The organism is Hominimerdicola alba, assembly GCF_900109655.1.
In the GTDB taxonomy this organism is placed as follows: Bacteria; Bacillota; Clostridia; order Oscillospirales; family Ruminococcaceae; genus Hominimerdicola; species Hominimerdicola alba_B.
Map to the genome: position 1 here is coordinate 60,853 of NZ_FOAT01000012.1, position 52,414 is coordinate 113,266.

General features: G+C 48.5%; 81 protein-coding genes, 1 tRNA gene and 1 pseudogene (1 of these 83 cut by a window edge). 6 read left to right on the forward strand and 77 right to left on the reverse strand.

Annotated elements, in window-relative coordinates:
- Positions 1–293: 293 nt before the first annotated feature.
- Genes BMY75_RS12585 through BMY75_RS18015 form a run of 9 tightly spaced genes read right to left on the reverse strand, consistent with a single transcriptional unit; the run spans position 294 to position 2,639 of the window.
- Entirely contained in the window at positions 294–494 is a 201-nt protein-coding gene (locus tag BMY75_RS12585) for a hypothetical protein (RefSeq protein ID WP_074834245.1), read from the reverse strand.
- Positions 485–709: a hypothetical protein gene (locus BMY75_RS12590; protein WP_074834247.1), complete on the reverse strand. Its 225-nt coding sequence runs from the start codon at positions 707–709 to the stop codon at positions 485–487. Before BMY75_RS12590 ends, BMY75_RS12585 begins: the two co-directional genes overlap by 10 nt.
- The gene (locus tag BMY75_RS12595) at positions 706–1,047 is read right to left on the reverse strand and encodes a hypothetical protein (RefSeq protein WP_074834251.1); all 342 of its coding nucleotides are present in this window, start codon (positions 1,045–1,047) and stop codon (positions 706–708) included. Before BMY75_RS12595 ends, BMY75_RS12590 begins: the two co-directional genes overlap by 4 nt.
- Positions 1,048–1,101: 54 nt before the next feature.
- Positions 1,102–1,437: a hypothetical protein gene (locus BMY75_RS12600; protein WP_074834254.1), complete on the reverse strand. Its 336-nt coding sequence runs from the start codon at positions 1,435–1,437 to the stop codon at positions 1,102–1,104.
- A 20-nt stretch (positions 1,438–1,457) separates the two neighbouring features.
- On the reverse strand, positions 1,458–1,820 hold the full coding sequence (locus BMY75_RS12605; RefSeq protein WP_074834257.1) for a hypothetical protein: 363 nt from the start codon (positions 1,818–1,820) through the stop codon (positions 1,458–1,460).
- A gap of 5 nt (positions 1,821–1,825) precedes the next feature.
- Positions 1,826–2,005 carry a hypothetical protein gene (locus BMY75_RS12610; protein ID WP_074834259.1) on the reverse strand — a complete coding sequence of 60 codons (180 nt, stop codon included), beginning with the start codon at positions 2,003–2,005 and terminating at the stop codon, positions 1,826–1,828.
- On the reverse strand, positions 2,002–2,193 hold the full coding sequence (locus BMY75_RS12615) for a hypothetical protein (protein WP_074834262.1): 192 nt from the start codon (positions 2,191–2,193) through the stop codon (positions 2,002–2,004). Before BMY75_RS12615 ends, BMY75_RS12610 begins: the two co-directional genes overlap by 4 nt.
- Before the next feature lie 13 nt (positions 2,194–2,206).
- Positions 2,207–2,461, reverse strand: coding sequence for a hypothetical protein (locus BMY75_RS12620; RefSeq protein ID WP_074834264.1), 255 nt, complete (start codon positions 2,459–2,461; stop codon positions 2,207–2,209).
- A gap of 25 nt (positions 2,462–2,486) precedes the next feature.
- Positions 2,487–2,639 (reverse strand): hypothetical protein, encoded by a 153-nt coding sequence (locus BMY75_RS18015; RefSeq protein ID WP_170844296.1) that lies wholly within the window; start codon positions 2,637–2,639, stop codon positions 2,487–2,489.
- Positions 2,640–2,813: 174 nt separating this feature from the next.
- Here BMY75_RS18015 and BMY75_RS12625 point away from each other — a divergent pair, with 174 nt between their 5' ends.
- Both BMY75_RS12625 and BMY75_RS12630 read left to right on the forward strand, forming a co-directional pair.
- Positions 2,814–3,029 carry a helix-turn-helix domain-containing protein gene (locus tag BMY75_RS12625; RefSeq protein ID WP_074834266.1) on the forward strand — a complete coding sequence of 72 codons (216 nt, stop codon included), beginning with the start codon at positions 2,814–2,816 and terminating at the stop codon, positions 3,027–3,029.
- Positions 3,030–3,330: 301 nt separating this feature from the next.
- On the forward strand, positions 3,331–3,552 hold the full coding sequence (locus BMY75_RS12630; RefSeq protein ID WP_074834269.1) for a hypothetical protein: 222 nt from the start codon (positions 3,331–3,333) through the stop codon (positions 3,550–3,552).
- A gap of 81 nt (positions 3,553–3,633) precedes the next feature.
- On the opposite strand, the gene BMY75_RS12635 is transcribed toward BMY75_RS12630, so the two are convergent.
- The 67 genes and pseudogenes from BMY75_RS12635 to BMY75_RS12940 form a co-directional block, all read right to left on the reverse strand.
- The gene (locus tag BMY75_RS12635; protein WP_074834271.1) at positions 3,634–4,578 is read right to left on the reverse strand and encodes a peptidoglycan recognition protein family protein; all 945 of its coding nucleotides are present in this window, start codon (positions 4,576–4,578) and stop codon (positions 3,634–3,636) included.
- Between the two features lie 14 nt (positions 4,579–4,592).
- Positions 4,593–4,787 carry a hypothetical protein gene (locus BMY75_RS12640; RefSeq protein ID WP_074834274.1) on the reverse strand — a complete coding sequence of 65 codons (195 nt, stop codon included), beginning with the start codon at positions 4,785–4,787 and terminating at the stop codon, positions 4,593–4,595.
- Positions 4,788–4,909: 122 nt separating this feature from the next.
- Positions 4,910–5,200 carry a nucleotide exchange factor GrpE gene (locus tag BMY75_RS12645; RefSeq protein ID WP_074834277.1) on the reverse strand — a complete coding sequence of 97 codons (291 nt, stop codon included), beginning with the start codon at positions 5,198–5,200 and terminating at the stop codon, positions 4,910–4,912.
- A gap of 4 nt (positions 5,201–5,204) precedes the next feature.
- Entirely contained in the window at positions 5,205–5,567 is a 363-nt protein-coding gene (locus BMY75_RS12650; RefSeq protein WP_074834280.1) for a hypothetical protein, read from the reverse strand.
- A complete protein-coding gene (locus BMY75_RS12655) occupies positions 5,564–7,825 on the reverse strand; it encodes a tail fiber domain-containing protein (protein WP_074834283.1) in 2,262 nt (753 codons plus the stop codon). Before BMY75_RS12655 ends, BMY75_RS12650 begins: the two co-directional genes overlap by 4 nt.
- Positions 7,825–8,040: a hypothetical protein gene (locus BMY75_RS12660; RefSeq protein ID WP_074834286.1), complete on the reverse strand. Its 216-nt coding sequence runs from the start codon at positions 8,038–8,040 to the stop codon at positions 7,825–7,827. The genes BMY75_RS12655 and BMY75_RS12660 overlap by 1 nt, the downstream gene beginning before the upstream one ends.
- A 46-nt stretch (positions 8,041–8,086) precedes the next feature.
- Positions 8,087–9,124 carry a hypothetical protein gene (locus BMY75_RS12665; RefSeq protein ID WP_074834289.1) on the reverse strand — a complete coding sequence of 346 codons (1,038 nt, stop codon included), beginning with the start codon at positions 9,122–9,124 and terminating at the stop codon, positions 8,087–8,089.
- 26 nt (positions 9,125–9,150) lie between these two features.
- On the reverse strand, positions 9,151–12,513 hold the full coding sequence (locus BMY75_RS12670; protein WP_074834292.1) for an autotransporter outer membrane beta-barrel domain-containing protein: 3,363 nt from the start codon (positions 12,511–12,513) through the stop codon (positions 9,151–9,153).
- Complete coding sequence (locus BMY75_RS12675; protein ID WP_074834294.1) at positions 12,510–12,932, reverse strand: DUF6711 family protein; 423 nt, start codon at positions 12,930–12,932, stop codon at positions 12,510–12,512. The genes BMY75_RS12670 and BMY75_RS12675 overlap by 4 nt, the downstream gene beginning before the upstream one ends.
- A 17-nt stretch (positions 12,933–12,949) precedes the next feature.
- Positions 12,950–17,131: a hypothetical protein gene (locus tag BMY75_RS12680; RefSeq protein ID WP_074834296.1), complete on the reverse strand. Its 4,182-nt coding sequence runs from the start codon at positions 17,129–17,131 to the stop codon at positions 12,950–12,952.
- A 16-nt stretch (positions 17,132–17,147) separates the two neighbouring features.
- Complete coding sequence (locus tag BMY75_RS12685; RefSeq protein WP_074834299.1) at positions 17,148–17,717, reverse strand: Gp15 family bacteriophage protein; 570 nt, start codon at positions 17,715–17,717, stop codon at positions 17,148–17,150.
- Positions 17,718–17,723: 6 nt separating this feature from the next.
- The gene (locus tag BMY75_RS12690; protein WP_074834301.1) at positions 17,724–18,239 is read right to left on the reverse strand and encodes a hypothetical protein; all 516 of its coding nucleotides are present in this window, start codon (positions 18,237–18,239) and stop codon (positions 17,724–17,726) included.
- Between the two features lie 91 nt (positions 18,240–18,330).
- Positions 18,331–18,816: a hypothetical protein gene (locus tag BMY75_RS12695; RefSeq protein ID WP_074834304.1), complete on the reverse strand. Its 486-nt coding sequence runs from the start codon at positions 18,814–18,816 to the stop codon at positions 18,331–18,333.
- Between the two features lie 21 nt (positions 18,817–18,837).
- A complete protein-coding gene (locus BMY75_RS12700; RefSeq protein ID WP_074834307.1) occupies positions 18,838–19,380 on the reverse strand; it encodes a hypothetical protein in 543 nt (180 codons plus the stop codon).
- A gap of 27 nt (positions 19,381–19,407) precedes the next feature.
- Complete coding sequence (locus tag BMY75_RS12705; RefSeq protein WP_074834310.1) at positions 19,408–19,905, reverse strand: hypothetical protein; 498 nt, start codon at positions 19,903–19,905, stop codon at positions 19,408–19,410.
- The gene (locus BMY75_RS12710) at positions 19,905–20,384 is read right to left on the reverse strand and encodes a minor capsid protein (protein ID WP_074834312.1); all 480 of its coding nucleotides are present in this window, start codon (positions 20,382–20,384) and stop codon (positions 19,905–19,907) included. Before BMY75_RS12710 ends, BMY75_RS12705 begins: the two co-directional genes overlap by 1 nt.
- The gene (locus BMY75_RS12715) at positions 20,385–20,822 is read right to left on the reverse strand and encodes a hypothetical protein (protein ID WP_074834315.1); all 438 of its coding nucleotides are present in this window, start codon (positions 20,820–20,822) and stop codon (positions 20,385–20,387) included.
- Position 20,823: 1 nt separating this feature from the next.
- Entirely contained in the window at positions 20,824–21,276 is a 453-nt protein-coding gene (locus BMY75_RS12720) for a head-tail connector protein (RefSeq protein WP_074834318.1), read from the reverse strand.
- 18 nt (positions 21,277–21,294) lie between these two features.
- Complete coding sequence (locus tag BMY75_RS12725; RefSeq protein WP_074834320.1) at positions 21,295–21,486, reverse strand: hypothetical protein; 192 nt, start codon at positions 21,484–21,486, stop codon at positions 21,295–21,297.
- 12 nt (positions 21,487–21,498) lie between these two features.
- Positions 21,499–21,669, reverse strand: coding sequence for a hypothetical protein (locus BMY75_RS18020; RefSeq protein ID WP_170844297.1), 171 nt, complete (start codon positions 21,667–21,669; stop codon positions 21,499–21,501).
- A gap of 17 nt (positions 21,670–21,686) precedes the next feature.
- The gene (locus tag BMY75_RS12730; RefSeq protein WP_074834324.1) at positions 21,687–22,553 is read right to left on the reverse strand and encodes a hypothetical protein; all 867 of its coding nucleotides are present in this window, start codon (positions 22,551–22,553) and stop codon (positions 21,687–21,689) included.
- A 26-nt stretch (positions 22,554–22,579) separates the two neighbouring features.
- The gene (locus BMY75_RS12735; RefSeq protein WP_074834325.1) at positions 22,580–23,185 is read right to left on the reverse strand and encodes a phage scaffolding protein; all 606 of its coding nucleotides are present in this window, start codon (positions 23,183–23,185) and stop codon (positions 22,580–22,582) included.
- 88 nt (positions 23,186–23,273) lie between these two features.
- Positions 23,274–23,347: transfer RNA gene (locus BMY75_RS12740), tRNA-Ile, on the reverse strand.
- 73 nt (positions 23,348–23,420) lie between these two features.
- Positions 23,421–24,632 carry a phage minor capsid protein gene (locus BMY75_RS12745; protein ID WP_074834327.1) on the reverse strand — a complete coding sequence of 404 codons (1,212 nt, stop codon included), beginning with the start codon at positions 24,630–24,632 and terminating at the stop codon, positions 23,421–23,423.
- Entirely contained in the window at positions 24,632–26,071 is a 1,440-nt protein-coding gene (locus tag BMY75_RS12750) for a phage portal protein (RefSeq protein ID WP_139199818.1), read from the reverse strand. The genes BMY75_RS12745 and BMY75_RS12750 overlap by 1 nt, the downstream gene beginning before the upstream one ends.
- A gap of 12 nt (positions 26,072–26,083) precedes the next feature.
- Positions 26,084–27,319: a PBSX family phage terminase large subunit gene (locus BMY75_RS12755; RefSeq protein WP_074834332.1), complete on the reverse strand. Its 1,236-nt coding sequence runs from the start codon at positions 27,317–27,319 to the stop codon at positions 26,084–26,086.
- Positions 27,243–27,731, reverse strand: a complete 489-nt coding sequence (locus BMY75_RS12760) for a hypothetical protein (protein ID WP_074834335.1) — start codon at positions 27,729–27,731, stop codon at positions 27,243–27,245. The genes BMY75_RS12755 and BMY75_RS12760 overlap by 77 nt, the downstream gene beginning before the upstream one ends.
- Positions 27,732–27,909: 178 nt before the next feature.
- Positions 27,910–28,290 (reverse strand): Acb2/Tad1 domain-containing protein, encoded by a 381-nt coding sequence (locus BMY75_RS12765; protein ID WP_074834338.1) that lies wholly within the window; start codon positions 28,288–28,290, stop codon positions 27,910–27,912.
- A 400-nt stretch (positions 28,291–28,690) separates the two neighbouring features.
- A complete protein-coding gene (locus tag BMY75_RS12770; RefSeq protein WP_074834341.1) occupies positions 28,691–30,076 on the reverse strand; it encodes a DEAD/DEAH box helicase in 1,386 nt (461 codons plus the stop codon).
- Positions 30,063–30,362, reverse strand: a complete 300-nt coding sequence (locus BMY75_RS12775; protein WP_242940237.1) for a PDDEXK family nuclease — start codon at positions 30,360–30,362, stop codon at positions 30,063–30,065. Before BMY75_RS12775 ends, BMY75_RS12770 begins: the two co-directional genes overlap by 14 nt.
- Positions 30,363–30,679: 317 nt before the next feature.
- On the reverse strand, positions 30,680–33,178 hold the full coding sequence (locus tag BMY75_RS12780; RefSeq protein ID WP_074834343.1) for a virulence-associated E family protein: 2,499 nt from the start codon (positions 33,176–33,178) through the stop codon (positions 30,680–30,682).
- A 53-nt stretch (positions 33,179–33,231) separates the two neighbouring features.
- Entirely contained in the window at positions 33,232–33,594 is a 363-nt protein-coding gene (locus tag BMY75_RS12785; RefSeq protein WP_081350548.1) for a nucleoside triphosphate pyrophosphohydrolase family protein, read from the reverse strand.
- Between the two features lies 1 nt (position 33,595).
- Positions 33,596–33,940 (reverse strand): hypothetical protein, encoded by a 345-nt coding sequence (locus tag BMY75_RS12790; RefSeq protein WP_074834345.1) that lies wholly within the window; start codon positions 33,938–33,940, stop codon positions 33,596–33,598.
- On the reverse strand, positions 33,937–34,140 hold the full coding sequence (locus BMY75_RS12795; RefSeq protein ID WP_074834347.1) for a hypothetical protein: 204 nt from the start codon (positions 34,138–34,140) through the stop codon (positions 33,937–33,939). The genes BMY75_RS12790 and BMY75_RS12795 overlap by 4 nt, the downstream gene beginning before the upstream one ends.
- Positions 34,137–34,319: an AP2/ERF family transcription factor gene (locus BMY75_RS18495; protein ID WP_242940238.1), complete on the reverse strand. Its 183-nt coding sequence runs from the start codon at positions 34,317–34,319 to the stop codon at positions 34,137–34,139. Before BMY75_RS18495 ends, BMY75_RS12795 begins: the two co-directional genes overlap by 4 nt.
- Positions 34,320–34,367: 48 nt before the next feature.
- A pseudogene (locus BMY75_RS18825) lies at positions 34,368–34,661 on the reverse strand (HNH endonuclease); the annotation flags it as partial.
- A 196-nt stretch (positions 34,662–34,857) separates the two neighbouring features.
- Positions 34,858–35,055 carry a hypothetical protein gene (locus BMY75_RS12805; RefSeq protein ID WP_074834353.1) on the reverse strand — a complete coding sequence of 66 codons (198 nt, stop codon included), beginning with the start codon at positions 35,053–35,055 and terminating at the stop codon, positions 34,858–34,860.
- Positions 35,042–35,224, reverse strand: a complete 183-nt coding sequence (locus BMY75_RS12810) for a hypothetical protein (protein WP_074834356.1) — start codon at positions 35,222–35,224, stop codon at positions 35,042–35,044. The genes BMY75_RS12805 and BMY75_RS12810 overlap by 14 nt, the downstream gene beginning before the upstream one ends.
- On the reverse strand, positions 35,217–35,447 hold the full coding sequence (locus BMY75_RS12815) for a hypothetical protein (protein WP_074834359.1): 231 nt from the start codon (positions 35,445–35,447) through the stop codon (positions 35,217–35,219). The genes BMY75_RS12810 and BMY75_RS12815 overlap by 8 nt, the downstream gene beginning before the upstream one ends.
- 251 nt (positions 35,448–35,698) lie before the next feature.
- On the reverse strand, positions 35,699–36,007 hold the full coding sequence (locus BMY75_RS12825; protein ID WP_074834365.1) for a hypothetical protein: 309 nt from the start codon (positions 36,005–36,007) through the stop codon (positions 35,699–35,701).
- Positions 35,985–36,191, reverse strand: coding sequence for a hypothetical protein (locus BMY75_RS12830; RefSeq protein ID WP_074834368.1), 207 nt, complete (start codon positions 36,189–36,191; stop codon positions 35,985–35,987). Before BMY75_RS12830 ends, BMY75_RS12825 begins: the two co-directional genes overlap by 23 nt.
- Positions 36,184–36,396 (reverse strand): Lar family restriction alleviation protein, encoded by a 213-nt coding sequence (locus BMY75_RS12835; RefSeq protein ID WP_074834371.1) that lies wholly within the window; start codon positions 36,394–36,396, stop codon positions 36,184–36,186. Before BMY75_RS12835 ends, BMY75_RS12830 begins: the two co-directional genes overlap by 8 nt.
- Positions 36,389–36,568: a hypothetical protein gene (locus BMY75_RS17710; protein ID WP_139199822.1), complete on the reverse strand. Its 180-nt coding sequence runs from the start codon at positions 36,566–36,568 to the stop codon at positions 36,389–36,391. The genes BMY75_RS12835 and BMY75_RS17710 overlap by 8 nt, the downstream gene beginning before the upstream one ends.
- On the reverse strand, positions 36,537–36,866 hold the full coding sequence (locus BMY75_RS12840; RefSeq protein ID WP_074834374.1) for a hypothetical protein: 330 nt from the start codon (positions 36,864–36,866) through the stop codon (positions 36,537–36,539). The genes BMY75_RS17710 and BMY75_RS12840 overlap by 32 nt, the downstream gene beginning before the upstream one ends.
- Positions 36,866–37,132 (reverse strand): FliH/SctL family protein, encoded by a 267-nt coding sequence (locus BMY75_RS12845; protein ID WP_074834376.1) that lies wholly within the window; start codon positions 37,130–37,132, stop codon positions 36,866–36,868. Before BMY75_RS12845 ends, BMY75_RS12840 begins: the two co-directional genes overlap by 1 nt.
- Before the next feature lie 3 nt (positions 37,133–37,135).
- A complete protein-coding gene (locus BMY75_RS18025) occupies positions 37,136–37,312 on the reverse strand; it encodes a hypothetical protein (RefSeq protein WP_170844299.1) in 177 nt (58 codons plus the stop codon).
- The gene (locus BMY75_RS12850; protein ID WP_074834378.1) at positions 37,302–37,556 is read right to left on the reverse strand and encodes a hypothetical protein; all 255 of its coding nucleotides are present in this window, start codon (positions 37,554–37,556) and stop codon (positions 37,302–37,304) included. The genes BMY75_RS18025 and BMY75_RS12850 overlap by 11 nt, the downstream gene beginning before the upstream one ends.
- Positions 37,553–38,044, reverse strand: coding sequence for a hypothetical protein (locus BMY75_RS12855; protein WP_074834380.1), 492 nt, complete (start codon positions 38,042–38,044; stop codon positions 37,553–37,555). Before BMY75_RS12855 ends, BMY75_RS12850 begins: the two co-directional genes overlap by 4 nt.
- A gap of 21 nt (positions 38,045–38,065) precedes the next feature.
- Positions 38,066–38,407: a hypothetical protein gene (locus BMY75_RS12860; protein ID WP_074834383.1), complete on the reverse strand. Its 342-nt coding sequence runs from the start codon at positions 38,405–38,407 to the stop codon at positions 38,066–38,068.
- A complete protein-coding gene (locus BMY75_RS12865) occupies positions 38,404–38,733 on the reverse strand; it encodes a hypothetical protein (RefSeq protein ID WP_074834386.1) in 330 nt (109 codons plus the stop codon). The genes BMY75_RS12860 and BMY75_RS12865 overlap by 4 nt, the downstream gene beginning before the upstream one ends.
- Positions 38,717–38,845 (reverse strand): hypothetical protein, encoded by a 129-nt coding sequence (locus tag BMY75_RS18670; RefSeq protein ID WP_278289268.1) that lies wholly within the window; start codon positions 38,843–38,845, stop codon positions 38,717–38,719. The genes BMY75_RS12865 and BMY75_RS18670 overlap by 17 nt, the downstream gene beginning before the upstream one ends.
- A 9-nt stretch (positions 38,846–38,854) precedes the next feature.
- Positions 38,855–39,007 carry a hypothetical protein gene (locus BMY75_RS18030; protein WP_170844300.1) on the reverse strand — a complete coding sequence of 51 codons (153 nt, stop codon included), beginning with the start codon at positions 39,005–39,007 and terminating at the stop codon, positions 38,855–38,857.
- 96 nt (positions 39,008–39,103) lie between these two features.
- A complete protein-coding gene (locus BMY75_RS12870; protein WP_074834388.1) occupies positions 39,104–39,604 on the reverse strand; it encodes a hypothetical protein in 501 nt (166 codons plus the stop codon).
- 1 nt (position 39,605) lies between these two features.
- On the reverse strand, positions 39,606–39,890 hold the full coding sequence (locus tag BMY75_RS12875; RefSeq protein WP_074834390.1) for a hypothetical protein: 285 nt from the start codon (positions 39,888–39,890) through the stop codon (positions 39,606–39,608).
- A complete protein-coding gene (locus BMY75_RS12880) occupies positions 39,887–40,486 on the reverse strand; it encodes a hypothetical protein (RefSeq protein ID WP_074834393.1) in 600 nt (199 codons plus the stop codon). Before BMY75_RS12880 ends, BMY75_RS12875 begins: the two co-directional genes overlap by 4 nt.
- Before the next feature lie 4 nt (positions 40,487–40,490).
- Positions 40,491–40,988: a hypothetical protein gene (locus BMY75_RS17715; protein WP_074834395.1), complete on the reverse strand. Its 498-nt coding sequence runs from the start codon at positions 40,986–40,988 to the stop codon at positions 40,491–40,493.
- A 6-nt stretch (positions 40,989–40,994) separates the two neighbouring features.
- On the reverse strand, positions 40,995–43,007 hold the full coding sequence (locus BMY75_RS12890; RefSeq protein ID WP_074834398.1) for a DNA polymerase: 2,013 nt from the start codon (positions 43,005–43,007) through the stop codon (positions 40,995–40,997).
- Position 43,008: 1 nt separating this feature from the next.
- Entirely contained in the window at positions 43,009–43,296 is a 288-nt protein-coding gene (locus tag BMY75_RS12895) for a hypothetical protein (RefSeq protein WP_074834401.1), read from the reverse strand.
- Between the two features lie 78 nt (positions 43,297–43,374).
- On the reverse strand, positions 43,375–44,172 hold the full coding sequence (locus BMY75_RS12900; protein ID WP_074834403.1) for a DUF2815 family protein: 798 nt from the start codon (positions 44,170–44,172) through the stop codon (positions 43,375–43,377).
- 39 nt (positions 44,173–44,211) lie between these two features.
- Positions 44,212–44,688 carry a hypothetical protein gene (locus BMY75_RS12905; RefSeq protein ID WP_074834406.1) on the reverse strand — a complete coding sequence of 159 codons (477 nt, stop codon included), beginning with the start codon at positions 44,686–44,688 and terminating at the stop codon, positions 44,212–44,214.
- Positions 44,688–45,911, reverse strand: a complete 1,224-nt coding sequence (locus BMY75_RS12910; protein ID WP_074834409.1) for a DUF2800 domain-containing protein — start codon at positions 45,909–45,911, stop codon at positions 44,688–44,690. Before BMY75_RS12910 ends, BMY75_RS12905 begins: the two co-directional genes overlap by 1 nt.
- Before the next feature lies 1 nt (position 45,912).
- Positions 45,913–46,476 carry a hypothetical protein gene (locus tag BMY75_RS12915; protein WP_074834412.1) on the reverse strand — a complete coding sequence of 188 codons (564 nt, stop codon included), beginning with the start codon at positions 46,474–46,476 and terminating at the stop codon, positions 45,913–45,915.
- A gap of 28 nt (positions 46,477–46,504) precedes the next feature.
- Entirely contained in the window at positions 46,505–46,729 is a 225-nt protein-coding gene (locus BMY75_RS12920; RefSeq protein WP_074834414.1) for a helix-turn-helix domain-containing protein, read from the reverse strand.
- Between the two features lie 14 nt (positions 46,730–46,743).
- A complete protein-coding gene (locus tag BMY75_RS12925; RefSeq protein WP_074834417.1) occupies positions 46,744–47,400 on the reverse strand; it encodes a helix-turn-helix domain-containing protein in 657 nt (218 codons plus the stop codon).
- A 6-nt stretch (positions 47,401–47,406) separates the two neighbouring features.
- Positions 47,407–48,012, reverse strand: a complete 606-nt coding sequence (locus tag BMY75_RS12930; RefSeq protein WP_074834419.1) for a hypothetical protein — start codon at positions 48,010–48,012, stop codon at positions 47,407–47,409.
- Positions 47,981–48,223 (reverse strand): hypothetical protein, encoded by a 243-nt coding sequence (locus BMY75_RS12935; RefSeq protein WP_074834422.1) that lies wholly within the window; start codon positions 48,221–48,223, stop codon positions 47,981–47,983. The genes BMY75_RS12930 and BMY75_RS12935 overlap by 32 nt, the downstream gene beginning before the upstream one ends.
- 43 nt (positions 48,224–48,266) lie before the next feature.
- On the reverse strand, positions 48,267–48,473 hold the full coding sequence (locus tag BMY75_RS12940) for a helix-turn-helix domain-containing protein (protein WP_002849641.1): 207 nt from the start codon (positions 48,471–48,473) through the stop codon (positions 48,267–48,269).
- A 178-nt stretch (positions 48,474–48,651) separates the two neighbouring features.
- Here BMY75_RS12940 and BMY75_RS12945 point away from each other — a divergent pair, with 178 nt between their 5' ends.
- From BMY75_RS12945 to BMY75_RS12960, 4 genes are all read left to right on the forward strand, one after another.
- Positions 48,652–49,338 (forward strand): helix-turn-helix domain-containing protein, encoded by a 687-nt coding sequence (locus BMY75_RS12945; protein WP_242940239.1) that lies wholly within the window; start codon positions 48,652–48,654, stop codon positions 49,336–49,338.
- Between the two features lie 149 nt (positions 49,339–49,487).
- Positions 49,488–49,979, forward strand: coding sequence for an SH3 domain-containing protein (locus tag BMY75_RS12950; RefSeq protein ID WP_139199824.1), 492 nt, complete (start codon positions 49,488–49,490; stop codon positions 49,977–49,979).
- Positions 49,980–50,015: 36 nt separating this feature from the next.
- A complete protein-coding gene (locus BMY75_RS12955) occupies positions 50,016–51,062 on the forward strand; it encodes a site-specific integrase (protein WP_074834427.1) in 1,047 nt (348 codons plus the stop codon).
- Positions 51,063–51,432: 370 nt separating this feature from the next.
- Positions 51,433–52,119 carry an amidoligase family protein gene (locus tag BMY75_RS12960; RefSeq protein WP_074834430.1) on the forward strand — a complete coding sequence of 229 codons (687 nt, stop codon included), beginning with the start codon at positions 51,433–51,435 and terminating at the stop codon, positions 52,117–52,119.
- On the opposite strand, the gene BMY75_RS12965 is transcribed toward BMY75_RS12960, so the two are convergent.
- On the reverse strand, positions 52,055–52,414 hold the 3' end of the coding sequence (locus tag BMY75_RS12965; protein WP_074834432.1) for a BspA family leucine-rich repeat surface protein. 1,158 nt of this gene lie beyond the right edge of the window; only the last 360 of its 1,518 coding nucleotides appear in the window; its start codon lies off the right edge, out of view — the gene reads right to left on this strand; it ends in the stop codon at positions 52,055–52,057. The genes BMY75_RS12960 and BMY75_RS12965 overlap by 65 nt on opposite strands.

Sequence of the window (52,414 nt, forward strand, 5' to 3'; positions counted from 1 at the left end):
CTGGACACGAAACTGGACGCAGACGATGAAAAATAGGGATTCTGCGAGGTTTAAAGCCTTATACGCGAGTTTTCGAATCCCTCCTTCTCCGCCAAAGCGAAAACCGCTTGTTTACGTAATATCGCGTAAGCAGGCGGTTTTATTATGCTCTCAACAATAACTGTATGTGCATGATATGCACAGAAAAACTGTATTTTTCACAAAAACTGGACATGAAAACTGGACACGCGGACACAAAAAGAGAGCCGGAGAACTCCGACCCTCTGCCCCTATATTCTTTCTTTGTTTTCACCCTAGCCGTACTGCTCGATAGCTCTTGCAGCTTCTTCGAGTGTTGAATAATGTTCTACGCTTACCCTGTTGTGTACTTCTACGTCACCGGGAAGAACCGACACCCAAGCGACCACTCCATGTACATCTGGTCTGTGTGCTTCCCAAGTGAACCTGTCGTCATCTGACTTCATGAAGATCACGTTACCGATCACTACCGACATATTGTGACCACCTCCCTGTGTGCGTTGGTGCTCGCTGTGTTCCAGATCGAGACGAAGCGAGAACCGACATAACCGTTTTCCTTGCAGAGCTCTTTGCAGCGGACGTATACCTCACGGCGCTTACTGTATTCAGCAGGCTTGCCGTATTTCTCCCACATTTCCCTCATGGCGTTCTCGCAGTATCTGATGCACTCTCTTATAGTCAATGGTCTCATGATCTTACCTCCTTGATCTCTATCCAACTTGTCTTGTCACAGTCGCGGTTATCGTTCTCGTAGTTGTCAACCTCTGCTATGCTCATGCCGTCATAAGCTTCTATGTGATGTTCTGCAAGCTCTTCCTCAGAGTGCTCGTTGATGAAATCATCAGCATCAAACATTCCTGCTGTGATAGCCTCGCTGATGATCTCTGCATTTTCTTCATCGGTCTCACCGATAAGTACAGCGGGTATCTCGTTCTCACCCCAGTAATACCACTTGCGGTGTGCTCCGTCCAGTACCAGGACACCGTATCCGCCGTTGTCGCTCTGTAAGTACATCTTGTTTTCTGCCATTGTGATTACCTCCGTTTAGTTAGTTGTGGGCGGCAGTAGAGCCGCCCTGTTGTCTTAGTTCTCTATGAAATCGTAGTTGTAAGCCGCGTACTCGCTGCACCTGTGGAGCAGTATAGCCAGATCGAAGAGGAACTTCGCTTCATTCGCTCTGTCAATCCTTGCCCACGAGGAGAAGCTTCTATACCTGGCATCTGCATCAAGATATCCTACGTTGCAGCAGTCCTTGTCGGTGAAGTATATCGAGATCGTGATGTTGTTGCCGTCCTCGTAGCGGACGATGTATTCATCGGTTCCGGTATCTTCCATCTTGCGAACGTTGGCTGTGCCGAGCTCACTTGCGCCCTCGAGTATGTTTATAAGCCTGCTGATGAACTTGTCATTTACTGTCATTGTGATTACCTCCGTTTATCTTATCCTTCCATGAACTTCCGAGCTGCTTCAAGTTCGCTTGTCAGCTCCTGTATCTTCTTCTCGATCGCTGATATCCTGTGCTCCGTTTCGTCACGCTTCAATATCTCTTTGTTCCGCTCCTCTATCAGGTCTGCCAGTTCATTGAACGTGATCGGTGCAGCGTTAAGCGCTGCACCTATGAACGTATCTGTTTTCATAGCTTCACGGTCGTATGCCATGCAGGCGGTCACCGAATAGTCGTGCTTTCCGCAGATACCCAAGTCCATGACCTGATGCTCTGCGCTGTAATTGCTTTCTGCGTTTACCTTTGTGAGGTAGTCTATACCGTTCACTCTTGCGACTACCATGTAGAACTCTAACATCTTGCTCACCTCGCTGCTATATCTTCATCTATGGCTGCCTTAGCTTCTTCTATGGTGCCGTATGCTTTCGGGGAGAAAGCTCCGTAGGGAGCTATGCAAACAAACAGGATCCTCGGGTTACCTGTGATGGCGTATCTTCTGTACTCGTACAGATCTGTGTCTATCATTCTCAGTGTATCGTTCATATCTCAATGCCCTCCTTCTTGACTTCCGCTGCTTCCATGAAGTAGTGGTAAGCTGTGCCTGCCTTGTTACGCCTGTTGCACTCCTCTTGTGCTTCACGACCGGTACCGATGATGTAGGCAACTATCGGGTCGTGCCTTGTAGCGAAGTTACCTATCTGCTTGAATACGAGATACATTGTGTCTTTCATGGTGCTTACCTCCTTAATCATCCCAGTATTCGAATAATTCATCTAAAGCCTTTTCAACTTCTCCTGTATAGGGCTGTATAGGCTTCTGATTTTCCGATAGCTCTCTGTCTATCCTTGCTTGTTCTCTTTTGTGCTGATCTCTCAAACTCTCTGAATACCCATTGTCATACGCTGTTATTAGGTATGATTTTCCGCGATACTCATAGAGTAAATCTGTTCTGTATGCATTGTATTTATCCTTGAATTTTCCTATCAGTACCGCGTTCATGGTGTTTACCTCCTTGTGAATTGTATTACTGCTCTATAACGAGCGGGATTTCTATTTCGAGCATCTTTGAAAAGTCACCGCTTGCGAAAAGTTCGTTGTTTCTCTTTTCCATAGCATCAGCTTCATCCTTGCTTATCTCAACAAGTTCGTTATCAACGGTCTTAAAGTATCTTTTCATATCACTTACCTCCTGTGGTCTGTGGTTCGTATCTCTTACTGTGCTTTTATTATATCCGAAAATTCGGTAATATTCAATTCGCATTATTACCGAAAATTCGGTATCATTTTTGTGCAGAATGTTACCTTGTTTTCGGTAAGGTTTTATGATACAATGTAAGCGGGAGGTGATATCATGTCGTTACAGTACAAGATCAATGTATTAGCAGCCCTGAAAGAAAAGGGTTACTCCACATACCGTCTCAATGTCGAGAAGATCATTTCACACAGCTCTATCCAAAAACTGAAAGAGGGAAAGATGCTCGGCGCTGACGGTATAGCTACCCTGTGTGAACTGCTCGAGTGTCAGCCCGGGGATATACTGTCCTACGAACCAGAGCCGAAAGAGTGAGGTAACAACATTCGCGCTCGCGCGCGTATACGGGCGCAGATATGGCGTGTATGGCGTATACGCGCCCTTAATATGCTATTTCTAGTCTATTACCTATTTTTATGTTACTTTGTTACCTTTATATATGAAACATAGTAAAATAGGGGGTTTTGGGGGTAACATTTAAGGTAACATTAGGGGTAACAAGAAAATAAACAGGGGTAACAGAAAATAGGGGTTTCGGCAGAATGTTACCGCTCTTTGTTACCCCACTACTTATCCACTTTTGACAATGTGAGAAATGATTTTGAGGGGGTATATTATGCAAATTACCGATAGAGAGAAATTCAGACAGCAGCTCTCAGAGTACTATGCGAGAGATATCGAAGGACTGAATGATGAAGATCTGATAGCAGAAGCACTCGCTTCAATTGAAGCAGTGTTCAGCCACATGTACGAAGATGATGTGCTCGAACGTTCACGTCCTTATGCAGTATCATACCTCGCGCTGTGCGCTGCCCAGGAGCTGCTTTCTAAGAAATGAATATTGCTAGCAATAACAAATCCTCTCCCGGAACTACCCGAGAGAGGACTTTTTATATATGGAGGTCTGCTTTAATGGTTGTTATACTCTCTTTGTGAAGCCTGCTGCAAGGCATATCCACCCTGCACCGCTTTTGAGCTTGCCCCAAGTCTGACCATCAACGACCTTATCAGCCACTATGGTGTATACGCCGTGATCTTTGATGCTGCCGACCACCTTGTTTGATACGCCTGCTCCTGACCTGATGTTGAGATCGTCATGCACGACTTTGACCCTGTATGTCTTAGCCGCTGCCACAGCCGCCGCAGGATATACCGCGTTACCGTTTGCATCGAATACCTTATATCCTGCCTTGCAAGCTTTCTTTGCGTTGTCAAGGCTCTTGAATGCACCTATCTGAGACTTACTGTCAGCCCAAGACTTGCGCACACGGTATATCTGAGAAGTACCGCCGCCAGTACCGGGGTTGGTCACCGTAGGCTTAACAGCAGGCGCGGGTGCAGGAGCTGCGGGTGCTGTGGTAAGGAGCTTGTTTACCTCAGATGCAATATAAGGGAACTTACTGCCAAGATAGGGGCCCGGGCAGCCGGTAGCGAAGAACCACCTGTGCATGGTGAGGTTACCCGATGTATCTCCGGTGTAGTTGATGCGCTTAATGCCGTTTCTTCTGCAGATATCAGCGCACAGCTTAATGCAGGCGTTGAGCGCTGCATCGGTCACCTTCCAGTTAGGCTCACCTGCACCCGGGGCATTGGCTACCTCGATTGTTACAGCCCTCATGTCGTTCTCCCTGTTGGAGCTCGTCCATGCGCGGTATCTCTCGTCTATCATCACACCAATATTGCCGTTACTGTCTATGCAGTAGTTCGTGGATCCACCTCTGGACTGCACCGCATTACAGCAGCCAGACAGCGACAAATTACCCGCCATGTGGTGGATGGTTATTTTGTCGATGGCATGATCTCTTATGTTGTAGTGGTCAGATATACCGCTCCACTTCCACTTTGCAAGACTACTATTGCTCATACGTCTACACTCCTTTACTTTTCGTGGTTCAGATCTGCGTTCATAAGTGCTGATATGCCTGCTGCTATTGCCGCAGTCAGCAGAACTCTCAGAGCCTGACTGTCTGATGTATCTGTCAGTGCTATGTTAGCACCGATGTAACCGATTGCCGCCTGTCCGAATGTCCTGAGGGCTCTGTACAGCCACTCGCTCATTTTCTTCTTATTCATGCTACCCCTCCTATAATCTATCATAGGACAAACACAGCCGTTCGCTGTGCCGCTTCTCGGGCTTATCCTGTGAAGTTGTACCCCTTAGAGGATAAGCCCCTCAGAAACGCGCTCTCGTTGTCCTAGTGGTTTACGCTGTTCTCCAAAGCATCAAGCCTGTGATGTGCAGACTTCGTGGACTGCTCACACATGATAAGTCTGTCACGTATCTCCTGCAGGTCTGCTCTGGTGTGCCTAACGTCTGCTTTCATTTCTGATATGTTCGTGTTCAGCGTTTCAAGCTTGACTATAACCGTAGTCATTTCAGCCGCTGTCTGCCTGTTATCCGTAGTCTGATTACGTTTGAGGTTTGTGAAACCTACGATTGCCGCCACCAGAAGTGAAAGGATTGATATGATAACACTGATCTCCATTAGCTTACACCTCTATTTCTATGAAGTCCTCGATTGCCATAAGCAGGTCGGGTGCTATGGAGATATCCTCGCCTGATATGTTTATCTTGTCAGGCACATCTACCTCGACAGCTACGAGCTCACTGAACTGCTGCGCGAACTCTGCCTTTTTGTCGCTCGGTATGATATACTGCTTGCCGTCCTCGCTGAGCGTACTGCCTACGCTCTGCAGGAGCTTGATGCGCTGTTCATTGAACAACTCAACCTCAGCGGCCACAGCCTTGATAAGCTTAGCCACCTTGTATGCCGTAGCGATCTTGAGGTCTTTTCTTGCAAGCTCACTAAGAGCTATCTGTGCATCGAGTATCTTTTCAAGTCTTACTTTCATATTGATTTCCTCCTGATTTCGTCAAGTTCCTTCTGCTGCTTCTTGACTATTTCCCAAAGTATGGGTATGAACTGTGTGTAATCGAGATAGAGGTCTTTTCCGTCACCGTAGTGATCGTGATATCCTCCGAAGTCCTTCTCCGAGAGCCCGACTTTCTCCATAGCCGCCTTAACGTCCTGAGCAATAAAGCCGCACATGGTCTGGTCTGGGTAGGATTCTTTATATTGGAACGTAGTAGCTGAGAGATTATCAAGCAGAGCCGTGTATCTGTCGTCTAAGTCTACGATGTTCTTTTTCTTTCTGCGGTCCGATGTTACGACATCGTTACCGGATGTGTATGCTCTTGCTCTCAGATATATTTCTGAACCTCTGATGTATGTTGGGCAAGCGTACTGTCCACCGATACCAACGAACACACCGGGGTTTGATACGGTATTATCGTAAAGGAAAGCCCAGTTACCGCCGTAGGATATGCCTGTGTTATCAGCAAACTGTATTGGTGATGCGATCTTAGCCGCAAATCTTATCTCCGAGCCCTTGATGTATGTGGTGCAGGCGTTAGAGCCTGTTATACCAACATTCACACCTGAGCCATTAACAAAGCGGAATGCTACGTTACCGCCGTAGCTTATACCGTAGCCGTCAGTGAATTCAAAGTTGGACTTAACCTTACCGTTGACGAACTTCAAGTCACCCGAGAACCAGTGACGGCAGCCATAACTTGTATAGTAGTCGCTGTAATTCATACGGTAGTATGGTGTTACTTCGTGATTGTATAGGGTACCTATCATAACGCCCTGGAAGTTCGTGGAGCCGAGTAGAGCATACTGTGCCTTAGTCGGGTCCGAACTGCTGACCGCAGCGCCCAGACCGCCGACACGGTTATTGTTAAGGTATGCGTGTACCTTACCGTCCATCACCTTAATTTTACAACCTTGCTCGTCTGCACCTGTCTCTAACGTACCTGTCAGCGTTGCATTCGTTGCTGACATCGTACCGGAGCTCGATACAGAGAAGTTCTTAGCTGATATGGAGCCTGTGGAGAGGTTGATGTACGTACCCGCCGTAACACTACCGCCTGACGTAGCATAGTTCGATGATTTGATAGAGCCGCCTGTCAGAGTAAGGTTTGAAGCCGTCACCGTGCCATTGGCGGAAAGCTTGAAGTACGTGCTGTCCACAACAAATCTGTTTGAAGTCATCTTTATCTGACCTGTGCTCGCGTTGATCTCGGACACCAGATTAGCACTCTTAACGCACAGATTGATATTGCTAGCATTCTGTGTTATTGCTGTCTGCTGACCGTTCACTGTGCTGACTAACGAGGTTATCTGGTTAGCCTGCTGTGATATCTGCGATTCAGCTGTTGTGAGCTCAGATACGATAGATGTTATCCTGTTCGCCTGCTGCGTTATCTTCGATTCTGCCGTTGTTACTCGGCTTGCTATGCCGTTAACTGTGGTCTGTGTAGCGTAGGTCTGCTGCACTCTCGATTCAATGCCGCTAGCTGTCTGAGTAACAAGCGTAGTATACTCACTTGTGACCTGCTCATAGAAGTCACCATCCACATACTCTGCAAGCGTTTCCGTAGCTGATACCGCAGAAGTTATCCGGTCAGAAAGGAGCTGCAGGTCTGACGTGTGTCGGGTTGATGTGACGTAGTTCCTCAGCTTGTTGTCCGTCTGCGTGTTAGCCGCATTATATGCCGCCGCTGCCTGACCCTGAGCATATGTCATAGCACGTGTGGTCTGTGCTGTAACTGAAAGAGATATCTCTTCCTGTGTCTGCCTGATAGCTGTGTCAAGCTGTTCTGTGGTTACGAACTCAACGAGCCGCATATCCGTGTAAGCCGCTGCAGCCGCTGCCGCTGTATCTGCCACAGCATTGATGTTCTCCTGAACGTCCTCAGGAGCTTGTCTATAATCAGATGCTTTCGTTGATGATTCAAGCATCGGGTGCCAGATGTAGTATGTTCCCGCGGGTAAGTACAAGTCACATGAGCTGTTAGCTTCTGCCGAAGATGTGCAGGTATATACATTCCACTCCGAAGTGACGGAAAGCGCGAAGGGTGTAGAGCCTACATAAGCAGTTACAGTCCTTGCGGAACTAGCCTTTATCCAGAGCCTTAACGTATAACTGCACTCTCGCGCTATCCCGGCAAGGGCAAAGAGCCCTGCCGAGACAACTTCAAGAGCAGCCATAACACTTGTATCACCGTTCGGGTCTATGCCTGTATAGCGTGATACAGAGTTAGCCATTAGCAGAGACCTCCCTCTTCAAGTGTAGGCATGAGCTCTTCGAGCTCGTTGATCTCATCACGAAGAGCCTGTCTTGCGGCATGAACTTCGTTGATATCATAAGGGGCTTTCATTCCTGCCGCCTTATACTCTGCTATCTTGATAACCTTGTAGTCAGATGCTGCAAGCTGACTTTTAAGGATACCGATCTGATGTATAGCATCAAATGTTGTCATGTAATCACCTCCTGCTTATAGTTTTTGTCTTATACCCTGCTCGGTATTAACCGAACAGGATAATGGGACGAACGTAAGATGCGCTAGACGCGCCGTTACCACCTGCAAGACCGGAGTTATTGCAAGTGCAGAAGAACGCCGCACTCATAATGGAGCGGAGCCATGTGGTGGAACGTCCGAACTGAACAGGATTTACAAAGTTGAATACTGCCAGTTTCTCAGCATCTGCACCGACATCGTAAGCACCGCTCGACCATACAGAAGAACCGTACAGCTGATTCTCGTTCATGAGCTGCAGTTCAACAGCACTCCATGCTGCTGCATTAGCCGCGCCTGTCTGGTCACCGCCTGCCGCAGATGCCGCAGAAGCATTGATAGCAGTAGTAAGCCAAGACTTGTGTGCGAGCAGGTGATTATCCAGTGCTGTTTTAAGAGACTTAGCATAGCAAGGAAGTGTGATCTGGTGCATATCGCTGTTTGCATAAGCGCCAACGGTCGTGTTGGTGGGGTTCATGCTTGCCGCTGTGGCAAATGTAGAACGGGGTACCAGTACAGCGTGATGTGTACCAAGTGCGGTATCACCTATGCCGTAGTAGTAGTCAAAGTGAGCGAACATCAGAGCAACGCTCTCGGTCTTTGTCAGCTTAGTGGCGTAGATCTTGCCACTCTGGGGTGTGGCATCTGAGGTTGCGGTCCATACCCTCTCATTGATAGTGCCGCTAGCTTCGTAGTAGGTAGTACCGCTGTCGAAGGTAGAGCCGGTGAAGTGTGTGTAAATGTCTGTGGTCAGAGATACTGTGAAGTAGTCACCGATGAACAGATCATCGAAGTTACCGCTGTGTACCATGCTGTACATCTGAGCAACAGTATACACGTTGGTGAGGTCTTTACCTCTGAAAATACCGTTGTGAGGAGAACCGTTGCCCCTCAGGGTCTGGAATGTGTCCGATATCTTGAACACATCGTCCAGATTAGCACGTGCGAACGTGCCGCCGTTGTCAATGTAGACCTTTGCACCCGCTGTTACGGAAGCCGCTGCATCAACCTGTGTGATTTCCTTTGTTGCGAGATTTTCATTAGCCATTAAAGATTCCTCCCTTGAATCATTAATCATATAACAAGCCATTTGCCGTTATCTGTGAGGGCAAATGAGCCGTCTGTCAAGCCGTTGTTGTAGAAGAAATGAGTTGTGCCTATCAGATCTATACTATTCAGTATGAGATTTCGTGCACCTACCTCAAATGCTTCATACTCTGCCTTAGTGGTATATGTGCTGCTTACGGTCTGTAAGATGCTGCCCTGTGTCTGCTCGATAGCACTCTGCATCTGAGCTGTCGTGCTGTATGAGGTCAGCAGATTATCAGTGTAGCTGTTAGCCGCTGCCGCTGCTGCATTTGCTTTGCTTGCCGCATCTGCCGCCGCTGTTGCTATTGCCGCCGCTTCTGCTGCATCTGCTTTGCTCGTTGCATCTGTTGCCGCTGCCGCTATTGCCGCCGCTTCTGCTGCTCCTGCTTTGAGTGTAGCATCTGCCGCCGCATCGTCCCTCACTCCGTCCGCGTAGGAGATAAGCTCCGTGCGGGTGTCGGTTATGGTCTGGGTGATACTGCTTGCGGTCTGCTGTATCATTGACCGTACATCGGTAGTCGTGCTGTAATCAGCTATCTTTACATCGTAGTAATTCTTAGCCGCTGTCTCTGCCGCATTGGCTTTGCTCGTTGCATCTGCTGCCGCCGCAGTTCCTACACCGTCAGCATAGGTTACTGCATCTGCATATGTTGATGCACCCTGAGCTGTGACTTCTGCATGAGTTGCATATGTCTCCGAGACTTCCTGTGTGATAGAATCTATCGCCACATCAACATAGGAGTGCATCTGAGCCGTTGTACTGTAATTGGTGAGTAGTGCGTGCTCTATGCTGTTAACGCCTGCGAGAGCCGCTGCAGCATCTTGTAGAGCCCTTGATACCTCACTGTCTCGGATAAGCATCCAGTAGAAGTTACTGAGCATATCACCGCCGTCCGTGAGGACTACGCCGCCTGCTGTGAATACGTTCTGCGACATGAAGCGGTATGAATAACCGTTGCTGTCGTAGTACATATTACCGATGTGCTTCTGCAGCTCACCATTTGCCGCCCAGTCCGCAGCAGGATAGTTATACAGTGTAGGAGCTTCATCACCAACGAAGGTATTCGTTGCACCGTCAATCTGCTGCTGTATGCTCGATATCTCCGAGCCTAGTGCTATGCTTACCGAGTTGATGTTCTGGGTAAGCGTGGAGTACTGGGTGTTCATGGTCTGTGTCAGAGCATCAGATGCAGCAGTGATATCCTGCTGCCATATCTTAGATGATATCTGACCTTGTATGACCGAGATCGCCGTACCCTGTGAGCTGATCGTACTGCCTTGTGTCGTAACAAGTGTAGTCAGGTTCGTGAACGCTACGTCAAGGGTTTGGTTCTCGGTATCGAGTTTGATCTTTGCACCGCTCAGAGTGTTCGAGCCGTCCTCGTTTATCGCGCTGAAAAGTGAATCTATGTCAAGCTTGTAAGCTGATATGTTGGCGTTGTCCATTACAACATCATTTCTGATGACTTTTCTCGTGATGCCGTCAGCCGTGAGACCGAGTGCATCAAACATGAGGTTACCCTCACCGTCCCAGATGTACAAGTTGTAATCTTCCTCTGCATCCTCACCGATCTGCACCCTGACGTTGGTTCCGTCCGATATGCTGATAGTGTTGTCTACAATGGAAAGCTTATGGGAGTTGTCGCCGTATATGCGGATAGCATTGGTGAAGATGTTACCCGCGCTGATCTTGCTAGCAGATACGCTCTCGATCATAGCACTTGTGATCTGTGCATTTCCAAGCTGTGCTATCACAGCATTTGCAAAAGAGGTCTGTATGCTTGTACCTGTCGCAGAGCCGAACATCAGAGTATCGATATCCGCTACGTTCGCTTCAACGGAGCCTATCCTCGCAGTAGCCGCCTGCAGGTCAGTTATGTTAGCTTTCTGCGCTACCAGTGTACTGATATTCGCTGTTGCCGCTTGCAGATTAGTGATATTGGCATTTACTGCCGTGATATCCGAAGCATACAAGCTGTGGAATGATGCCACATCACCCTCGAGGTACTGTACACGTGCTGTCACCGCCGTGAGGTCGGTAACATCTGCTTTGTCAGCCCTCAGCTGTCGGATATCTGCCTGTGCAGCTGTCAGTGTGCCTGTTATCTCTACGTCTACCGCTTCAAGGTGTTCTATGACAGCGTTTGTAGCTTCAAGGTTCTCGATAGTAGCATAGGTTATCTCTGCTATATCAGCCCTCAGGTACGAGGTCTTTATCTGGTTAGCATCACGCTTTAATCTCTCGATCTGCTGATGTGTACTGCTTCTGTCCTCGTCCCTGCTGTCCGTAGCCTTTGCGGAGAGCTTGTCAGTCATGCTCTGGAAGCCTGCTAACGTTCTCTCGAAGATGTACGTCTCAATCTGCTCTCCGTCAGAATCAATTGTTATCATGTCCCCGACTTCTAACCACGGTCTGCCTGTTATCGGTGTGTTGTGCCCGGTATAGGTGATACCCTCGAAAGCTCCGTATATCGTCTGTGCTACTCTTGCGAGGTCTGCATCGTTGAGATCGTAGCAGAGGAAGTTATCACTGATCGTGTAGGCGTTGAAGCCGCCCTGTGCAGGATAGACAATGCCCTGCTCATTGGAGAGCGAATAAGCTATTGCCGCTTCAATCTCCGGAACTGTCCAGTTCTCGTGTGTAGCTCCTGCCTTGTAGTGGTCTGCACCGCCCTCAAAGAGCGTTATAACTGATTCGGTGCCCAGTCTGACGAAGGAAAGCTGACCCTGTCTGTTGATGTGACCGAAAGCTCCGTTTATCTCGCAGATAGCTCTTAATGCCTGCCGTCCTGTGAGGTTGATATCCACAGCATCACTCTTTGTGATTACCATATCATCAAGTGGTAACCGCTGTTCGGGTGCTGTCTCAACGCCCACATGAGCGCACAGTGCAATTCTGAACTGCTGCAAAGTCATCGGGAACGAGAGCGAGTTGTACCACTCGAAGATCTTCACATCGAACTTAATCATGCTGTCATACGCTGTCAGAGTGTAGAACCATGTGTTGTTCTCGTGCGGTACATCATCGACATAGAATGTGCCCATGTCGAGCTCAACTGAGGTGTTACCCTGTGAAGCGTTGAGCACGACAACAAGCTTCTTGTCTTTCAACTCCGAGCTGTTGAGGTTAGCAAGCTTCACTGTCAGCACCGATGATTCACAAGCACCTATGTCAAGGCTCTGAGCGGAGCACAGACTTTCCTTTATGGTCAGACTGTTGTCAACCATCTTTTCTGTCGGTATCGTGAACTCGGGTTCATCGTCAGAGTTGTATACAACTATCTGCCAATTCTTGACGGTACCGTTTGCTAGCAATATCTGCTGCTGTTCGCTAGAAATGTCTATCATCGCTGCTCACCGTACCCTATGAATTTGAATGTCGTTGATTTGTATATCAGGGTGTTATCCTGTATACGGCTGTATGTGAACGTCATATCGGGCATATAGAACGTATCTGTGCAGTAGGCCATTCGTTCATCATTCCAGTATGTGAGCGTGAGTTTACGCTCCATACTGTTGATGATGCCGCTCTCGATAGCTTCTTTGAATGCCGCTACCTGGTCAACGTTCAAGCCGTCAAGTGTCGTTAATTCAAGTGTTGAAGTCACCCCCGGCAGAACATTTCTGTGAAGTATGCCGTAACCGTCACGGTACGAATCCTTATCCTGCCTTTGGTCAGGGGTGCATTTAAATCCCTCTGCAGCTAAGTACTGATCGAGGATAGTTCCGTTGTAGGCTTTTACCAGATAGCCCCTAAAGTTGCTCATACTCAATCACTCCTGTCTTATACTGTAAAGGGATTTCTGCCTGTTGATTTCTGCTCTTTACGAGCACTACTTTTCACGCTGCTGTATATCGCATCGTCTGATATGCCTGTCTCTTTGCTGTCGATTGCATCTACAACATCACCAAGCCTGTTTACTACCGCATCTAAGCGGTCAGTGATTGCCGTTATATTAACGGAACTGTCAGTTCCGCTTGAATCGGAGCTGTCATACTGTGCAAGCTTGTAAGGTACCACGCTACCCGCAGCCACAGCAGGAACGGAGAACGTCACATTACCCGCGATAGCTTCAAGCCGCTCGATCATGTCTGAGAACGCATCCGTTATCTTATCTGAGAAGTTGTCAAGGAAACCTGTGTACTTGTTGTCCGCGTTTATCGGGATAAGTACGCTAGTGTCCTGCGCTTCATCGGAGATACCCTGTGCGAGGTCTGATACGGCGTTAAGAGCTATGCTCTTGTTCTTGTTGATACCCTCAGCCATGAGTTCCAACATATCAGGCATATAGGTGTGGAAGTTACTCAGAGGACCCTTCTCAGGTTCGGAGAATCCGAGGTAGTCTCTGATATCTCCTGCGAGGGAGCTTACCGAATCCCATACACTGCCTGCCATGTTACGAATACCGTTAGCCATGTTATCACATATATCTGCACCCCATGTCCAAGCGTTGGAAACGAGGTTTGAGAATGTACCTGAAACTGATGACCAGATACCCGATACAGCGTTTGATACTGTGGACTTCATGGAGCTGAATCCGTTTGAAATGCTCGACTTAATGCTGCTGATCTTGCTTGTTACGGTTGAGTATACGTTGCTGAATCCGTTCGATACCGAAGTCTTGATACTCGACATCTTAGAGGAGACCGTGTTCCAAGCGTTGGTGAAGCCCTCGGAGACCTTCTGTTTGATGCTTGATACCTTTTCGACTACCGCATCCTTAGCAGCCGAGAACTTCTCGGAGATCGCAGCCTTTATCTGTGAAGCTGATTCCTTTATTTTGCTTGTAACCGCGTTCCATGCTGTTGAACAAGCCGACTTGATGCCGTTCCAAGCGTTCACGCAGACTGACTTGATGCTCGACCAAGCGTTTGTGAAGAATGACTTGATAGAGCCCCATGCGGCAGAAATGCCGTTTTTCAAGCCTGCTATCAGGAAGCCGCCCATTTCCGCCATGGCTGTTGACGGAGAGTGTATGCCGAATGCAGCCTTGAAGCCGTTTATGAATGGGTCGAAGATGTTTGTAACTATCCATGAGCCGATTGAAGCTAAGCCCTCTGTGATGCCCTCCAGGACACCCGCCCAGATGTTGCCGCCTGCTTCCTTGATCTGCTCGGAGAAGTAGCCTTCAACTGCAAACCATGCAGTCTTAACGCCCTCCCAGAGTGTGAGGAAGAATGAGCCGAGGAGCGATACAGCACCCGCTACAGCTGCGCCTAACAGCTCAAACGCTTTGGTTATCAGCCCGCCCCAGTCAATGCCTGTGAGGATATTGCCAAGAGCCGACCATATGCCACTTCCGAGCTTGCCCCAGTCGAGCGTTTTGATAAGCCCTGTTGCGATATTGAGCGCACCTGAGAGTATGTTGCTTAGCATTGATGCCAGGTCTCCGAGGATTCCTGCGGCGTCAATGTTGTTAATGAACTTTGCTATGTTCTCGCCTATTGCATTGAAGTCAATGCTCTTGATCGTCTCGGAAACGAACTGGAAAGCGCTTCGGATTCCTGTGGAGAGCGTTTCTCCGAGCATACTCCAATTGACGGAATGTATTGCATTGTTCACCGCTCCGCCTATGCCCTTTGCCAGAGCCTTGAAGTTGAACGTGTGAACTACATTGTTCAGGAAACTGAGTGCAGACTGGAACATTGTTCCGATTGTCTTTCCGAGCTTGCCCCAGTTCACGCCATAGACCAGACCGTTAAGTCCGTCCATGAGAGACTTGCCCAGGTTGCCCCAGTTAATACCTGTTACTAGCAGATACAGCGTATTGACAATTGTGTTAACGCCCTGTGCTACCGTATCGCCTATCAGAGCCCAGTTCACATTGTCTACTATCGAGTTGAACGTCCGCGTAAGTCCGTCCGCGAAAGCGGTTATCTTCGGGCCCACGTTATCCCAACTGATAGCAGAATTGATTTTCTGAACTACGCTGTTGAATTTATTTGCTATCGCTTCACCGATTCCCTCAAAATCGCCGTTCTTGAAAGCGTTCTTGATCTTATCGGCTATGCTCTTTATCTTACTGTCTATCGGTACAGTCTCAAACATATCAGCAGGGTTTGTCGCTGTGTCTGAGCTGTTGGAGCTGTCCGATGTCGTTGTGTTGTTCAGCTCATCGAATCCCGCTACCGACTTACTAGCCTTGTCAGCCGCCTTTGACGTGTCTTTTAATGACGCGGCGTAGTCCTTTTGGACTGTGACGGCTTTCTTGAATGACGTTGCACCTGTGAGTGCAGCTACGAGCATACCCACCTTTGTGAATGCGTCAGACAAGAGGTTTATCAGCGTCACCAACACCGGTGAGACCACCGATATTATTGGAGCGAAAGCAGATGCAAAACTGTTTTTCAGCTGTGCAAGTGCGGTCATCATAGCAGACATTGAAGCATTAAGCTCGGGTGAAACCTGTGCAAGGTTCTTGATACCGTCTATCGCTCCTGAGAATAGGGCTGATATAAACCTACGCTTAAGCATAGACTTGATACGAGTACCGAACGAGGTAAACACCTTTGTGAGCTTCTTCACAGCCTGCATGGAGCCGTTTGAGGACTTGCCGAAAGTTCTCATTTTGCTAGTTGCCGCCGCTATGCTCTTGCCCAGGAGCTTGAACGTTGTAACACCAACTCTCGCCATGCCCTTAAGTGTAGCCATTAACAGGCGTGTTCTTCCGTTGGCTTTTGATACCTTGCTTTCGTACTCAGTTACACGCTGTTCAAGCTGTTGTATCTGGTTCGCCGCTTCCTGGTATGCTGTTGTGTCTGTACCGCTTACCGTAGCAGTACCCGCCGTTTCCATAGCCGCCTTTGATGCTTCAAACCTCTGCAACTGAGCTTGCGCCGCCGCTATCGCGGATTCGGTATTTCTCCATTCCTCAGAGGTCTGATCTGTACCCTCTGCAAGCATTTTCTGCTTTGCCGCTAAGAGGTCGTTCAGCTTTGTTCTAGCGGCTTCGATACCCTGCACAAGGGTGTTGTATTCCTCGGAGTTTATCCGAGCATTACCGAGCGTTTCAAGCCGTTCTCGGAGGTACTGTATCTGACGCTGTGTGTTGGCTACCTTGAACTCAAAACTATCAACAGCACTTTCACTACCGCCCATAGCCTTTTTCGCCGCAGGAGCCAAGCCGTCAATCTTGCTTTCAAGAGTTCTGATACTGCTACCGATAGACTTGTACGTGCTGTCAAAAGCCTTTGTCTCAGTCTCAGCACCCTTTATTTCCTGCTTGACCGTCTGCCAAGCCTTTTTATTTTCATCAGCAAGCTTTCTTGTGCTTGACCTTGCCGCTTCGGTCTCAGCTTTAGCCTTTGCAATAGCGGCAGTCTCAGCCGCTTTCGCTTTCTCGGTCTCAGCCTTGACCCTGATAACAGCCGTCTGCATACGCTGTAACTGTTCTTGTAGGTCAGCACATCGGGTTATCAGCATTCGGAGATCATCAGATTCACGTCCGCTGAATATCGTACCGCCCTTGCTTCTGACAGCTGTGCCGTACAGCTTTTCTATTTCTGCATCGAGTTTGTTCAGCCCATTCTCAGCCGCCCGAGCCTGGGTCTCGAACTTCGATATTTCTTTAGCGCCACCGTCTCCTGCTTTCGCGTAGGACTGTGATACATCTTGCATCTTGCCCTCGAGACCATCGAGCATCTTCTGGATAGCACTTATACTAGCTTCAAACTTCTTTTCAGGAATAGCATCTGCCCATTTAGATATCCAGTTCTGAATATCCTCTGAGCTTGTCTGGAAAGATGTTACACTCTCGGAGAGTGCCTTGTCAATCAGTGGTGCACCCTCTTGTACAGCTTGTACACCCTGATTCATAGCACCTTGAAGTGTGTCGCCCAGCTTCTGAAACTCGTTCATAGATGAATCGATGGCATTCTTCATTCGGTCTGAGCCTGCTTCAAAGCCCTGAGTGTCAAGGTCTGTGCTGACAACTACCGAACCGTCAGAATATCCACTATCCGCCATGATTACACCTCATTTCTTATCTAAGCATATTTTTCAATCTTTCCTTAGCAGCCTTTTCTTCTTCGGAGAGTTTAGGCTTGATCTCGCACAGCTCTCGGTTCGCGTTCCAGAACTCCTTCTCGGTCTTATCGAGAGGGGTTTTGCGGTTCTTTTTCTTCTGCCTGAGCCGCAGTACAGAGCCGAACACACCGTCTGTTGATATCTCCATGAAGTAGCCCATGAACGTCCACCAGTGAAGGTATTCAACCGACCTTGTCTCGAATCCCGCTATCTTGTTGATAGCAGGAAACAAGATACTCTCGTCCTGCTCCCAGTCCATTGTGCGTGCGCTCCCGGGCTTTTTCTTACCCTCTGGCATACCGCAGTCAATGAACTCCAAAGCCGCCTTAAAAGCCGCTTCATAGTCGCTCTCTGGCATTTCGTCAAATCCCTCATAGAGGATATGCAGACAGACATATATCTTCTCTGCGTTATCAATATTCGGGTCATTGAAAGCAACGATGATTTTCAGGATATCCGCGAAGTGCGTCCTGATATCCCATTCCTCACCATTGACGACTAAGCTTCTCGGAAGCTCACCTATCATAGCTTATCAAGCCTTTCTGTGCTTACCGGGTGCTGACTTGTAGCCCTTAGTATAACCGCTTATACGCTTCTCAACGCCCTTAACGCTTCTCTGGAACTGTGCAGCTATGAACTTGCCTACGCTGTCAAGCGCATTCTCACAGTAGAACATGCCGCTGTCAAGGGGAGAGAACGGGTGCATACTGCCGAAGAAAGCTTCGGAAAGATTACCGTTGAACAGATAGTCGCACAGCTCATACAGCTTGCTTTCGCATTCCTTTAAGGTCTGCATCTCAATGTCTGAATCTGCTGTACCATCTGCATTGATGTTGATGTTTTCGAGAGGTTTGAAAACATCGGGCACTTTCTCGATGATCTCATTGTATCTGTCGATTATGCCTATATCCGTAGGTCTGAAATAGAACTTGCCTATCTCAGTACCGAGTGTATTAGTTATAGGAATAGCCCTCATACCATCGTCTACTGTGATATTGAGAGCTGCTGCATTTGTGTTTATTTCATTGGTTTTGGTGATAGCGTTCATAATAACTAGCCTCCGTTATAATTATCAATTATTAGTTACTATTGGTTACTATTGGTTACTATTGGTTACTGTCTGGCTTGCTCCCTCCGGCTTAGTTGCCAGAGGTGGGAGTAAATGTGCCTGTTGAGGGGTTGAAAGAACCGGACACTCTGTTACCGAGATTGTATACGCTGAAAGGTATCTGAACACCGGAAGTGTCACCACCGATAGACTTAGGTATCAGAGCAACGTCCTCACGATATGCCCATACAACAGTACCTGTTGTGTCATACAGTACATCGATCTTGGTAGTCTTGCAAGCCGCGCCTGTCTTTCTCTCGTTAGCGATCTCTGCAAGCTTTTCCCACAGAGCACTACCCTCAGTAGCATAGTAAGGATCCACATCGGACTGTACCTCATAGCCCTTATGGTCTATGGACTGTTCGCCCTTGATGTTCTTCTTGATCTCTACATCGGGGTTAAGTTCCTCGTTGTACTCTTCCAGATCGTCACCCAGTCTGGTATAGGCGGGTGTCTCGCCGTTAAATGTTTCGTCAACGTAGTGCGCAAGGTATTTACGCTCTATCTTATCTGCCATTGATTACCACTCCTTTTCACTTTACACGATAACGTGATCTGCGAATGCTGTATTGTTATCAATCAGTACAGCACCGTCAAGTGCATATACTGTATTGATAGGCGTGAAGGTCTTGGTGCTGACATCGAATATACCTTTCACGCGATTACCTCTGCTGTAAATACCGAATGGTATCTGTATGCCTGAGGTATCGCCGCCCACGGAACTAGGTATTACCGTAACGTCCTCACGGTACGCCCACACCGTTGACATATCTTCCCTGAGAAGCACATCAATCTTTGTGGTGTTACAAGCATCACCTTTAATTCTGCGGTTCGCTATGGTTGAGAGGTTGACAAAGAGCAGGCTGCCGTATTCCGCATAGTATGGGTCTACGTCTCCCTCAGTGTCATACCCGCTGTGTCTGATGTTCTGTTCACCAAGTATGTTGGTCTCGAACTCTACGTCAGCATTGAGCTCGTCTGAATACTCTTCGAGATCATCACCGAGCCATACATACTGCTTAGCTCCGAAACCTTCATCTATATAGTGCGCAAGGTATTTGCGCTCGATTTTGTTATACATGGGCTATACCTCGCTTTATAACTGTTATTACTGGTTAGTGTCGTACTCATATTTGTACCGCACAAGGATTGATACAAGCCAGTCCTCAACGCCGTCCTGATATGCAGCGTTGCAGTGTGCGGGAGTACTGCGTGCTATGTTTGTGATTATTCGTCCCTCGTCAAGCTCTGGGTAGTCGTGCAGCTGTACTACGGAACCGCTGACCACAATAGGCTGTTTTTCAAGCCACTTGCCGAGAGTATCAAGGAACTCCTTGACTGCGAGCTTCTGTGTCTCACTTTTCACAGCAGCCCTGTATATGACATTGAAAGGGTACGCGCCTTGTATGCTCACATGACCTGTTATACTCTCTTTCCTTGAAAGTATCGCAGCTCCGCTTGTCGGGAAGAAGCCGAGCCCTGACTTATCCTCTAGGGTCGAGAACTTTATCTTTTTACCATTCAGTGCAGGAAATTCATTAATCAGCTCCATGAGCGCAGTACTGATTATCTCCGAGCCCTGAACGTCTATTGGTCTTTGTGCCATTATGCACCACCCTTTATTATTCTGTCACATTCCGCCACCCATGCAGGGAGGTCTTTGTCTTTTGCGGGTTGAAACCACTCTGCCTGAGCCGTAGGCTGTGAATAGTTCAGCCGCCTTTCCGTAGGTACGAGAGTTGCACCTTTGCGGAAACGTAAGCCGATCTCTACGCCGTTACGGTCGTGTATCAGCGCCGGGCCTTTGCCTGTCACCGAATCGACCATTACCCGACCGCCGTACTGATATCTACCATACGGACCCGGGAACACAACTTTACGTCCGCCATCGTCAACGTAGGAGCGTTGCTGCAGGCTTCCGGTAAGCAGTGGCATAAACACCTTACTGCTCACGAGAACCGCTTCACCGAGCCGCTGTTGAGCTCTGGCGAACCTTTCAGGATATGCGGACAGATCAACATTGATATCGACCTGCACCATACCTTTGACGAACGCCGCCTTACCTGAGATAGTCCAGTTAGGCATTTACCTCACTCCTATCTCAAAATGCGGTATGAGCTCGTAGTAAACAGCTGTAACTATCTGGTGCACACCATCTCGTGTGCTGTTGATATCATCATAGAATCCAGTCTCATAATCATCATCGTATATAGGCTCTGTGCTTTCGTACTCACCTATCAGAATGAAGTCCGTCTGAGGTTGGAATGTTATGACGGATTCCACACCGTCTGCGAGAGCTTCATACGCTTTCGGGCTTACATACGGCAGTACTGAATTGTCTGCCGCTATGATCTTGCTTGCATTGGTCTGTATCAGCACCGTGCCCATGTCGGAGTTAGTATTGCCGCTCTGGGCTGTGGCTGTTGCTCCGTCTGATATTCCAACGGCATCTACCCCATGCAGTACGTGTGGATAGTAATAACCATCCTTGAAGTTGAATACCGTGATAGTATCTCCGAACATATCAGTCCACCCCCGCATACAGCAGATTAACGCCGTTGGCATCGGGCACATTGGCAAGGTAGGTCTCCACGATGTATCGTGTGTAGCTGTCCTGCGCCGCTGTGTTGCTTGCAGCCGCTGAATAGATCGAAGCTGTGCCGCCTGTTGCATATGATACCGATTCTTTGCCGCTGCTTATCGAAGCTATTGCCCCGGTCACTTTGCCGTCAGAATTGGTACTTGCTGCTCCCGCTCTGCGCTGTGTATCGATGTAGCAGAGGGCATCGGCAACAGCACACACAGCTTTCTTTACTCTGATAGCATCTGCTTCCACCTCTGGGAAAGCCGTTTCAAGCCTGCGGAATGTGATAGTATCAACATAGTCCGAAGCTCGGTCAAGCCACTTGTTAGCGTTAGCAGCTGTCAGTGCATCACCGAGATATGTGTCGGTGTAAAAGCTATAATCTGCGTACATTACCTTTGCCCTCCTTCATCACTTTTTCTTGGACTTGTCCTCAACTGCTTCTGCAGCAGTATCAGGTGCTGTGGTCTCGGCAGGAGCTGCGGTCTTAGCAGCCTTGCCGGGCTTGTACACCTCATACATGGGGCTCTCGCTATAAAGCCCCTCTACATACTTATTCGCGGGTTTGAGGATAGTACCTGTTCTCTTGTTAATGAAAAGCATCGTTAGCCCTCCTTATTCTGTTGATGTTATAGGTGCCTGCATCGTGAGATATACTGTGCGGGTAGGTGGCGTTGCAGGCGGTTCATACTCAACGTATACATCGGGCTGTTTCAGCCATTCTGCTATAACGAACTCGTTGGTCGATTCAACGACCGCGCCTGTTAAGAGGTTAAGAAATGTCATGGTACCCGCTCCTTATCTTAGTTACCTTCGTTAGGCTGTGTGAAGTCTGCGCCGAAGATCAGGTCAGGGGTTACTGCCTTAGTACCGTAGTGGTAGAACAGCTCAACGCCGACAGCTTCGGAGAGAGGTATCTTCTCAGCTACGTACTGCTCCATCATAACAGGCTGTGCAACTGCGCCCTTTACCATGAGCAGGATATCGCAGCCGACAGGCAGTCTTGTGCTCGAGTTGGTCTCTACGCCATGCCATACGTAGAACTCTTCGACACCTGTGTCCACGTTGCTTCTCTCGCACTTGTCGAGGTGGTTTCTGATCTTGCCGTAGTACTCGGTAGAGAGAACAAGGCTCATCATATCACGAGGTACACCGTCAACGAAAGAGTTGTGTGTATTCTCGCATTCCTGGATGATCTTTTCGAGGATATCAGCCACATCAGTGATACCGTATACGTTGACTGCGGTAGCGTTGGTGTTAGCTTCTGCGAAGAAAGCACGGTCAAGTGCTGTTGCTACTGTCAGAACGTGGTTGTTAGCACGTCTGTTCAGTACATCGTCAACGCTGTACAGTCTAACGTCCTTAGCTTCCAGTTCCTCAACGATCTCCTTGTCCTGGTCGATTGCAACAGTAACGGGCTTAGCCTTAACTGCTGCACCCTTGCCTGCGGTTCTTGCGGAACCATAGTTTGCAGAGGTAGCGTTGGTGAAACGTCTGCACTCTACGGTACCTGATACAGGGTCACCGCTCAGCTCCTGATTCTTGAGCTTGTAGCTCAGAGTGTTCTTCTGAATGTTCTCGATGACAACGCCGCTCAGCTCTGCGAGATAGTCGTTAGCTGCAGGAGAGCTGCCGTCAATGAGAATGTTAAGAGATGCGATCTTTGCCATAAATCATTACTTCCTTTCGGTTGGTCTTACCAAACCTTAGGAATGTCCTTCTTTGTGTCGCCCTGCGGTTTCTGCTGTCCGAGAGGGGCAACGAAAGAGGGTGCATCACCTTCAAGTTTGGTCTGTTTGTCGGCTTTTGCCTTTTCGTCCGCTGTCTGATACAGTGTCGTGTCCTTAGCCTTAGCCGCCTTCATGAAGTCATCGAAGCCAAAGAAAGAGTTATCTTTCCATGTCAGGCCGCTGTCAGCCGCCATGAGCTCCGAAGTGAGTGCTGCTCTTGCGTAAGGGGAGGTAACACCGTACTCGTCAAGCTTCTTGGTTATCCAGTCTTTCTGATCGCGAGCAGTTATCTGAGCGTTGAAGTTTTTCTCCGCATCATCTGCCTGCTGCTTGTACTTCTGGATTTCCGCCTGCATAGATTCGGGTGTAAGATCACCGAACTTGTTCAGGGTGTCGTTTGCCGCTGTGAGCTGAGTGTTGAGGTTGTCGCGCTCTGCTGTGATATCGTCCCTGCTCTTAGTCAGGTCTGCTATCTGCTGCTGTAAAGGCGTGATATCCTTGCCATGCAGTGCAAAAACGCTCTTAACCTGTTCATCTGTCAGTCCCAGTGCTGTTAATTCTTCCGTTTTCATACGAAATAACCTCCTTGAATATCATTAGGCTTTTAAGGACGTTGCCATGTCCGATATTTGCTAGGCTTAGGCTCCTAGCCGCCAATAGTAGACCGAAGAGGAATCGAACCTCTAACCTCTGACTTATAAGGTCAGTGCTCTAACCGATTGAGCTATCAGTCCATGTGCTCACGTGCTCTGAGGGGCTCTGTATGCCCTTGCAGATTACGTGAGTGTAATTTCACTACCCTAGCCGCTAACGTGCTGTGGCGTGGCTCTGCGTGCGCATGAGCCGTGTGTATTTAGCATTCTCTAATCTATCATATTGCTTCTTCAAGTTATTGGCCTTGCAGAAGTCGTTATATGCTTTCATGTGCTTCCGCAGCAGGCTTACTGCTCTGTCGTAGTCTGCTTGATACTTCTCTCGCTCAGATGCAGGGCAGTTCCTTAGTGCTGTATCTCTGCCCACAACGTTCTCCTTGTCGCGCCTGATCTTGCGCTCCATAGCTCGCTGCTTCTGCGAGAGATCGTAGGCCTTCTGGTTCTCTTCGGTGTCGAACTTCTCATAAGGGTTGCGCCCGAGAATACCGGGCCCGAAGCTGTGCCGGCAGTTCCACCCGCACAAGCCCTCGCCTGTACCATATCCGCACACATCGAAGTTCGGCAGTTCCTTTGTCTTGCCAGTCCTGCTGTACTGCTTGGCCTGCCACCAGAAGTGGTTACCGGGGTTATGTCCTCCGTCACCGTATCGGGCACCCATGTGTCCTGAGACCTGGATAACATCATGCTCGTTGTCGATCATGCCCTGCAGTGATATGTTGCCGCACGCTTGCGCTGTGCCTGTTCTCACCGCTCTGAGCGTTGCTACCTCGATAGTGTCTTTGTGGTAAACGTACTGACCACTGGGAGCATCACCGTAGGTGATCGTAAGCTGTGTTTTACACAGTTCATCGACTGCCTGCCTTACTGCTTCCTGATAGGACGTAGCACCTGTTACAACTTTCATGTGCGCTTCATCGAGAAGTCTGATAAACCGCTGCTGCGAGCTGTGTGCTGTTGTCCTGGTCAAGTTGTGGAATGTACCATAGGTGCGCTGCATTGTGTCCTGCATGATCTGCACCATTCGGGGGAGCTTGTTGATAGGTAAGGTCTTTGTGCCTTGCGCTTCATAGATAGCTCTGTCTGCATCCCAAGCTGTAATACCTGCATCCTCGAAGATAGCTGCTATCTCTCGGTCTGCTTTACCGGTCCACTTAGCAAGCTTGCTCTTAACTGCTTCATAGTGTGCATTAGCTTCTTTCAGCACTTCTAACTGCCAGATATCAGACTGTGACAGCTTGAAAGGATCCTCGTGCTTTAGCCGTGCCATTAACCGGGAGACTATGTCTTTCAAGATGAAAGTATTGAGGTCGTCAATCAATGGCTGCATAGGCTCGATAAGAGCATCTATTTCCTCAGGAGTTAGCACTAATCATCACCCTCTGCGGAGAGCTGCTGTTGGAACAGCTGTACTTCTGCATCAGCTATCTGCGCTTCTGCTATCATAGCCTTTGCTTCTTCCTCGGTCATCTTCTCGAACTTCATCAGGTACACCCACTTAGGCACCCACCCCTGCATAGCGTACATACGCCAGTTCGCTTTATCCTCCTCGTAGGAGTATGTGATATCACCAAAAGCAAACTGCAGCTCGTATTCACCGAGTGGTGCAAGGTTCATGAGAGTTGCTATCTTATCAGCACCCTCAATAGCCTGTTCAAGTGCAGCCTGCAGAGCATCACGGTCGTCCTTAATGGTCTGTATGGTGTCTCGGTCGTCACTCTCTATCTGAGTAGCGGTTACCATACCACGCTGACCGTCAAGAACGAATACGCCCTCAGAGAATCCACACTTAACGCCTGCCATTGAAAGGTTAAAGTTGATATCCTGCAAGCGGGATTCGGTAAGCAGTGTAGCTGTATGCTCTTTGATGCTGCTGTTGCTTGCATCGTCCAAACCGATACCGAGCTGCTGCACAAATCTCGGTAACTTGAAGTTCCTGTTATCGGCAGAACGTTTAATGCTCTGACCGATGAACGTCATGTGCTTGCTGTCCTCGATCTCGGTGTCCTTGCGGGAGATAGCCACATCAATGGCTCTAAGCTCGGTCAGAGCGTTGGCAAATATCGACACACCGAGAGGTGAGGTATCATCGATATTGTTTGAGCCCGGTACACGGTAGTAAGCGAAAAGGGGCTTAGTCAGTCCGCGTATGTAAGTGTCGGGCTGCAGGTGTGCCCAAGCTCTGACCTCAGTTAGAGGAACAGGTGTGCCGAGTGTTGTGTTACCGCTGATATCTGTACCGTTCCTGAATGCCTTGTTGGTCACCTGATACAGCGATTCACCGTCAACATCGACAAACCTGTGATATTCAAGGCGTGTATAGGTGTTGCTACCCTCTACTGCCTGAACTGCGAATATCGCGCCTGTTATCTCGCGGTTACCGTTTACTTCGGTTACTCCGAAGCTACCCGGAAGAACGAAGTCCCAGCTCGTGCCGTTCCAACGTATCATCATACCGCCGAGCCTGTCTGCTTCGCACATCTTCTCGGGTAGTCTCTTTATCAGATCATCGGTTATGTTCTGCAGGAAGTCAGCTCTCGCAGAGCCGCCGCTCACGCTGATACCGATGTCGAGTGTGGTAAGCTTCGCCCTGGTATCAGCTATGAACTTAGCCATGTTGACGGTCTTTATACCATCCTCACGGTCTACCCACGGAGCTTTACCCTTCGAGATGTTATCCCAATTGTTAAGCGCGTTCTGCATCTGCGAAGATGATATAAGCTTAACACCGAACTCACGTCCTATATCCGCATTGGTTGCACCGAACAAGTTGCCTAACCTCCCAAGCAGGCGTGTAAAAATACTCATATCATCACCGCCCTATATATCAAACATTAATTCGTCTCGTAGTATCGTATAACAGAAGTACCTCAGTTCGTCCATAGCGTGGTCGTTCTCTTTGATGACCGTGTCCACACTTGCATCTTCTTTCCAAGAATAGCTGTCGAACTCCTTGATAGTGGACTTGCAGCTGTTGTGGAAGTGCAGCACACCTGCATTGAGATACTTCGTAACTGTCTGTATGCCGTTGAGTACATCGTTGATTGCTTTTCTTACATCGTACTCGCCATACTTCAAGATCGTTTCAACCATAGCCGCAGCCGAAGGGTCAATAACGATACACTCTATCGGGTAATCACCGATGAGGTCTTTCAGCATCTTGTAATACCGCTCGTTGTCAACTCTCTTTGCAGAACCGCCGCGGTAATACAGCTCCTTGATCTTCGTAGCTGTCTTATGCGTTGGGTCGTAGTCGTAAAGACCCGCTGCAAATGGATTGACTGTACCATAGTCCACAGCAACGAAGTATCGGTGCCGTGCATTGAACGTTGGTACAGTATCGATAAGATGCTTTTCTCTGTCGAACATCGGGTACACAAGACCCTCAGCTCTTACCCAGAGACCGAGAATGTAACGGCGGTAGAACACGCCTGTGTACATCTTCTCGTATCGTTCTTTGATTTCAGGGGACAGGCTGAGATTGTCATCCATCGTGAAATGGAGATACAGAGCGTTCTTCTTCATTCTCTGCTGGATCCACTCCAAGTAGAACCAGTGAGAGGGGTTCTCGGGGTTACAGTTGAACCAGAACTTAGAGCCCTCTACCGAACAACGCGCCATAGCCTGCTCAACAAATGACCTGGGCATCAGAGCGACTTCGTCAAAGAACACGCCTGCAAGTGTCATACCCTGTATCAGAGAGTAACTGCTTTCGTCCTTACCGCCGAAGAGGTAGTAAGTGTTGGTCTTGCCTGCCGCTGAAACGATTATCAGGTTCTCAGACCTACGCTCGGTTATCGTGTAGATACCCTCTAGCCATTGGCTGAGGTGCGAGATAACGTTACGTCTGAGAGCTTCTATTGTCTTTCCGCATATAGCGAAAAACTGATTGTTATATCTTGTCATCGACCAGTTAATGAAGCCGATTGACATTGACAGTGTCTTGCCTGATCTGATAGAGCCGTCACAGATTATCGCATCATAGTTCCTCAGATTCGGGCGATTCCACCAAGTCAACGTCAGATTCTGACGTTTCCCGAATTTCCGGAATATCATCCAATTCAACCTCCTGTGAGCTGCTCTCCTCGATCATCTTGAACAAGTTGTTTTCCTTGTCCTCGCCCTTAGCTGCACCAAGTTCTCCGATCGAATCAAGGTACAGCGCTATTGCCTGTGTGTTACCTGTCTGCGCGGTCTTTACGAGCGCATCAGCTATCTGGAACTTCTGTGTCAGTTCCTCATCAGGTACGCCTAAGTTCTTCAAGCGCTTACGTATTCGTGCATCTTTGATAGGCAAGCCTGAGTATAGCAGCAGCAGGTCTGCCATAGCTTGGCGCTTCTTGCGTGCTTCATGTGAAGCCTTGCCGCCTGCTGACTGTATAGCACGAGCTTCCTCAACAGGGATTTCGTTGAAGAGCCTTAGGTTCTTGTTCTGTGGTCTGTACTTCTTCTCTTTTTCGTCAGCCATGCTATACACCTCCTTGCTTTAGCGTTATGCTGATACTGGGGGCTTGCTGCCGTGTGTCTGAAAAACGACTATTCCCGCAGTCGGTAGGAATGAGCCCTCGATTAAGGCTTGACCGCCGTAGCTTCTCATCGTGTCCGAGCTTGAATAGCCGTTTATCGTTGTTAGTTCTGTCGGTGTATCACTTGTTGTTGGTTCCGAGTACACCGCGCTGTGCTCTGTCAGTTACACGCTTGTTCATCCACATGAGCGCTTCTTCGATGTGGGTGAGAGCACAAGCATTTTCACGGCAGGCGAACTCGCCGCTCTGGAAACCTTTGAGCCTGTCGCGGACGATCTCCAACAGATCAGTGTCCAGTACACCCGGGATGCTGTTAGGGTCTTTCCTCGGTCCGTTCTGGAAGCTGATATCCTGACTGGGGTACATATTGCCCTGCTCATCACAGCCAGTAGGCGAGATGCGGTACTCATGACTTGCGTTGCCTGCACCGGGCTCGTCTACTGCGTATACCTCGTTGAGGTTGTTTTCTGTCTGAATGCGTATCAGCTTTCTGTTTTCCATCGTTAGCCCTCCGCTAGTCGTTGTTTTGAACACCCTGCTCAGAATCGAACTGAGCCGCACATGATGTGCTGCTGTCCTGCTAGGTGATATGCACCCGCTGCCGCTGCTGAATACAGCGGGTGCAAGAAGGTAGAAAGGAGAATTAAATGCCAGAACAGCAGTAAATGGTCAAACCTGCTGCCCGAGCCCCATGAGAATGAAACACAAGTCGTAGTACAATGGCGGCATTGTCCGGCAACATCAAGCCGGAGGCATACTCGATGCGCCTACCGCCTGTTGTATCTACTTGCGTATATTATACACCAGATGTTGTGTTTTGTCAAGGGGTAAAACACAACATCTTGTGGTTAAAGACAAAATAGCCAAAAATAGCCACAAGATGTTGTGTGTTTTGTATTAATTATCCTTGCTTTGCAGCCCTCAGACGTACCCTCAGGGCGTTGAGAAGTCCTTCCTGTGTTAAGTCTTTCGCGTGGAGAGCCGTTATAACATCCTCGTCAGCTCCGCCCTTGACGATCAGGTGATGCACGATAACCGGGTGTGTCTGCCCCTGCCTGTGCAGTCTCTTGTTCGTCTGTTGATACAGCTCCAAGCTCCATGTCAAACCAAACCAGATGATGTGATGTCCTCCGCGCTGCAGGTTCAGACCATAGCCGCATGATGCAGGCTGCACGAGCATCAGATCTATCTTGCCATCGTTCCAGTCCTGCTTCTGCTGCTCTCCCTCATACACAGCTACGCGCTTACCTGTTTTCGAGAGCGCCTGCATGAGCCTGTCCTTGTCGTGCTTGAAGTTATAGCAGATTATCGCGTGTTCGTCTCCGAGCTGCTCAACGGTCTCCAAGAGCGCATCAAGCTTGCAGGACTGCAGTTCTATCACCTTGCCGTCCTCGTCATACACTGCGCCGTTGCACAGCTGCAGGAGCTTGTTGGTCAGCACCGCAGCAGTACCCGCCGTGATCGTGCTTTCGTCAACCTCGATGAGCATATCATGCTCTAGCTTCTTGTATGCTGCTGCAGCAGGCTTGTCAAGCATAACAGGTATGTCGTTGTACATCAGCTCCGGCAAGGACAGATAATCGGCTGACCTCATGGATATGCAGATATCAGATATCCGCTTGTAGATCTCTTTGTCTGCTCCGTCCCTCAGAGCATAGCTGTAGATTATCTGACCATTCCGCTTGTCGGGTGTGAAGTACGCATCACGGTAAGCGGTTATTGTTCTGCCGAGCCTTTGCCCTCCGTCCAGTAAGTACACCTGAGCCCATAAGTCCATGAGGGACTTCGGAGAGGGCGTACCGGTCAGGAGCACCATGCGATTGATACGGCTGCGGACTAGCTTCAATGCCTTGAACCGCTTAGCCTGATGATTCTTGAAGCTTGATGATTCGTCAAGAACCACCATGTCAAACGGCCACTTGTGTTTATAATACTCAACGAGCCATTGGGTGTTCTCGCGGTTTATCAGGTAGATGTCCGCGGGAGTATTGAGTGCAGCTATGCGCTCAGCCTGAGTGCCCATGACGAAGGAAAAGCGAAGTTCAGAAAACTCTAACCACTGTGCTCCTTCTGTGTGCCATGTGGATTCAGCTACTTTCTTCGGTGCTATGATTAAAGTCTTGACAATTTGCAAATAATGATACTTCAACCGCTTTACTGCATCGAGTGTTATAGCAGTCTTGCCGAGACCCATTTCGAGGAACAAACCAATGTTCGGTGTATCGATTATCCTGTCTCTGCAATACGCCTGGTAGTTATGCGGTACAAAGTGCTTAGGACTTCCCATGTTCACCACACACCTCTCTCACAAACTCCATCGCCTGCTCCATGCCAATGACCACACGCACATCAACACCCAAGTGTCTTAGCTTCTTATGGATATACTTCTGACGTGGCGACACGATACCGCCCTCACGTTTCAATTCAACAAATATGATCCTGCCATGCGGCAGAATACAAATCCTGTCTGGCACTCCACTAACTGACGGACTTACGAACTTGAAGAAAATCCCGCCATGCAGTTTCAGCTTCTGCCGCATTTTGTTCTCGATTTCTGATTCAACAATATTCACCTTGAAAAATACCTCCAAAATTCTATCAAAAACACGGTTACAAAAAATTTGCTATATATTCCCCTATATATGCGTATATGGCGTATATGCACCCATAACATATATATTTTAACTCTATTATATATTTTTTTGTAACTTTGTAACCTGTATATAGAAAACCGCGTATTATAGGGATTTTTTGCGGTTACAAACTCGGTTACAAATGTATATTTTCGTTTGTAACTTTGTAACCGAAATTTGCTGCGGTTACACTTGTTTGTAACCAAGTTTGTAACCATGGTTTATAACACTATTTTGCTCTCTGTGCGTGGGTCGCATCACCGCTCCGCTTTGGTTAGCGCATTCCGCTTGTGGCACCTCTGCAAGCCATACGGTCCGCACTTCATCGGCTCAGTTGTGTTGCTCCACTCATCACACACCTTGAAAACTGCATTGATCTCTCTAACGTCCGCCTGCTTCATGTACTTGGGGTCAGCATTGAAGCACTCCACCCAGATCTCCATAGCTGATACCCTGTCACGCTCAACAAGCTTGATATCTCCGTCACCGTCCTGTGCGGACGTACCGCGCGAGCCCCACCACATACGGCGCTGATCTAACGTGTACTTCTGCCAGTTCTCAGGGACAAGCCTGCTGATAAACTCTCTTATAATGCCCTCTTTGCCTGATTCCTCTTTATGCTCTGCCTGCTTATCACGCGCAAGCTGTTCAAGTGCTTCATTTAAGAAAAGCGGCTCGCCTGTTATCCAGTATGCACGAGCTTCTGCCCACACCTGTGATATGATATGGTCGTTGAGGTCTGTGAAAGGACTTAACTTCTTGCGCTCCCTGCAGCAGTCAACAGGCCAGAACCTACGCTCGCCTGTGGGGTCTCTCAAAAATTCATCATCGTTGGTCGAACCAAAGAACACACATTTACGCTGACGTTCTTCCGCATTACGAGCATATGCCGCACGGAAGATATCAGAGTTAAGGGAAAGGAACTGCTTGATACGTGCACTCTCTGACTTCCTGAAAGCACCGAGCTCTGATATCTCTACAAGCCATACACCCTGCAGGAGCTCTGCTGCATCCTTGCCCTCGAAAGAGCATATACTGTCATTGAACCACCCGCGAGCCATACGGCGCAAGAGCGTTGACTTACCTAAGCCCTGCGAGCCTACGAGGATAAGCATATTATCAAACTTCACTCCGGGTGTCATAGCACGAGCAACACCCGCTACGAACATCTTGCGTGTAACTGCCCTGGTGTACTCTGTGTCCTCAGCTCCGAGGTAGTCAATGAAAAGAGTGTCTAACCTCTTTACGCCGTCCCACTGCAGACCGTTCAAGAAGTCCTGCACTTCGTTGAAACTGTGCTGTGCCATGTACAAGCTCAGTGCACTATCTATATTGCCGCGCCCTGCCTGGTTGTATCGTGCTTCCATGAACCAGTACAAGCCGTTGGTGTCTGCATCTGTCCACATACGTCTGCCTGTGCTGCTGTCCCACGGCAGGGCTCCGAAGATCTCTTTTCTCTCTGCGAAAGCATTGTATGCGAACTTGTCTTTTATCAGAGGGTCATTGTTCAGCACTATCAGATAGTTGTTGATAGTGTTTTTCAGAATATCACTGTTGACCTTATACTCAAGCTCATCACGCCAGTCAGCAGTCAGATCGTCATCGGTAGGAGCTATCTGCTGTGTCACCATGCCCGCTGTCGGTGCAGGAGCTGTCACACTTGCCGCCGCGCTTGCTGTGCTCAGACCGTTGAAGTCCAGAGCCGCTGCCTGCTGTCTCTCCCTGTTGAGAGTAGCCCTGCAGCCCTTGTCCTGCTCTGCGAACTCGCACATCTTATTGAACGAGGGCATTTTAGTGATAGGTGTATCAGGGCTCTTGTCCTCGTCCAGATCTCCGAACTTATGCAGGCGTACCATATCGAAAGCGTTTACAAGCTTCTCACTGCATGGGTCTGTCGCATGATGTGAGAAAAGGAACTTACCGTCATAGACTATCGCACCGCCTGTGGTAGAACCGCCCAGATAAGTATATCTGTCGGGCATATTATCAACAGGCTCATATATGCCAGGAAGAAAAGCAGCCATAGCCTGCTCAATAGAGTATGTACGGCAGAACGCTCCAACGGTACCTGTCTTTTCGAGCGGGTCTCCCTGCTTGACTGCAAGAGCCTTGTGAGACACAGCACCGGGCACCTGCGGCCATGAGCTGACGTTGTGCCAGTCTGCATATGTACCGAGCACCATGTCAGCGGAGATAAAGGGTGCATCTTTGGTCTTGTAATAGTACTCTGTATCAGAGCACTTTGACGGCCAGTACATCAGACGTGATACATCGAACGTGGTCTTATCAGCGCACTCAATGCCTATCTGCTGCGCTATACGCCTTGCAATAGGCTCGTATTCATCGGGTGATACAGTTCTGTCAAGCGGAAGGATAACACGTAAGCGGGGCTTGGCTGCTGTGTGCTTTCGTGTGCTGTAAATGCAGTAACTGCAGTTCAGAGCATCGGTCTTAGCTGCTATCATGTCTGTACCCCACCCGGGGATATTATCGAAGTCAAGTGTTATGATATCTCTGCCGAGCACGTTAGCAGCCTTACGGCGCGTGCCGTTCAGAGTGCCGCCCACGAAGCCGCCTATGTCCTTCAAATCGTCCTGCTGTGTCTTGGGCATACTCATGTACTCTGCATGGGTCTCCGTGCCTACAATTGGCTGTGTGAGCCTTGCATACAATGCTGAGACTGTCGTATTCTCCTGCCGCCACATCTTACTGTTACGGCTGTTACCTACCGATATAACTATCTGCCTATCCGGCATAATGACTACACTCCTTTATGTTAAGCCCTCACCGGAGCGAGGGCATTATATTCTTAATATCCTGCGCTGTCGTCCTTTAACCGCTCAGCTAACCGCTCTAACTTCTCAGTGCGGTACATTGACACTTTGGGGCGATTACCGAACATGATCTTTAACTGCTGCATCATGATATCAACGTCCGCCATTTCCTCAGATATATGGTTGATATCACCTTTATCTCTCAGATGCTTGCTCAGTTCCTTGATGAGCTCGGACAGTTCTTCCATAGCAACGATGATCTGAGCATCGGTGCCGTTCTTCTTTATTGTGTCGAGAAGTATCTTTGTGTCCCACTTATCCGTCTCAATGAGTGTCTGTCTGTGAAAGAGCGGGCTCTCGTACTTCTCGAACCTCGACATATCTACTTTCTTTTCCATGTTACCAGTCTACCTCCAATACCGCATCGGGGAATGCTTCACACCGTGCTATCAGTTCTTTGAGAATGCCCGCTATCTCTGCGGTCGTCATAAATGCTCCGTTGATAAAGTCGAAGTAACTGTACTTCGCAGAATGCTCTGTCAGCTCCTGCAGAGCCGTCCGGAAGATAGGCAGCATATACTTGACTGACCTGCACGCCCACCGGGACGGATACTCACCACAGAGCTCTTTCAGCATCTTGCCGGCATTACCGTCAACGTGCATATACTTATGACCGTTGTACTCGTGGAGCGTGCCCTCTGTACCGTTTGCCGCCCACGTCCAGAAACCTATACTGTATATCATGGTTCTGTGTCCTCCCGCTTGGTGTGCTCTATCCTTCGCTTTTCTCCGTAGCGGGTATTAAGTACCACCTGACAGCTGCACCGCGGGCAGTCCGTGCACTCGTAGTACTGTGAGCTGAGGTTCATCACGCTAACCGGGACAAGGTACACATCTTCTTTGGTGGGCTTTATCCGCTCACCGCATACTCCGCATCGTATCATCGTTTTTCCTCCTGGTTTAATAACTGACCCGCAAACTCGCCGAAATACATCTGCTCAGCTTTGTGTCTCACACTTGTCGCTTCTTCGAGAGTTGCAAATGTGCCTAGATGATGTCTGAAACCGTTAGCTCTTATCTGGGCGACGTATTTACCCCTTGCGTTCTTGTATACTCCTAACACACCAGTTTTGTTGCGCGGCGATTTGTGCCTGTTACAGCTATTCTGCTGATATGTACAGATTCTGAGGTTGCATCTTCTGTTATCTTTCTTGTCACCGGATATGTGGTCTACGCACAGCCCCTGCGGGCAGTTCATGAGAAAAGCGTGTAGCCGTTTTCCAGTTTTCACATTGACCACGTAGCCTGTGCTATCAATACTCCAATACAGGTCTTTGATTGCATCAATATCTCGGGTGTCAATGATAAAGCTTTCGGAGTTAGACGTGAACACCCTCGTGCACTCGCCTAAAACCTCGAATCTGTTTGTTTTCCCTATCAGCTTAGACAGGTACACATTTCGCATACATCCACATGATTTTGTTCTACCATTCACGAGGTGCGTAGCCCGAATGCTTTTGACCTTGCCACATTTGCATCGGCACACCCACCTTGCGTAAGGTGTTCCACCGGGTGTCCTGTATGGTGTATCCTTGCGTAACACTGTCAGGTCTCCGAATTCACGCCCGGTTAAGTCGAGTTTTGGGAGCGCCAATATTTTATCACCTCTCTGTACATTCTTCGTTCAAAAACCGCTGTATGCAAGTTTTACAGTCTGTCGTGTAATCTTCTGTTGGTATGCACTTAGGCATTTCAGCGCCTACAAGCTTTATCGGGCATACATCAATGCCCTTTTCACGCATGGTTATCATCAGATCGTAGGCGTTACGCCGCTCTATGTATCTCTCACGATTTCGCATTGTCGTTATCCTCCTCATGTTCCTGCTTTGCCCACTCAGCTATACCCTCTGCGCAGTCGCAGTAATCACAGTGCCGCAGTTCACGATGTACGCACACGGAACACGATACATCTAAGAGTTTACCGAGCTCCTCAGGAGGGAGAGTTGCAAGCCATTCCTGATTAGTCATGTCCTGCACCCCCTATTGTCTGCTTGTAGGTGCACACAGCGTACATAGCGAGCTCCCAGATATCTCTAAGACCTATTATCGAATCATCGGTAAGCACCGCCCAGTCCCTGCCGAATGTTGTAGCGTTGCCCCGCTGCACTTCCTCGTACCGCCATGTGTCGTAGTCCTTGCCGTCCTCTACGGCAGTAACTGCATTCTCAAAACAGTGTTCCAGTCTACTCATTGTTATTACCTCCGAACATCTTTCTCAGCTCAGCTTTTCTTTCAGCTTTTCTTTTCCGTCTTTCGGCTTCTGTCTCTACGTTCACTATTATGTTTCCTATACCGCATAATGTGGGTAGCACGATCCACATAACTCTGTCAGTGCGGCATCGGTTCAAGCATATGCAAGTAATCAGAAGCCCGACACCAATAATCAGCTGTATGATACCAGAGACAAAACTACACATATTTGTTATGCGCATCGTATACCTCCTACCGCTCCATTGTGATCGGTGTGCCTACGGTTCCAACGCTTCCGTTACTGTCGGTAGGCTTGAAGAACTCTCCGGGCATAGGGAACATATATCTGAACATCAGATAGTTGGCAGCATCTACAAGGTGCTCCGTGTTGTGGTCTTTCTTGAAAGCATCTATACACAGCTCAGCTGTGGCGAGTGCATCAACTCTACCAGATGCAAAGTTATCCCGAGCAGGACCGTACTTGTAGTGTGATACCTCTATCCGAGCCTTGCGCTCCTTGTCGAACTGCTCACTGTAGCTATATTTTAAAACGTTGTCCATCGTTCATACTCCTTTTCTCAATCAGTTCCTCAGCTTCCTTGTTCTGAGGTATTCCCAGTACATCATTACAGAGCCAACAGTGCGGGTCGAAGTCTGACACCCACCTGCAGCCGCAGAGCCTGCACTTGAAGCATGGGCGTTTACCTTTCTGCTTCTGGGGCTTGTCCTTTTTCTTCTTACCCATGCCGTGCTCTCCTGTTCCAGACGTTCACGACCGCCTTTTCAGTTTTATATTCCTTGTGGGTGCCTGCTCCACACGAACAAGCTATACGATAGTAGCGCATTGTTACCTCTCCGCGCCAGTCTTTCAAGCACCGCTTCTTTATTGTGACCTCACGTCCGCAGAAAGGACACGGCAGAAGTTCGTTATTTACTGTTGCTTTATTCATGGCTATCACTCCAATGCTTGCACCTGTCGGTCGTTACATCGAATGTGATAACGCATATCCTGCCCTTGCGTATGTTCGACCGCCGACTGCATATCGGTGTGTAGCCGAGCTGACTGCGCAGATATGAGCAGTGTTTACAGTTAGCACATACCGCTGTGGTTGGTTTCTTCATTCTCATTACCTCCGAAAAGCCTATGTTCGAGTGTGCCAAGAACGATCGCGTTAACGAACACCCTCAGCGCACGGTCTGCATTATCGTACTGCCCCATGAACTCAGCTTCATTCGCTATACTGTGAAGCACTTCCAGAGCCACTTCATGGAAACGTTCTTTGCCAACAGCTTCAACAGTCGGCTGTTCGGCTATGTCTGCTATCGTACTGCACACGTTCTCGGTATCCCTGCACCGCTCTTGGTTAGGACAAGTGCTGCACATATACTCTTTCAGGGCTCTTGCATCTATCAGCCGCATCAGTTGTCACCGTCCTCTCCGCCGTTGAGTATTCTTTTTATCCAACATTCGACATTGTCATAGGCATCTTGGAGCGCATCTTGTGCAACTCTCGAATTACAGTAGTGCTGAGCATCGTTAACAGCATCGCTGTACGCCTGGTCAACTTTTTCTATTAGCTTTTCGAGAGCTTCTGTGGCTTCTTTCTTAGCCTGTGCGTACCCCTGTGTGTAGCCCTGTCTGAAAGCCTGCTCTACTTCATCATTAATGTGTATTGTAGCCTGCATATCTCACTCCCCCTTGAAGTCCGCGCTCATTCCTATCAGCGGGATAAGGTAAAACCACAGAATACCTATCCTGTTGAAGTGTATAGCTGCTATTGTTACGCCTGCTGCTATCATCACGTGTACTATGCCGTTGGCTACGATATGCAGCTGTGCTGCCGTTGAATGCTTATTACTGTTCATCGTCTGCGATCTCCCTTATCTTCCGTGTAGTCATTATGCCGTATGATGTTCTGTATGCTTCAAGCCCCTTAGAGTAAAGGAGCTGTGCTGCCTGTTCATGTGCTGTGTCGAACTCGTACTGTGTCTTGAAGAACTTGCAGCCCTCACACTGCTTAGTCCGGAGGGCTGTGCATTCATCTCCACAGTCGAAGCAGCATACAGTGCTTCGGTTACCGAGTAAGCACCCTATCAGAGCGCCGTTCATGCCTGCTCCTCCCGCTTAGGCTTCTGGGGTATTGTTATTCCGAGCACCGTGAAATTGGTATCGAGGTAAGCGCATACTATGTACGATTCGCGGAACTTAAAGTAACCGTATCTCAGGTGCTTAACGCCCTTGAAGTAACCGAGGAACTTACTGTTTATCCAGATCTCCGTACCACTCTCGGGAGCACGCATCTTAACGAGCTGTGTGCCGCGGTTCGTCTGGAAGATATCATTTGTAAGCTCTATGCACATAGAGTTCTTAGCTTCATTGAACATCTGCACGAGGTTCGGCATAGCACGCCTGTCAGGGTGATTGATGTCGAGAACGAACAGTCTGTCAGGTACGCTTAACGCTGACTGACCCGTTGGGTCTGCGATATACACGTAACCGTATGTCGTATCTTTCTGAATGCGCATAGCTTCACCTTTCTTGATGCAAGCTTTCATTACTTCCTGCTGTATGGTCAGCATATAGTTGTAAAAATCCATGTAAGTTCCTCCGTTCCTGCCTTATGCACTCTTACGCCGTTTAAGGTGCTCGATTATAGGCTTGATGTCAAATATGGTTACTGTTTTCTTCTCAGCTGCTTCATGGTTCTTGATGTACTCCGTGAACTCCGCTGACTGCTTAGCTAGCCGCTTTCTGGTTTTGGTGAGTGACTTTTCCAGTGCCTGCACCTTTGCATCATATATGAGTATGGTGATCTGCACCGCTGTGTCAAGCAGCAGCCAGTAATACCCACGTGCACTTCCTGTTACAAGCTGTGTGATAACAGCGAAGTAAAGGAAGCCCTCCCATATAAAGGCGAATATTGCCGCCGCCATTTCGTCACTGATTTTCTTCCGTTTCATACTGCACCCGCTTCCTCCCAAGCTTTGTAGAGCTTCAAGCCCTGAATTGCTATCCAGTCCACCATTTCCTCATTTGTTGCCCAAGCTGAGGTACTGTCTGAACTGTCCCAAAGCCCGCTCTCATAGAAAAATGCGTGAACTATCTCGTGTCTGAGTACTTCCCTGAGCATCGATATGTCAGGTTCAAACTCATAGTCGGTACGAATAACGATAAGTTTTGTGTGTGGGTTACAATATCCGCTCAGTCCGTCAAGTTCCTTATCGTTCTTACTGTTCCTCTGTTCGATACGGTATATCGTACCGAGTATACTAACCTGGTTCTTCATAGTTTTCAACCTCCTTGTAGTACTCGATCAGCAGCGGGTCTATGCTCGATATGCTGCGAGCCCACGCCAGAGCGACAGCCGCCGAGATCAGGATAACAATTATCAAAGCCACAGTATCACCTCATTCCTCTTTACGTTTCTTGGATTCACGTTCAAGTCTGCGGATAGTTCTCTCAGCTTCTTTTCTGCCGTTTGCAGCAGCAAGAGCACATATTGAGAAACCTAAGGGAGCACCTAAGGCGCAGCCCAGAATAAATAACGCAACTTCCGTCATGCTTTCACCTCCGAAGCACAAGTATATTATATCCGATATTTCGGTAATAATCAATTGACATTATTACCGAAATATCGGTATTATTTTCGTTTATTATTACCGTTTATTCGGTAACATATCAGACAACATATTTTCTCCGTATTCAAGGCACTCACGCAAAGTCGGGAAGTAGTCAGATATCGGTTTAGATTTGTGCCATATCATGCACACGGTCTTTTCCGGGTCGTACTCCCACGGCTTGGCACCTTCGCGCTCGATCTGATGCAGGCAGAACGTATACACCTTTGTGTCCTCTCCGCACTGAACCGAGTACTGATCGTCACCCTCGTTCTTGTACACTCCCGAGCCTGCTCTAAGCTCATCTATGATAGCTCTCCGCAGTCCGTGAGCGTGTGTGCCCTCGACTACCTCAGAGCCTTTCTTGTGTTTGGTGAGGTAGTACACATACGTGTTGCCGCCGTCCCGCTTCTCGATCTTGTACCCTTTGTTACGGTCAAAGTTCCTGACTTCCTGAATGCAGTATACATAGCCGTCAACCTCAGCTCTCCAACACATCCAGTTCTCTTCCCGGAAGAATATCCCCTTGCCTATCTTCATGTCAGCACTCCTTGTCTTTGAGCTTGCCCCAGTACGCGAGATAGATAGGATCCTTTATCTCTCCGTCTGCTTCAAGCAGCTCGGTCAGATATCCAATAGCGCTTTCTGCGCGTTTCATGCGGTACAGCACTTCATCATGCCCGATGTTCTGCCGTACTGCATAGTCACTACTGAATGTAGCTGCTTTCCGCAGCTCTTCAAGTTCCTTCTTCTGGTATTCGAGTGCCTTAGTAGCTGTGTACTTCTGGTATTCCTCGAATGTACCGAATTTCTCTGCAAATGTCATGCTGTTATCAACTCCGAGTAAGGTAAGCTCTCTATCCAGTGACAAAACTCGTGCCAACAGTCAAGCTTATGGTTCTTTCTGCTGTGGTAGATGTTTCTGAGTACAGCATAGTTCAGCTGTAGTGTAGCCCGCTGATTGTAACTGCTCGGCAGTATCTGTATGATCTGCCACCACCAAGCTTTATCCTGAGTTTCAAGATAGTTCTTGCGGTATATGTTCAGAACGCTTACGATGTAGCCAAGAACTGTGTTGTTCTCAGGCAGATGATCGTGCGAGAAGTCGTCAAGCTCAAATTCCTTAGCGTGTACCTTGTGCATGGTAGAGCAGGAATTACGGACCGTACCGACCTTGTATGTGTCCATTTCTTTCCACCAGTACATAGGAGCCGTGATATCAACAGTTACGTTTATCATGCGCATGAACTTCGAGTGATCTGAGCCTGCTTTGACAAGATTCCTCGCAAGCCTTAGATCGTTCTCGCCCAGAGTGTCGGTCACAAAGTCGCTGTCCGACTTGTCCCATGAGTTCATAGCATTTCGGGCTGAATATATGGCTCTTGCGATACCATGAACCTCTGTATTTTCAAGTTTTATCATTGTTTTACCTCTTATTGTTTAATGTTCTCGTTGTATTTTTGGCTTGTTCGGATTTCGGGATCCATGTGCAGTTTTCCGGGCAATAGTTGCCGTTTACATCAACTCGCTCAATAGTCAGTGTATCTGTGTAGCCATTAGCCAGAGCCCATTTTTCAAAGTCCTTAAACTTGTCCCACCTAGAAGTGATTGAAATTCCTCGACCTCCATAATGCGAATAATCTTTGCAGTTAGGATTTGTACACCTCTGACGCATGGACAGCCATGTTTGGTATAGTCTGGTGTGTCTCTTACCGTGTATTGTTGCTTTTTCTTTGCTGTTTTCCTTTCTATAACAGCCACAACTAACGATTTTACCACCTCTCAGGTGCCCTCCCTGAACGTCTACCACATTACCGCATCGGCATCTACACCGCCAAACTGTCTGTTTTCCGTGATTTTCTGATCTGTTGATAACTTTCAGGTACCCGAATGTTTCACCTGTTAAGTCTATAAAAACACCCAAAACACGTCACTCCTTTTTGAAGAAAGTACCCACCCAACCATCGGCTGCAAGTGGCAGTCCTGGAGCCCACGGAATAGGTGAACTCATTATCCTGACAACATCTTCAAGCATATCCTCAGCAAACGTATAGGGCTTGATATCAGCTATTATTTCATCATGTATATGGAACACAATCGGATATCCCGCAGCTTCAAGTCGGTCAATAGCTACTGCTAAGCAGTCCCTCGCTATGGCTTGTACACAGTTCTCAACGAGCTTACCTCCGTAGGTCTCAAGATCTGCGAACTGGTTCTTATCGTTGATGCCCTTGTATATGATACTCTCGCCGCCGAAACGATTAGTACCTATTCTCGGGCTTACGTAGTACAGCTTACGTCCTGAGGGGAGCTGCACCGTCATGAAGTAGGTTCCTGCCCGGTTACGTTCAAGAGCAAATGTGCAGCACTGCACCTTTCTCATACCGCCGCCCTTGATTACCTCGATAGCTGCTGAGTTGAAGTCCCACCAGAGCTGCTGTATTCTGCTGTTACTGTCGCGCCACCTGCTGACGATATCGGGGAGCTCGTCCTCGTGCAGTCCCATGTCAAGAGCTCCCATAGCTATGAGTGCTCCCGCGCCGCCCTGGTATCCAAGAGCCAGTTCAGCGACTTTACCCTTTGCCCTGAGTGCGTACTCGGGATTGCCCTTTTTGATACGGTCAATCGGTACACCGAACATCTGCGCCGCAGATGCTTCGTAGATCTTGCCATGTGTGCGGAATACATTCAGTCTCCACTTCTCGTCTGCAAGCCATGATATAACACGTGCTTCAATAGCAGAGAAGTCAGCATCTATCAGCACATTACCCTCTTTACTGTCACAATTTGACGACACAAACGCCGTTCGTATGAGCTGTGACAGTGTATCGTACACCGAGCCATACACCGCCTGCAAGCCGTCAAGGCTCTTGTTCTTGATAAGTTCACGAGCCAGAGGGAGCGGGTCTGTGTACGTTCTCGGAAGGTTCTGCACCTGCACTAAACGTCCTGCCCAACGTCCGGTACGGTTCGCACCGTAGAACTGCAGCAGTCCTCGCACTCTGCCGTCAGGACACACACAGTTCCTGATTGCATCGTACTTCTTGGTGGAAGTCTTTCCGAGCTCCTGCCTGATCTCTAGCATTCGGTGTACATCGGGTGAATAATCTGCTTTCAGCATCGAGCTCACTGTGTCCTTACGAATGTTGTCTACATCTGTCCCTGTGTGTTCAGAGAGCCATGCTGTGAGCTGTTTACCACTATTCGGGTTATCTAATCCGGTAAGCTTTACCGCTTCATCTGTGAGCCGCTCCGTAGTTCTGGCGGCTATGTCGAGTGCTCCGTCAACTAATGGCATATCTACCGCCACACCGCGACAGTTGATAGTCAGATCAGTTACCCACTGTCGCTGCACTTCATCGGGAACAGGTATGTCGGATAATCTCCGCTCTATCTCCATTTCAGTGACAACGTCCTGCCTGTTGTACTCTTTGAACATAGCCCATTTCTCGGGGTCATGCTGCGGAAGGTTCCTTGTTCTGCCGCCGTTGGTTCTCGTTGGCTTGCATGGATTGCAGAAGTAGCGTATAAGTGCTTTACCTGTTGCCAGTTTCTGCTTATCCTCTGACAGTCCTATTGCCTTACCTGCTGCATCGAGTGATGCAGGATAACCGCAGTAAAGGGAGTGCAGCATTGTATCTCTCCATTGATCTCTCGGCAGTTCTACCCCGAGAGCCCTGCAGAAGCAGAGATACTCAAACGTAGCGTTATAAGCGTGCTTGATGATATTCGGGTCGAATAGTGCATCAATGAAGCCCTGCGGGAGCACGCTTCCGTGTGAGAAGTCCAGCACTTCCGGTTCGTTCATTTCACCCCAGAAGCAATAGGAGTTAAGCAGTATCTGGAAGTCTGGGCGCTGCACATAGGCGTGTGCGCCTGACTTCTTGATATCCACGTCCGAGTAGGTTTCAAGGTCGATCGATAAGTGTCTTATGTTTCCCATGTTACAGCTCCTTACCACAGAACGGACAATACTTTATCGGTCTTCTATCGTGTACGCTTACACTGCCATGATAGTTATATATGAGCTGAATTTCTTTCTCTTCCCAGTTGATACTGGAAGATACGTAGCTGTCATACCCCGGTTCGAGATACCCAAGTCTATAGTACTTGAAACCTTTCTCGCAGTCACAAGTCGTATGCGATTTCTCGCAGTTCTCAGCCTCTTCCGCTGTTGCATACATGGTCTTGCATACCTCGCACTCGTATCTTTGTATGTTTAATGTTCTCATGTTCTCCTCCGTGTGTATGAAAATGTGTGAGAGATAGTTCCCTCACACATATCATCACTATATCGTTGTTGCAGTGTATCAGAAAGGTGTTGCCACAGGCTGACCGGTGATAGGGTCAACATAGCCGGCAGTACTGTCAACATAACCGCCGTTAGCCATAGCCTGAGCGAAGCCACCCATAGCCATAGCCTGACCTGCGATAGGAGCCTGCTGTGCGGGCTGTGCGTAGGTCTGAGCGGGAGCAGCCTGAGCGGGAGCAGCGAAGCCGTTCATAGGCTGTGTGAAGCCCTGCTGCTGTGCCGGAGCTGCCTGAGGGATAACACTCTGACCAATTCCTGCGAAGTCAGATGCAGCAGATGCACCGCCGCTGAGTGTCTCACCGTCTCTGATTTTCAGAACGTTACCCAGTCCGCAGCCTACACCCTTAGAGCCGTGTGAATCGTAAGAGAAGAAGTTAATGGTAACTCTTGCATACATACCGCTGTAAATGTCTGTCGGAGCAAGCTCAACATTGACGTTGTCGATACCTACGACCTGAGGTTTCCTTGTAGAGGGGCTTGATGCTGTGATTACCCAGTGACCCTTGCACTCTGCACCGAAAGGTGTACCGTCTGTCTTGCAGCCGTCACCGTCATAGATCAGAGCGTTTTTCAGCTGAGGTCTTGCACCCTTCCACTTGTTCTGAACGCCGTCCTCATATGCTGCCTGAATAGAAGCATCGATATCAGCCTTTGTGGCTACGTCAGTCTTAGGTATCAGGAGAGTTACCTGGTATCTGGGGTCTCCGCCCTGCTTGTTCTGGTAGGGCTGTGCCAGATGAACATATGAAAGTCTTACCTCGCCTGTCAGTACCTTTGTTGCAATTCCGTTGTACATAGTCAATTTCCTCCTAGTTTACTTTTGATTTCCTTTGGTTTACATATATTTGTTCACATACTCTTCGAGTATCTGAGAACACTTGATTACTCTCTTGCGCCGCGCATCGAGCCTTTTCAGCTCTATGGTGTTACGCTTCTGCAAGTTCCTGAGCTTGCTTGCTCGGTTTTTGTCTGCCTGCTCAGAGCTGTCAACGATATCCTCATACAGCTCTTGGTATCTGTCGGCTATCTTGTCGCTGACCATGAGCAGGAAGTCAAGGTCAGCTTTGATAGCTTTACGCCATGCACTTATGGTGTTCGTTCCGTAGACTATATCGCTCTTAACGCAGAGCTTCAAGAGATTACGGAACTTAGATGTGCAGGAGCTCGCGGATTCTATCTCGAACACTCCCGGTGGAACTACGTCCATAAAGCCTGTGTCCCACTTTATCCGAATGGGTTCATAGGGCTGTGTAACAGGTATGTGTCCGTCACCGAGCTTTATAGTCCAGTGTGGATAGTAGTTATATCCCATTATGTCACCCCTGCAAAGTCAGCCGCTGCCGCGTTGTACGGTTCGCGCTTGTCGCTTTCATCAACGAGTGTGGGCTTACCCATAGGTTTGATGATGTAGTCAGACAACAGTGCACCGAACTGCTTCTTACCGATTACCTTTTCCAGTCCTGCAAGGGTCTTGGGCTTGTGCTCCATGAGCTGTTCATCGGTATAGCCCACATTCCGCAGAAGTTCAAAGACCTTAGCTTCATCGGAGAATGCTCTTGCGCTCTTGCCTGCCACTACCTTGAAGCCCGGCACTGTCTTACCCTCGAGTATTGCACCGAGTGCGTATTCCTGCAAATCGCTGTACCACTTCACGAGCTCTGCACCCTGTTTCAGCAGACTGCCGATCTCTTCATCGGTGAGCATATTAGGCACACCCAGAGCCGCACGAGCTTCCTGAGGGAGCTTAGCTATCTCGGGAGCTACCTTATCAGGTGTGATAAAGTCCTTGAAGTCAGCAAGAGCGGAGTTAGCATCTGCTCTAGCCTTACACTGGGCTTTACCACGACAGAACTTACACCATGCGCCGCTGTGATACTCACCCCTGCCGTTGTACGCTGCATCTGCAAGAGGTTTGATGCTTTCGCCCCATGCTCTGAGCTCGTCAACGGTCATTTCTTCCTCTGAGGGGTACTCGGAGATACGCGGCTGACAGATACCCATTGATACGGTCTTGATAGTATCACCGAAGATCGCGCCGAAGTGTTTCAGAGCACCGAGAGCGTATAACCGCATCTGAGGATTGCCCACCGCTTCAACTTTAACGCCCTTGCCGTGCTTGTAGTCGGTGATATGCAGTTTGCCGTCACCGATCATCACACAGTCACACGTACCGAAGCCCTGCGGTACATAGTCCGAGAAGTCAACTTTGATTTCCTGCACTACGTAAGGACTGTTGGGGAATGACATAGCCTTTTCCACGAGATACTCTACATAGGTCGTAGCCGTTTCAAGCATTTCGGGGTCGTAGTATTCAGCCCTTTTCAGCTTGGCAAGTTCAGCGTTTATCTTCTTCCTGTCGAGGTTTACACCGAACTTGCGCTTAGCGTATATCTCGCATATCGAGTGTGCCAGTGTGCCTTCATCTGCATATGCACTCGTTGTCTTGGGGAACTGCGCTTCAAACGAAGGAGCCGCCGTGCAGTTCAGCCACCGGTGAGCACTTGATGCAGACAGAAAAGCGTGTGTGCCTGCCATATCAGATCACCGCCCCGAGTGCTGTTATCTTAGCTGCGAACTCGGGCAGCTGTTCAGCGGTAAGGTGTACCACCGAGGGGGCACCGAAGTTCTGCAGGAGTGCGAGCATTTCTGCCATTTTACCCTGCTCTACAAGTCTCGCTGCTGCGGTGCACACTCTGCTGCGGTATGCTTCATCGATTGCAGGAGCAGGGGCGGGAGCAGGTGTTGTGGGTGCTGTCTGCTGTGCTACTGCAGCGGGTGTGGGTGCTGCCTGCTGTATCTGGGGCTGTGCCTGAGCAGTTGCAGCAGGTGCAGGTGCTGTCTGCTGTATAGGTGCTGTCTGCGCGGGCTGTGGTGCGCTCTGCGCTACGTTAGCCGCGGGAGTAGTAACATTACTCGGTGCGGTCTGCTGTGCCTGTATGGGGGCTGTGCTTTCGTTCTGCGCTATCTGTGCAGGCTGTGCATTAACTACCTCGATTGTCTGAGGTGCCTGCACTCTGGTGAGCACCGCACTGAATGTCTCGGTGAGCTTGTTGATTGCTTCCACGATCGCGGGAGCGTTGATGTTAACTGTTACGTCCATTTCTGATTTCCTCCTGTTTTTGGTTTGTTTAATCTATCGCAAGGATATCTGCAGGCTCTATCGCTAGTACCGTGCATAGTAAGCGGAAGCTGCCGACTGACATCTCATCGGGACTGTGATACCATCGTGATACGGTCGATCTGTTCACTCCTAGCCGTTTAGCGATATCCGCCTGAGTATATCCTTTGCTTATCTGTGCAGCCTTGAATGCTCTGCATATCTTCACTGCACGTGTGATCTTCTTAGCAGGCATTCATCACACCTGCCTTAGAACATAGCTCCGAATGATACGGAGTAGTCTGCGCCGCCGTACTCGAATGTTATAGCGGCATCGTTACTGTCAGCCCTGAGGGACTTGATCTCGGCACAGCTGCCGAAGTTCTCTTCTATCGCAAGTATCATGCTCTGCAGAAGTCCTATCACTTCTACGCCTTTAAGGGCTTGACATTTCTCTGAAAATGTGTTATTCTTTATAGGTGCAGAGTTGTTCTGCACAGTGTTATTCTTGTTCTCGGGCTCTGTCGCAGTTGCAGCTGTGGCGGGCTCTTTTTCTTTAGTAGGCTTCTTAGCGGGCTTTACGGTTTCCTTAGTGGTTTCCTTTGTGGTTTCCTTAGCAGTTCTCTTGGTGGTAACATCAACACCTGTTATCGCGCTTATCGCACCCTTAACTGTCTTAGGGTCAACGCCGAACTTCTTAGCAGTAGCACATATGCTGTGTCCGCTCTGGTACCATTCAACCATAGCCTGCTTGGTCTGTGCGGAAGGTGCGTAACCTCTGCCCCGCTTCTTGGCTTTCAAGGCATTTCTCTCAGCTACGAAGTCTGTGACTGTCTGCCTGTCAAGTCCTGTGTCGATGAGTATTTCATCTATACTCATGCCTGCTGCATTCATAGCAGCGACTTGGTTTTTCTGTTCGTTGGTCATTTCTCACTATCCTCCTATGATGCTGTCCTGGTAAGCTTTAAGAGCTGCAAGCCCCTCATAGCCACGTTTCAGGTCTGCGTAGTTAACTTTTTGTTTCTTCTCCGGTACAAGTCTGCGGTAATCTACCTCACCGACCGAACCAAACTCATATTCAAGCCCGAACTTAGCAAGTTCTTTCTCGGGCTCTCTCGGCTGTTCTTCTTCCAGAGCCGCTTTCAGTTCCTGCAGTCGTTTGTCACCAAGACCGAACTCTGAGCAGGTCTGAACAAGTGCTAACTTGACGTTGTTCACGAGAACTAAGATGTTCTGAGGAGATCTGATGCTCGGTGAGTTACGCTTTACGAACTCGGTGCACCACTGGGTATCAATGCCGTATTCTTCACACCATTGTTCTAGCTTGTAGTCGTAAGCATCTATCGCATCAAGCTTGTTGGTCTCCGTGCAGTTCTCTTTGTAGGCTGATAACCATTCGGTTATGCGCTTTGGATAGAACTGCTTCGGAAAGGTTTTGTTGAGTGCTAGCATTATGCGGCAGAGGTTTCGCACGTTCTCGGTCATGCAGTTGTAAAGGATGCGATTCTTATGAAAATCTTTTATTTTCCGATTCGTCATCGTCCTCGCCCTCCGCATATAGAAGATCGCAAAGTATCGCGATTCGTTCATTGAGCGTTGCTTCTCTACCGGTTTTCTTCGGAAATTCGATTGAGCCTAACACTCCGACACAAAGTGCTTTCAGTTCCAGGAGCAGGTCTTTTGTTGAGCCTTTAATCGAAAGCTGTACAGAAGCGCCCCCGTTGAACAGTTCTGATTTTGCTTTTAGCATGGTTTAATTCTCCTTTCGGTTTATATCAGTTGCAAAATGCAACTTACTGGGCAAAAAAATATAAGCCGAAGTCGCCCGCTTCGATGTTGAGCAGCTCTGCCAGTTTTTCTGCTTCATTCAGATCAAACGGTCTTACGTTGTTGATCTTCTGATTAGCTGTAGGCTGCGCGATTTCGAGACATTTAGCGACATCTGCTTGCGTAATCTCCAACTCTTTCATTCTGCCTTTAATCTTGTTTGTGTTTACCACGATTACCACCTGCCTTTCTGTTTGCGTTGCGTTTTGCAACTTTCTATGCTCCTAATATACCACACATTTTTCGATTTGTCAATAGCATTTTGCAACTTTTTTTTTATTTTTTCAAAAAAGATATTGCGTTTTGCAATTTTTTGTGTTATAATGCTTATAATGAAAGGGGGTGAACCTAGTGGAAAAGAACGTTGAAATAGGCAAAAGAATAAAGAAGCGCCGTGAAGAACTCGGCATGACACAAGAAGCACTGGGCAGTCCTTTAGGCTTCAACAAGTCTACTATCCAGAGATATGAAGCAGGGAAAGTTGCCAAGATCAAGCTGCCTATACTTGAAGCTATGGCGCAGCAGCTTAACGTCAGCCCTGAGTGGTTAGCCTTGAAGTCAGATGATGTAGGTGAGTACCACGGAGCTCCTGATAATCTACCGGAAACGAAAGTCAGCTCTAACGTTGCTGCTGTTCTTCCGCAAGAGAAAATTCACATGATACCTGTTTTCAACAGCGTTGCAGCAGGCTTCGGAGCTTACGCAAGCAGCGATATAGTGGAATACATTCCGCTGTATATTGAGAACGACTTCGATGTAGAGGACACGATCTGCATCACAGTCCGCGGACAATCCATGTACCCGAAGATAGAGGATGGTGACAGAATAGTTGTCCGAAGGCAGGAATGTGTTGACAATGGCAGGATAGCTGTTGTGATGATCGGTGACGATGCCGTTGTCAAGCGAGTGAACTTTGACGGAGAGCGGTTAGAGCTCACTTCATTCAATCCTGAGTACCCACCAAGAATACTTCAAGGTGCGGAGCTCGCCAATGTCAAGATAGTTGGACTTGTTCAACAAGTCATAAAAGCTTTATAGTTAAGAAAATCTGAACAATGAAAGAATTATAGGGAGGTATCTTTATGATGAAAAAGTATTTTGCAGTTATTATTTTAGCGTGCTGCCTTACGGCGTGCGGTTCGAGCACCGGTGCTGCCGATAAGCAGCAGAGCACGACAACAACCACAGTGACTACGACAACAGCTGCCGTTGAATCCGAGCCTGATTCAGAGCCGGAGGAAACCACGACAACAACGGCTGCTGTTGAATCGGAGCCTGATTCAGAAGCAGAGGACAGCTCAAAGGCAGAGACTACAACAGCTCCTGCAGAAGAGAAACCGGAGGTCACCACGTTTAACACGGAGTGGCACCCGAGCGCATCTGCTACAAACCTTGCGATAGGTGCAGGCAGACACGTCTATGCTGCGCCCACGATAGAATCTGAGCAGATAGGCGAGATCAAAGCCGGGGACGTAGTTGTGTGCGTAGGTTACGTAAACGAACACTGGAACGTCATTCAGTGGAACAATGACGTTGGCTTTATCCAGACGAACTTGTCTGACAATGTACAGATAGATGAACCGGTATATGATGAACCGGTATACGAGGATCCTTCTAACTTTGATGAACCTGTGCAGGACAATACCGCTGTCGAGGATGATGACTTCTACTTAGCCTAAGCACATCGAGAATGAAACGCAAAGGCGGGTGATATTATGGCTAAGATCGAGAAACTGCCGAGCGGGAATTACCGTATCAGAGTATACGACAGACACACCAACACCCGGAAGAGCTTCACCGCTCCGACCAAAGCAGAAGTAAAGCTGCTTGCTGCCGAATGGGAAACCAAGCGAAAAATAAAGACCTCACCGAGAGCACTAACGCTCAGTGAAGCCGTGAAAGAATATATCGAATCGAAGGAAAATGTGCTAAGCCCCTCAACAGTCAGAGGGTACATGATAATCTACCGGAACGCTCTGGGCGACTTCGGGAAGATGCAGCTGAAAGATATCACCGAGAAAGACTTGCAGAAGTGGGTAAGTGATAATGCAGCGAGGTACAAGCCAAAGGGCATACGTAACCAATTCGGGCTTGTTACAGCTACCCTCAGGCAGAACAGAATTGACTTAGATCTGCGAGCTATCAAGCTCCCTGAGAAGCAGAAGTACGAGCCGAACATACCGACCGAACAAGAGATAGCCAAGATACTGACCATTGTTGAGGGAACTAACGTGGAGCTCCCGGTAACAATAGCTGTCACCCTGGGCTTGCGTCAGTCAGAGATCGCCGCCCTCAAATGGTCCGACTATGACGGACAGTTCCTGTGCATTCATGCCGCGAAAGTTCCTGACAAGAACAATAAGCTTGTGGAAAAGGATACCACGAAGTCAAAAGCTAGTACACGAGTGCTTGAAGTTGATGCTGTGCTTAAGACAAGGCTCGACAGAGCTGAGCGAAAGTCTGAGTACATAAGCACCATGACACCGAACTCTGTCCTGAAACGATTCCAACAGCTGTGTGAGCAGAATGGTCTCCCTCACTTCACGATGCACGGACAAAGACACGGTAACGCTTCTCTCATGCTTGCTCAGGGTGTGCCTGACAAGTATGCTATGGAGCGTTTGGGGCAGAGCTCACCGAACATGATTAAAAACGTCTATCAGCATCTGTACGATGCTAAGAAAAAAGAGATTTCGCAAACCATGTCTGCAAAGTTCTCGGAGATACTGGACACGAAACTGGACGCAGACGATGAAAAATAGGGATTCTGCGAGGTTTAAAGCCTTATACGCGAGTTTTCGAATCCCTCCTTCTCCGCCAACCTATGAAGTCAAAAAAGATGATTTCACTTAAAAGCGCGTATTTACGCGCTTTTTTGTTGCCCTGAAACAGAAATTTTTTATATGAAAACCGAAGATGATTTTTGGTATAAAATGCCTTTGGACAGGATTCGAACTCTTTTTTGGAGCGTTTTCTGAAGAATAAAAGATTTTTTTTGAAGGGAAACAACTCAAATTTACATCAAAAAGTTTCACAAACTTTTCAGCCCGAATTTGGTGCTTTTCACGAAATGTGAAAACACCGGATTCGGGCTTTTTTAATTTTAACATTTTAAAGAACGGAGGTGAAAGAATGCCGGGAAATTTTGATGGGATAAAAAATAGAAAATTTGGTATCGAGATCGAGATGACTGGTATAACAAGGTGCGAAGCTGCTAAAGCCATTAAAAAAATTCTTGGGGGTGATATAGATCATGTGGGCGGCACCTACGACAAATACACTGTCGGTGATGACAAAGGAAGAAAATGGCAGATAGTCTTCGACAGCAGTATCTATGCCCGAAAGAAAAACGGAGATCTTGCCAGTGACTATTATAAAGTAGAGCTTAACTCCCCTGTGCTTGAATATGAGGACTTCGATCTGCTTCAAAGTGTCATTCGTGCTCTGAGAAAAGCAGGAGCAATAACAGGACCTGATTATGACTGCGGTACTCATATCCATATTGATGCATCGGACTACACGCCGCAGCAGATAAGAAACCTTGTCAACTTGTGGTCAAGCAAAGAGGATTTCTTGTGGGACGCTCTTCAGGTATCATCCACAAGATCAAACTACTGCAAAAAGATCAACCGAACTTTTGTTGAACAGCTAAACAGAAAAAAGCCAAAAACTCTGGATAAGATCAGTGACTTGTGGTATGCCGAGACTTCAAACAGCCGTTATAACCACTACAATCCGACTAGGTACCATGCTCTTAATCTGCACTCGTTCTTTCAGCATGGTCATTATGAGATGCCCAGTTGTCATTATCATTCATAATGCCGAGTTCATCAAGGAAAGTTTTTCTAGGGATAGTAGTAACTTTACCGTAGCTTGTATCGGGTCCGAGATACATAGTGATCTCATCGGCTATAACATACAAGTCCCAACTATATTTGAGCTCTATGTCAGGCTTGACATAGGAATTGCCTTTTACGGTAACAGTTACAGCGTTTTTGATAGCGTTAGCTGTATCCCATTTACCGTTCACTCTTGCGGCGATTGCTACTTTGTAAGTCATGCCAGGGGTAAGGTTTTTGGGAGAAGTGTAAACCGTACCAGTTATATTCTGATT

Coding starts and splice junctions, on each gene's coding strand:
- BMY75_RS12585 (WP_074834245.1), bottom strand. CDS start 494: ATGTCGGTAGTGATCGGTAACGTGATCTTCATGAAGTCAGATGACGAC.
- BMY75_RS12590 (WP_074834247.1), bottom strand. CDS start 709: ATGAGACCATTGACTATAAGAGAGTGCATCAGATACTGCGAGAACGCC.
- BMY75_RS12595 (WP_074834251.1), bottom strand. CDS start 1,047: ATGGCAGAAAACAAGATGTACTTACAGAGCGACAACGGCGGATACGGT.
- BMY75_RS12600 (WP_074834254.1), bottom strand. CDS start 1,437: ATGACAGTAAATGACAAGTTCATCAGCAGGCTTATAAACATACTCGAG.
- BMY75_RS12605 (WP_074834257.1), bottom strand. CDS start 1,820: ATGTTAGAGTTCTACATGGTAGTCGCAAGAGTGAACGGTATAGACTAC.
- BMY75_RS12610 (WP_074834259.1), bottom strand. CDS start 2,005: ATGAACGATACACTGAGAATGATAGACACAGATCTGTACGAGTACAGA.
- BMY75_RS12615 (WP_074834262.1), bottom strand. CDS start 2,193: ATGAAAGACACAATGTATCTCGTATTCAAGCAGATAGGTAACTTCGCT.
- BMY75_RS12620 (WP_074834264.1), bottom strand. CDS start 2,461: ATGAACGCGGTACTGATAGGAAAATTCAAGGATAAATACAATGCATAC.
- BMY75_RS18015 (WP_170844296.1), bottom strand. CDS start 2,639: ATGAAAAGATACTTTAAGACCGTTGATAACGAACTTGTTGAGATAAGC.
- BMY75_RS12625 (WP_074834266.1), top strand. CDS start 2,814: ATGTCGTTACAGTACAAGATCAATGTATTAGCAGCCCTGAAAGAAAAG.
- BMY75_RS12630 (WP_074834269.1), top strand. CDS start 3,331: ATGCAAATTACCGATAGAGAGAAATTCAGACAGCAGCTCTCAGAGTAC.
- BMY75_RS12635 (WP_074834271.1), bottom strand. CDS start 4,578: ATGAGCAATAGTAGTCTTGCAAAGTGGAAGTGGAGCGGTATATCTGAC.
- BMY75_RS12640 (WP_074834274.1), bottom strand. CDS start 4,787: ATGAATAAGAAGAAAATGAGCGAGTGGCTGTACAGAGCCCTCAGGACA.
- BMY75_RS12645 (WP_074834277.1), bottom strand. CDS start 5,200: ATGGAGATCAGTGTTATCATATCAATCCTTTCACTTCTGGTGGCGGCA.
- BMY75_RS12650 (WP_074834280.1), bottom strand. CDS start 5,567: ATGAAAGTAAGACTTGAAAAGATACTCGATGCACAGATAGCTCTTAGT.
- BMY75_RS12655 (WP_074834283.1), bottom strand. CDS start 7,825: ATGGCTAACTCTGTATCACGCTATACAGGCATAGACCCGAACGGTGAT.
- BMY75_RS12660 (WP_074834286.1), bottom strand. CDS start 8,040: ATGACAACATTTGATGCTATACATCAGATCGGTATCCTTAAAAGTCAG.
- BMY75_RS12665 (WP_074834289.1), bottom strand. CDS start 9,124: ATGGCTAATGAAAATCTCGCAACAAAGGAAATCACACAGGTTGATGCA.
- BMY75_RS12670 (WP_074834292.1), bottom strand. CDS start 12,513: ATGATAGACATTTCTAGCGAACAGCAGCAGATATTGCTAGCAAACGGT.
- BMY75_RS12675 (WP_074834294.1), bottom strand. CDS start 12,932: ATGAGCAACTTTAGGGGCTATCTGGTAAAAGCCTACAACGGAACTATC.
- BMY75_RS12680 (WP_074834296.1), bottom strand. CDS start 17,131: ATGGCGGATAGTGGATATTCTGACGGTTCGGTAGTTGTCAGCACAGAC.
- BMY75_RS12685 (WP_074834299.1), bottom strand. CDS start 17,717: ATGATAGGTGAGCTTCCGAGAAGCTTAGTCGTCAATGGTGAGGAATGG.
- BMY75_RS12690 (WP_074834301.1), bottom strand. CDS start 18,239: ATGAACGCTATCACCAAAACCAATGAAATAAACACAAATGCAGCAGCT.
- BMY75_RS12695 (WP_074834304.1), bottom strand. CDS start 18,816: ATGGCAGATAAGATAGAGCGTAAATACCTTGCGCACTACGTTGACGAA.
- BMY75_RS12700 (WP_074834307.1), bottom strand. CDS start 19,380: ATGTATAACAAAATCGAGCGCAAATACCTTGCGCACTATATAGATGAA.
- BMY75_RS12705 (WP_074834310.1), bottom strand. CDS start 19,905: ATGGCACAAAGACCAATAGACGTTCAGGGCTCGGAGATAATCAGTACT.
- BMY75_RS12710 (WP_074834312.1), bottom strand. CDS start 20,384: ATGCCTAACTGGACTATCTCAGGTAAGGCGGCGTTCGTCAAAGGTATG.
- BMY75_RS12715 (WP_074834315.1), bottom strand. CDS start 20,822: ATGTTCGGAGATACTATCACGGTATTCAACTTCAAGGATGGTTATTAC.
- BMY75_RS12720 (WP_074834318.1), bottom strand. CDS start 21,276: ATGTACGCAGATTATAGCTTTTACACCGACACATATCTCGGTGATGCA.
- BMY75_RS12725 (WP_074834320.1), bottom strand. CDS start 21,486: ATGCTTTTCATTAACAAGAGAACAGGTACTATCCTCAAACCCGCGAAT.
- BMY75_RS18020 (WP_170844297.1), bottom strand. CDS start 21,669: ATGACATTTCTTAACCTCTTAACAGGCGCGGTCGTTGAATCGACCAAC.
- BMY75_RS12730 (WP_074834324.1), bottom strand. CDS start 22,553: ATGGCAAAGATCGCATCTCTTAACATTCTCATTGACGGCAGCTCTCCT.
- BMY75_RS12735 (WP_074834325.1), bottom strand. CDS start 23,185: ATGAAAACGGAAGAATTAACAGCACTGGGACTGACAGATGAACAGGTT.
- BMY75_RS12750 (WP_139199818.1), bottom strand. CDS start 26,071: ATGAGTATTTTTACACGCCTGCTTGGGAGGTTAGGCAACTTGTTCGGT.
- BMY75_RS12755 (WP_074834332.1), bottom strand. CDS start 27,319: ATGATATTCCGGAAATTCGGGAAACGTCAGAATCTGACGTTGACTTGG.
- BMY75_RS12760 (WP_074834335.1), bottom strand. CDS start 27,731: ATGGCTGACGAAAAAGAGAAGAAGTACAGACCACAGAACAAGAACCTA.
- BMY75_RS12765 (WP_074834338.1), bottom strand. CDS start 28,290: ATGGAAAACAGAAAGCTGATACGCATTCAGACAGAAAACAACCTCAAC.
- BMY75_RS12770 (WP_074834341.1), bottom strand. CDS start 30,076: ATGGGAAGTCCTAAGCACTTTGTACCGCATAACTACCAGGCGTATTGC.
- BMY75_RS12780 (WP_074834343.1), bottom strand. CDS start 33,178: ATGCCGGATAGGCAGATAGTTATATCGGTAGGTAACAGCCGTAACAGT.
- BMY75_RS12785 (WP_081350548.1), bottom strand. CDS start 33,594: ATGGAAAAGAAAGTAGATATGTCGAGGTTCGAGAAGTACGAGAGCCCG.
- BMY75_RS12790 (WP_074834345.1), bottom strand. CDS start 33,940: ATGATATACAGTATAGGTTTCTGGACGTGGGCGGCAAACGGTACAGAG.
- BMY75_RS12795 (WP_074834347.1), bottom strand. CDS start 34,140: ATGATACGATGCGGAGTATGCGGTGAGCGGATAAAGCCCACCAAAGAA.
- BMY75_RS12805 (WP_074834353.1), bottom strand. CDS start 35,055: ATGCGAAATCGTGAGAGATACATAGAGCGGCGTAACGCCTACGATCTG.
- BMY75_RS12810 (WP_074834356.1), bottom strand. CDS start 35,224: ATGACTAATCAGGAATGGCTTGCAACTCTCCCTCCTGAGGAGCTCGGT.
- BMY75_RS12815 (WP_074834359.1), bottom strand. CDS start 35,447: ATGAGTAGACTGGAACACTGTTTTGAGAATGCAGTTACTGCCGTAGAG.
- BMY75_RS12825 (WP_074834365.1), bottom strand. CDS start 36,007: ATGGACAACGTTTTAAAATATAGCTACAGTGAGCAGTTCGACAAGGAG.
- BMY75_RS12830 (WP_074834368.1), bottom strand. CDS start 36,191: ATGGGTAAGAAGAAAAAGGACAAGCCCCAGAAGCAGAAAGGTAAACGC.
- BMY75_RS12835 (WP_074834371.1), bottom strand. CDS start 36,396: ATGAATAAAGCAACAGTAAATAACGAACTTCTGCCGTGTCCTTTCTGC.
- BMY75_RS17710 (WP_139199822.1), bottom strand. CDS start 36,568: ATGAAGAAACCAACCACAGCGGTATGTGCTAACTGTAAACACTGCTCA.
- BMY75_RS12840 (WP_074834374.1), bottom strand. CDS start 36,866: ATGCGGCTGATAGATGCAAGAGCCCTGAAAGAGTATATGTGCAGCACT.
- BMY75_RS12845 (WP_074834376.1), bottom strand. CDS start 37,132: ATGCAGGCTACAATACACATTAATGATGAAGTAGAGCAGGCTTTCAGA.
- BMY75_RS18025 (WP_170844299.1), bottom strand. CDS start 37,312: ATGAACAGTAATAAGCATTCAACGGCAGCACAGCTGCATATCGTAGCC.
- BMY75_RS12850 (WP_074834378.1), bottom strand. CDS start 37,556: ATGAACGGCGCTCTGATAGGGTGCTTACTCGGTAACCGAAGCACTGTA.
- BMY75_RS12855 (WP_074834380.1), bottom strand. CDS start 38,044: ATGGATTTTTACAACTATATGCTGACCATACAGCAGGAAGTAATGAAA.
- BMY75_RS12860 (WP_074834383.1), bottom strand. CDS start 38,407: ATGAAACGGAAGAAAATCAGTGACGAAATGGCGGCGGCAATATTCGCC.
- BMY75_RS12865 (WP_074834386.1), bottom strand. CDS start 38,733: ATGAAGAACCAGGTTAGTATACTCGGTACGATATACCGTATCGAACAG.
- BMY75_RS18030 (WP_170844300.1), bottom strand. CDS start 39,007: ATGACGGAAGTTGCGTTATTTATTCTGGGCTGCGCCTTAGGTGCTCCC.
- BMY75_RS12870 (WP_074834388.1), bottom strand. CDS start 39,604: ATGAAGATAGGCAAGGGGATATTCTTCCGGGAAGAGAACTGGATGTGT.
- BMY75_RS12875 (WP_074834390.1), bottom strand. CDS start 39,890: ATGACATTTGCAGAGAAATTCGGTACATTCGAGGAATACCAGAAGTAC.
- BMY75_RS12880 (WP_074834393.1), bottom strand. CDS start 40,486: ATGATAAAACTTGAAAATACAGAGGTTCATGGTATCGCAAGAGCCATA.
- BMY75_RS12890 (WP_074834398.1), bottom strand. CDS start 43,007: ATGGGAAACATAAGACACTTATCGATCGACCTTGAAACCTACTCGGAC.
- BMY75_RS12895 (WP_074834401.1), bottom strand. CDS start 43,296: ATGAGAACATTAAACATACAAAGATACGAGTGCGAGGTATGCAAGACC.
- BMY75_RS12900 (WP_074834403.1), bottom strand. CDS start 44,172: ATGTACAACGGAATTGCAACAAAGGTACTGACAGGCGAGGTAAGACTT.
- BMY75_RS12905 (WP_074834406.1), bottom strand. CDS start 44,688: ATGGGATATAACTACTATCCACACTGGACTATAAAGCTCGGTGACGGA.
- BMY75_RS12910 (WP_074834409.1), bottom strand. CDS start 45,911: ATGGCAGGCACACACGCTTTTCTGTCTGCATCAAGTGCTCACCGGTGG.
- BMY75_RS12915 (WP_074834412.1), bottom strand. CDS start 46,476: ATGGACGTAACAGTTAACATCAACGCTCCCGCGATCGTGGAAGCAATC.
- BMY75_RS12920 (WP_074834414.1), bottom strand. CDS start 46,729: ATGCCTGCTAAGAAGATCACACGTGCAGTGAAGATATGCAGAGCATTC.
- BMY75_RS12925 (WP_074834417.1), bottom strand. CDS start 47,400: ATGACCAACGAACAGAAAAACCAAGTCGCTGCTATGAATGCAGCAGGC.
- BMY75_RS12930 (WP_074834419.1), bottom strand. CDS start 48,012: ATGACGAATCGGAAAATAAAAGATTTTCATAAGAATCGCATCCTTTAC.
- BMY75_RS12935 (WP_074834422.1), bottom strand. CDS start 48,223: ATGCTAAAAGCAAAATCAGAACTGTTCAACGGGGGCGCTTCTGTACAG.
- BMY75_RS12955 (WP_074834427.1), top strand. CDS start 50,016: ATGGCTAAGATCGAGAAACTGCCGAGCGGGAATTACCGTATCAGAGTA.
- BMY75_RS12960 (WP_074834430.1), top strand. CDS start 51,433: ATGCCGGGAAATTTTGATGGGATAAAAAATAGAAAATTTGGTATCGAG.